General features: G+C 72.9%; 46 protein-coding genes and 1 pseudogene (1 of these 47 only partly in view). 23 read left to right on the forward strand and 24 right to left on the reverse strand.

Annotated elements, in window-relative coordinates:
- Window positions 1-148: 148 nt before the first annotated feature.
- Together ABZ117_RS09380 and ABZ117_RS09385 are read right to left on the reverse strand one after the other, a co-directional pair.
- Window positions 149-1,651, reverse strand: coding sequence for an FAD-dependent monooxygenase (locus tag ABZ117_RS09380; protein ID WP_356818922.1), 1,503 nt, complete (start codon window positions 1,649-1,651; stop codon window positions 149-151).
- On the reverse strand, window positions 1,648-2,283 hold the full coding sequence (locus ABZ117_RS09385; RefSeq protein WP_356818924.1) for a PadR family transcriptional regulator: 636 nt from the start codon (window positions 2,281-2,283) through the stop codon (window positions 1,648-1,650). The genes ABZ117_RS09380 and ABZ117_RS09385 overlap by 4 nt, the downstream gene beginning before the upstream one ends.
- Before the next feature lie 469 nt (window positions 2,284-2,752).
- On the opposite strand from ABZ117_RS09385, the gene ABZ117_RS09390 reads away from it, so the two are divergent.
- Window positions 2,753-3,553 carry a hypothetical protein gene (locus ABZ117_RS09390; protein WP_356818925.1) on the forward strand — a complete coding sequence of 267 codons (801 nt, stop codon included), beginning with the start codon at window positions 2,753-2,755 and terminating at the stop codon, window positions 3,551-3,553.
- A gap of 3 nt (window positions 3,554-3,556) precedes the next feature.
- Here ABZ117_RS09390 and ABZ117_RS09395 read toward each other — a convergent pair whose 3' ends face one another.
- On the reverse strand, window positions 3,557-4,900 hold the full coding sequence (locus tag ABZ117_RS09395; RefSeq protein WP_356819372.1) for a helix-turn-helix transcriptional regulator: 1,344 nt from the start codon (window positions 4,898-4,900) through the stop codon (window positions 3,557-3,559).
- A 113-nt stretch (window positions 4,901-5,013) separates the two neighbouring features.
- Between ABZ117_RS09395 and ABZ117_RS09400 the strand changes: the two genes are divergently transcribed.
- Both ABZ117_RS09400 and ABZ117_RS09405 read left to right on the forward strand, forming a co-directional pair.
- Window positions 5,014-5,259 carry a hypothetical protein gene (locus ABZ117_RS09400; RefSeq protein WP_356818927.1) on the forward strand — a complete coding sequence of 82 codons (246 nt, stop codon included), beginning with the start codon at window positions 5,014-5,016 and terminating at the stop codon, window positions 5,257-5,259.
- Between the two features lie 187 nt (window positions 5,260-5,446).
- Window positions 5,447-7,420: an Ig-like domain repeat protein gene (locus ABZ117_RS09405; RefSeq protein WP_356818928.1), complete on the forward strand. Its 1,974-nt coding sequence runs from the start codon at window positions 5,447-5,449 to the stop codon at window positions 7,418-7,420.
- 2 nt (window positions 7,421-7,422) lie between these two features.
- On the opposite strand, the gene ABZ117_RS09410 is transcribed toward ABZ117_RS09405, so the two are convergent.
- Together ABZ117_RS09410 and ABZ117_RS09415 are read right to left on the reverse strand one after the other, a co-directional pair.
- On the reverse strand, window positions 7,423-8,616 hold the full coding sequence (locus ABZ117_RS09410) for a hypothetical protein (protein WP_356818930.1): 1,194 nt from the start codon (window positions 8,614-8,616) through the stop codon (window positions 7,423-7,425).
- A 73-nt stretch (window positions 8,617-8,689) separates the two neighbouring features.
- Entirely contained in the window at window positions 8,690-9,853 is a 1,164-nt protein-coding gene (locus ABZ117_RS09415) for a PP2C family protein-serine/threonine phosphatase (RefSeq protein WP_356818931.1), read from the reverse strand.
- Window positions 9,854-10,007: 154 nt separating this feature from the next.
- On the opposite strand from ABZ117_RS09415, the gene ABZ117_RS09420 reads away from it, so the two are divergent.
- Both ABZ117_RS09420 and ABZ117_RS09425 read left to right on the forward strand, forming a co-directional pair.
- On the forward strand, window positions 10,008-10,490 hold the full coding sequence (locus ABZ117_RS09420; RefSeq protein WP_356818933.1) for a hypothetical protein: 483 nt from the start codon (window positions 10,008-10,010) through the stop codon (window positions 10,488-10,490).
- Window positions 10,491-11,503: 1,013 nt separating this feature from the next.
- Window positions 11,504-12,427, forward strand: coding sequence for a hypothetical protein (locus ABZ117_RS09425; RefSeq protein ID WP_356818935.1), 924 nt, complete (start codon window positions 11,504-11,506; stop codon window positions 12,425-12,427).
- Here ABZ117_RS09425 and ABZ117_RS09430 read toward each other — a convergent pair.
- A complete protein-coding gene (locus ABZ117_RS09430) occupies window positions 12,327-13,673 on the reverse strand; it encodes a PLP-dependent aminotransferase family protein (RefSeq protein ID WP_356818936.1) in 1,347 nt (448 codons plus the stop codon). The two genes, ABZ117_RS09425 and ABZ117_RS09430, sit on opposite strands and share 101 nt — an antisense overlap.
- A gap of 87 nt (window positions 13,674-13,760) precedes the next feature.
- On the opposite strand from ABZ117_RS09430, the gene ABZ117_RS09435 reads away from it, so the two are divergent.
- From ABZ117_RS09435 to metG, 5 genes are all read left to right on the forward strand, one after another.
- Window positions 13,761-14,543 carry an alpha/beta fold hydrolase gene (locus ABZ117_RS09435; protein WP_356818938.1) on the forward strand — a complete coding sequence of 261 codons (783 nt, stop codon included), beginning with the start codon at window positions 13,761-13,763 and terminating at the stop codon, window positions 14,541-14,543.
- Between the two features lie 16 nt (window positions 14,544-14,559).
- Window positions 14,560-15,516, forward strand: coding sequence for an endonuclease/exonuclease/phosphatase family protein (locus ABZ117_RS09440; RefSeq protein WP_356818940.1), 957 nt, complete (start codon window positions 14,560-14,562; stop codon window positions 15,514-15,516).
- 33 nt (window positions 15,517-15,549) lie between these two features.
- Window positions 15,550-17,493, forward strand: coding sequence for an FUSC family protein (locus ABZ117_RS09445; protein ID WP_356818942.1), 1,944 nt, complete (start codon window positions 15,550-15,552; stop codon window positions 17,491-17,493).
- A gap of 87 nt (window positions 17,494-17,580) precedes the next feature.
- On the forward strand, window positions 17,581-19,479 hold the full coding sequence (locus ABZ117_RS09450; RefSeq protein WP_356818944.1) for a VWA domain-containing protein: 1,899 nt from the start codon (window positions 17,581-17,583) through the stop codon (window positions 19,477-19,479).
- A gap of 161 nt (window positions 19,480-19,640) precedes the next feature.
- Window positions 19,641-21,362, forward strand: coding sequence for a methionine--tRNA ligase (gene metG, locus ABZ117_RS09455; RefSeq protein ID WP_356818946.1), 1,722 nt, complete (start codon window positions 19,641-19,643; stop codon window positions 21,360-21,362).
- Between the two features lie 68 nt (window positions 21,363-21,430).
- Here the strand turns inward: metG and ABZ117_RS09460 are convergent, their stop codons facing one another.
- Window positions 21,431-22,774: a polysaccharide lyase family 1 protein gene (locus tag ABZ117_RS09460; protein WP_356818948.1), complete on the reverse strand. Its 1,344-nt coding sequence runs from the start codon at window positions 22,772-22,774 to the stop codon at window positions 21,431-21,433.
- A gap of 171 nt (window positions 22,775-22,945) precedes the next feature.
- On the opposite strand from ABZ117_RS09460, the gene ABZ117_RS09465 reads away from it, so the two are divergent.
- Window positions 22,946-23,707 carry a hypothetical protein gene (locus ABZ117_RS09465; protein WP_356818950.1) on the forward strand — a complete coding sequence of 254 codons (762 nt, stop codon included), beginning with the start codon at window positions 22,946-22,948 and terminating at the stop codon, window positions 23,705-23,707.
- A 68-nt stretch (window positions 23,708-23,775) separates the two neighbouring features.
- Here ABZ117_RS09465 and aspS read toward each other — a convergent pair whose 3' ends face one another.
- Complete coding sequence (gene aspS / locus ABZ117_RS09470; protein ID WP_356818952.1) at window positions 23,776-25,539, reverse strand: aspartate--tRNA ligase; 1,764 nt, start codon at window positions 25,537-25,539, stop codon at window positions 23,776-23,778.
- Between the two features lie 174 nt (window positions 25,540-25,713).
- On the opposite strand from aspS, the gene ABZ117_RS09475 reads away from it, so the two are divergent.
- Window positions 25,714-27,867, forward strand: a complete 2,154-nt coding sequence (locus ABZ117_RS09475; protein WP_356818954.1) for a SpoIIE family protein phosphatase — start codon at window positions 25,714-25,716, stop codon at window positions 27,865-27,867.
- Here ABZ117_RS09475 and ABZ117_RS09480 read toward each other — a convergent pair.
- The 3 genes from ABZ117_RS09480 to ABZ117_RS09490 all read right to left on the reverse strand — a co-directional run bounded on the left by ABZ117_RS09480 (window position 27,819) and on the right by ABZ117_RS09490 (window position 30,599).
- The gene (locus tag ABZ117_RS09480; protein ID WP_356818956.1) at window positions 27,819-28,883 is read right to left on the reverse strand and encodes an AI-2E family transporter; all 1,065 of its coding nucleotides are present in this window, start codon (window positions 28,881-28,883) and stop codon (window positions 27,819-27,821) included. The genes ABZ117_RS09475 and ABZ117_RS09480 overlap by 49 nt on opposite strands.
- 136 nt (window positions 28,884-29,019) lie before the next feature.
- A complete protein-coding gene (locus ABZ117_RS09485; protein ID WP_356818957.1) occupies window positions 29,020-29,991 on the reverse strand; it encodes a pirin family protein in 972 nt (323 codons plus the stop codon).
- 122 nt (window positions 29,992-30,113) lie between these two features.
- Window positions 30,114-30,599: an SseB family protein gene (locus tag ABZ117_RS09490; RefSeq protein ID WP_356818959.1), complete on the reverse strand. Its 486-nt coding sequence runs from the start codon at window positions 30,597-30,599 to the stop codon at window positions 30,114-30,116.
- Between the two features lie 287 nt (window positions 30,600-30,886).
- Between ABZ117_RS09490 and ABZ117_RS09495 the strand changes: the two genes are divergently transcribed.
- The 3 genes from ABZ117_RS09495 to ABZ117_RS09505 all read left to right on the forward strand — a co-directional run bounded on the left by ABZ117_RS09495 (window position 30,887) and on the right by ABZ117_RS09505 (window position 34,499).
- Window positions 30,887-32,713 carry an acyl-CoA dehydrogenase gene (locus ABZ117_RS09495; protein WP_356818961.1) on the forward strand — a complete coding sequence of 609 codons (1,827 nt, stop codon included), beginning with the start codon at window positions 30,887-30,889 and terminating at the stop codon, window positions 32,711-32,713.
- A gap of 120 nt (window positions 32,714-32,833) precedes the next feature.
- Complete coding sequence (locus tag ABZ117_RS09500; protein ID WP_356818963.1) at window positions 32,834-34,132, forward strand: M18 family aminopeptidase; 1,299 nt, start codon at window positions 32,834-32,836, stop codon at window positions 34,130-34,132.
- Between the two features lie 118 nt (window positions 34,133-34,250).
- Window positions 34,251-34,499 (forward strand): hypothetical protein, encoded by a 249-nt coding sequence (locus ABZ117_RS09505; protein ID WP_356818964.1) that lies wholly within the window; start codon window positions 34,251-34,253, stop codon window positions 34,497-34,499.
- Here ABZ117_RS09505 and ABZ117_RS09510 read toward each other — a convergent pair.
- From ABZ117_RS09510 to ABZ117_RS09525, 4 genes are all read right to left on the reverse strand, one after another.
- Window positions 34,487-36,352, reverse strand: a complete 1,866-nt coding sequence (locus ABZ117_RS09510; RefSeq protein ID WP_356818966.1) for an NHL domain-containing thioredoxin family protein — start codon at window positions 36,350-36,352, stop codon at window positions 34,487-34,489. The genes ABZ117_RS09505 and ABZ117_RS09510 overlap by 13 nt on opposite strands.
- A gap of 69 nt (window positions 36,353-36,421) precedes the next feature.
- On the reverse strand, window positions 36,422-37,042 hold the full coding sequence (locus ABZ117_RS09515) for a calcium-binding protein (protein WP_356818968.1): 621 nt from the start codon (window positions 37,040-37,042) through the stop codon (window positions 36,422-36,424).
- Window positions 37,043-37,258 carry a hypothetical protein gene (locus ABZ117_RS09520; RefSeq protein WP_356818970.1) on the reverse strand — a complete coding sequence of 72 codons (216 nt, stop codon included), beginning with the start codon at window positions 37,256-37,258 and terminating at the stop codon, window positions 37,043-37,045. It lies immediately after the preceding gene.
- Between the two features lie 96 nt (window positions 37,259-37,354).
- Window positions 37,355-37,741: a cupin domain-containing protein gene (locus ABZ117_RS09525; RefSeq protein ID WP_356818971.1), complete on the reverse strand. Its 387-nt coding sequence runs from the start codon at window positions 37,739-37,741 to the stop codon at window positions 37,355-37,357.
- 51 nt (window positions 37,742-37,792) lie between these two features.
- Here ABZ117_RS09525 and ABZ117_RS09530 point away from each other — a divergent pair.
- Together ABZ117_RS09530 and ABZ117_RS09535 are read left to right on the forward strand one after the other, a co-directional pair.
- Window positions 37,793-38,773, forward strand: a pseudogene (locus tag ABZ117_RS09530) (helix-turn-helix domain-containing protein); the annotation flags it as partial.
- 217 nt (window positions 38,774-38,990) lie between these two features.
- Window positions 38,991-39,485: an LURP-one-related family protein gene (locus ABZ117_RS09535; RefSeq protein WP_356818973.1), complete on the forward strand. Its 495-nt coding sequence runs from the start codon at window positions 38,991-38,993 to the stop codon at window positions 39,483-39,485.
- A 14-nt stretch (window positions 39,486-39,499) separates the two neighbouring features.
- On the opposite strand, the gene ABZ117_RS09540 is transcribed toward ABZ117_RS09535, so the two are convergent.
- The gene (locus ABZ117_RS09540) at window positions 39,500-40,324 is read right to left on the reverse strand and encodes a carbon-nitrogen family hydrolase (protein WP_356818974.1); all 825 of its coding nucleotides are present in this window, start codon (window positions 40,322-40,324) and stop codon (window positions 39,500-39,502) included.
- Between the two features lie 183 nt (window positions 40,325-40,507).
- Here ABZ117_RS09540 and ABZ117_RS09545 point away from each other — a divergent pair, with 183 nt between their 5' ends.
- Window positions 40,508-41,332: a maleylpyruvate isomerase family mycothiol-dependent enzyme gene (locus ABZ117_RS09545; protein ID WP_356818976.1), complete on the forward strand. Its 825-nt coding sequence runs from the start codon at window positions 40,508-40,510 to the stop codon at window positions 41,330-41,332.
- Window positions 41,333-42,064: 732 nt separating this feature from the next.
- Here the strand turns inward: ABZ117_RS09545 and ABZ117_RS09550 are convergent.
- Together ABZ117_RS09550 and ABZ117_RS09555 are read right to left on the reverse strand one after the other, a co-directional pair.
- A complete protein-coding gene (locus ABZ117_RS09550; protein ID WP_356818977.1) occupies window positions 42,065-43,375 on the reverse strand; it encodes an MFS transporter in 1,311 nt (436 codons plus the stop codon).
- A complete protein-coding gene (locus ABZ117_RS09555; protein WP_356818979.1) occupies window positions 43,372-44,046 on the reverse strand; it encodes a GntR family transcriptional regulator in 675 nt (224 codons plus the stop codon). The genes ABZ117_RS09550 and ABZ117_RS09555 overlap by 4 nt, the downstream gene beginning before the upstream one ends.
- Window positions 44,047-44,233: 187 nt before the next feature.
- Here ABZ117_RS09555 and ABZ117_RS09560 point away from each other — a divergent pair, with 187 nt between their 5' ends.
- Both ABZ117_RS09560 and ABZ117_RS09565 read left to right on the forward strand, forming a co-directional pair.
- Window positions 44,234-45,139, forward strand: a complete 906-nt coding sequence (locus tag ABZ117_RS09560) for a D-alanyl-D-alanine carboxypeptidase (protein ID WP_356818980.1) — start codon at window positions 44,234-44,236, stop codon at window positions 45,137-45,139.
- Window positions 45,140-45,300: 161 nt separating this feature from the next.
- Window positions 45,301-46,326: a BRO family protein gene (locus ABZ117_RS09565; protein WP_356818982.1), complete on the forward strand. Its 1,026-nt coding sequence runs from the start codon at window positions 45,301-45,303 to the stop codon at window positions 46,324-46,326.
- Between the two features lie 75 nt (window positions 46,327-46,401).
- Here ABZ117_RS09565 and ABZ117_RS09570 read toward each other — a convergent pair whose 3' ends face one another.
- Genes ABZ117_RS09570 through pdhA form a run of 3 tightly spaced genes read right to left on the reverse strand, consistent with a single transcriptional unit; the run spans window position 46,402 to window position 50,021 of the window.
- On the reverse strand, window positions 46,402-47,823 hold the full coding sequence (locus ABZ117_RS09570) for a dihydrolipoamide acetyltransferase family protein (protein WP_356818983.1): 1,422 nt from the start codon (window positions 47,821-47,823) through the stop codon (window positions 46,402-46,404).
- Between the two features lie 10 nt (window positions 47,824-47,833).
- Window positions 47,834-48,811 carry an alpha-ketoacid dehydrogenase subunit beta gene (locus ABZ117_RS09575; protein ID WP_356818985.1) on the reverse strand — a complete coding sequence of 326 codons (978 nt, stop codon included), beginning with the start codon at window positions 48,809-48,811 and terminating at the stop codon, window positions 47,834-47,836.
- Between the two features lies 1 nt (window position 48,812).
- Window positions 48,813-50,021 carry a pyruvate dehydrogenase (acetyl-transferring) E1 component subunit alpha gene (gene pdhA / locus ABZ117_RS09580; RefSeq protein ID WP_356818987.1) on the reverse strand — a complete coding sequence of 403 codons (1,209 nt, stop codon included), beginning with the start codon at window positions 50,019-50,021 and terminating at the stop codon, window positions 48,813-48,815.
- A 552-nt stretch (window positions 50,022-50,573) separates the two neighbouring features.
- Here pdhA and ABZ117_RS09585 point away from each other — a divergent pair.
- Window positions 50,574-51,590 carry a phosphotransferase gene (locus ABZ117_RS09585; RefSeq protein ID WP_356818988.1) on the forward strand — a complete coding sequence of 339 codons (1,017 nt, stop codon included), beginning with the start codon at window positions 50,574-50,576 and terminating at the stop codon, window positions 51,588-51,590.
- Between the two features lie 67 nt (window positions 51,591-51,657).
- On the opposite strand, the gene ABZ117_RS09590 is transcribed toward ABZ117_RS09585, so the two are convergent.
- Window positions 51,658-53,298 carry a protein kinase gene (locus ABZ117_RS09590; RefSeq protein WP_356818990.1) on the reverse strand — a complete coding sequence of 547 codons (1,641 nt, stop codon included), beginning with the start codon at window positions 53,296-53,298 and terminating at the stop codon, window positions 51,658-51,660.
- A gap of 337 nt (window positions 53,299-53,635) precedes the next feature.
- Here ABZ117_RS09590 and ABZ117_RS09595 point away from each other — a divergent pair, with 337 nt between their 5' ends.
- Window positions 53,636-55,285 (forward strand): protein kinase, encoded by a 1,650-nt coding sequence (locus tag ABZ117_RS09595; protein WP_356818991.1) that lies wholly within the window; start codon window positions 53,636-53,638, stop codon window positions 55,283-55,285.
- Between the two features lie 108 nt (window positions 55,286-55,393).
- Here ABZ117_RS09595 and ABZ117_RS09600 read toward each other — a convergent pair whose 3' ends face one another.
- Window positions 55,394-55,939: a bacterial proteasome activator family protein gene (locus ABZ117_RS09600; RefSeq protein ID WP_356818993.1), complete on the reverse strand. Its 546-nt coding sequence runs from the start codon at window positions 55,937-55,939 to the stop codon at window positions 55,394-55,396.
- A 174-nt stretch (window positions 55,940-56,113) separates the two neighbouring features.
- Between ABZ117_RS09600 and ABZ117_RS09605 the strand changes: the two genes are divergently transcribed.
- Window positions 56,114-56,890, forward strand: coding sequence for a hypothetical protein (locus tag ABZ117_RS09605; RefSeq protein ID WP_356818995.1), 777 nt, complete (start codon window positions 56,114-56,116; stop codon window positions 56,888-56,890).
- A gap of 69 nt (window positions 56,891-56,959) precedes the next feature.
- Here the strand turns inward: ABZ117_RS09605 and ABZ117_RS09610 are convergent, their stop codons facing one another.
- Window positions 56,960-57,671: the 3' portion of an NAD(P)H-quinone oxidoreductase gene (locus ABZ117_RS09610; RefSeq protein WP_356818996.1), read on the reverse strand. The gene runs 269 nt beyond the window's last position; the window shows 712 of its 981 coding nt (coding positions 270-981); the start codon falls outside the window, past its right edge; the stop codon is at window positions 56,960-56,962.

The following is a 57,671-nucleotide window of genomic DNA, read 5'->3' on the forward strand; positions in this document are numbered from 1 at the left end:
ACGACGGGACGGACGCCGGCGAGACGGACGACGGCGAGGACGAGTAGCGACAGGCCCCACCGGCAGGCTCGCCGGTGGGCGGGATGCGCCAGTCGTGCCGGCCGGGCTCGGACGGGACGTCCTCGCACGCGGCGGTGCAGCACCTGGCTCACGAGTGGCATGCTTCCGCGGACGCGGCGTCGGATGGTGCTGCCGGGCCGTACCAGTGCTGTAGCGCCTGGTGGAGCCCGTCGGCGTGACCGTGACCCGCAGTACGCAGCCAGGCAGTGTGCCCGTCCGGCCGCAGGAGGATGGCATGGAGTTCCGGGTGGTCGGGGCATGCCGCAGTGACGAGGTCCACTCGGTCCGCCCATCCTGCGGCCGACTCGAGGACGGCGCTTCCTCCGGTCAGGTCGAGCAGCAGGCCACGTCCCGATGCGAGCAGCTCGGCCAGGCGCGTACAGCCGTCGTCCGTGGTCAGGGCGAGGTCGGGCGCCAGGCGGCCCAGCCAGGGGTGGTCGGCGTCGGGACGCATCCGGTAACGCGTGTCCAGTCCAGTGATGGTCTCGGCGAAGGCGCGGTTTCCCGCCGGGTGGCCGGCGACGCGGGTCAGCAGGTCGGTGAGCGGCCCGAGCCGATCACCGGCCTCGCCGAGCAGCACCTGGGCCTGGGTGTTGGCCAGCACGTGCGCACCGGCGGTGTGGCGTTCGGCGTGGTAACTGCCGAGCAGATGTGCCGGTGCGGTGCCGCGGACGGTGGCGGCTAGTTTCCAGCCGAGGTTGAACGCGTCGTCCAGGGCCACATTGACGCCGATCGCCCCGGCCGGCGGGTGGATGTGCGCGGCGTCCCCGGCCAGGATGACCCTGCCCCGGACGTACTCGGCCGCCTGCCGGGCGGCGTTGCCGAACCGGGTCAGCCAGCGTGCGGCGCGCAGCTCGATGTGGCGGCCGAGCGCGTCGGCCACGGCGGTTTCGAGCTGGTTCAGGGTGACCGGGGTGTCCTTGTCCGCGGGAGGTTGCCGGTCGGTCGTGATGACCCTCACGTAGCCGGGGCGGGGGATGACGAACACGCTCCCGCCGGGGCCGGTGGTCGCGCCGAACGGCAATGCCTCGGGTTCGGCGAACTCGACGTCGCCGAGCAGGGAGAAGCGGGTCGCCTCGGTACCGGGGAAGTCGATGCCGGCCTGTTTGCGGACGGTGCTGCGGCCGCCGTCGCAGCCGACCAAGTACGCTGCCCGGACCCGATACTCACCGTCGCCGGTGGCGACAGTGGCGGTGACAGACTCGGCATCCTGTTCCAGGGCGCGTAGTTCGTGGCCGCGCCGGATGTCGGCTCCCAGGCCGAGAGCCTGCGCCTCAAGGATTTCCTCGACCCGGGTCTGCGGGATGCCCAGCGAGTACGGGTGGTCGGTATGCGTGCCCGCGAGGCTGAGCGTCACCGGCAGGCCGGAGAACGCGGCGTGTCGGACTTGCCAGCCCTCGCTGATGAGCCTTTCAGCGAGGCCGCGCCGCGCCAGCAGGTCCAGGGCGCGAGCGTTGAGGTTGAAGCCCCGGCAGAAGCCCGGCCGCTGCGCGTGGCGTTCGACGACGACGGTGTCGACGCCGGCGAACCGGAGCTCGCCGGCGAGTAACAGCCCGGCCGGACCGGCCCCCACGATCAACACGTCGGTCATCGGGTGCTTCCCTTCCGGTCCGAGGGGGCGGACCAGGTCCGTCCCTGTTCGGTGCGCTCGGCCTCGGGCCAGAACAGGCTGCCGTCGCGGATCTCGGCGATGGTCCGCCGCGTCCAGGCCAACTCGGCCTCCCAGGCGTGCAACGCGCACTCGACTTCGATCATGAACAACCGGGGGACCGCACCGGAGCCGACCGTGTCGGCCAGCACCCTGTTCGTCTCATCGATCCGCTGCGCCAGATGCCCCGCCCGTTCGGCAAGTGCCTCTGCTGCCCTGTCCGGACCGAGTGCGCCGAGGTAGGACACCGCGGCCATGAACTTCGGGTATTCCGCGACGGGCATGCGGAGGAGTTCGTCGATCCAGCGAACGAACTCGGTCTGGCCCAACTCGGTTGTCGCGTACACGGTTCGCTCCGGCCGCCTGCCATCGCGCGCCGTCTCCACCGGCTCGATCCAGCCATGCCGAACCAACGCCTCGACTGTGTCGTACAGAGACCCGGAGTTGACCTTGAAGCTGCTGTCCTTGTGCCGCTCCCGCAGGGTGGACGCCATCTCGTACGGGTGCATCGGCTGTTCTTGCAACAGGCCCAGCACGGCCAGCGCCAGTGTGTTGGAGATCTTCCGCTTCGCCATCTGTATCACCGACCCCTAATAGTCGGAACCGACTATACGGAATCGGCTGCAAGGGACGCAGCCCGTCGGTAGCGAGCGTCTACCGGGCGCTCGCCGAACACCGCCGAACGCGAGACGTGCCCCGAAGCTGTCGAGCAGGCGCACGCCGGCTTCGCCGCCCTCCACACCGGTGCCCCCCGGCGCACGTGGCGCGACCGGTCCCGGACGGTCCCGCGCGCCGCGACCAGGGTGACCACGCCGGGCGGTCCCGCGCGCCGAGCGGCGACCCGGCGCACCTCGCGCGACCGGTCCCGCGCGCCGCCACCCGCACGGCATCCCGGCGCAGCCGGTGCGCGGTGTCCCGGCGCCCCCCTGCGGCCTCCCGCCTGCTCCTCACCCGTACGGCCCCGGAGCGCTGGTGGGCGGGGCGGGGCGGTGGTGCCGTGGGAGGAGGCGTTCCGCCGGTCCGTACGCAGCCCAGGAGGCACCGATGACCCCCGCGATAGCCACCCGCATCGCCCGGCTCCCCCGTGCCGTCCTGCTGTCCCTGCTCGGCACCGGTCTCCTCACCGCCGGCGGTTGCGCCGCCCTCGGCCTGCACCAGCCCGCGTCCGCCCCGCACCCCTTGCCCACCATCGACCGGCCGTCCGCGACGCCCAGGGCGTCCGCGCGGCCGGACGGGTCCACGCTCAGCGACGAGCAGGCGCAGGCGGCGCTTCTCACGCAGAGCGACCTCGGCGCCCCCTGGACCCCTACGCGCGGCGCCGCCACCTGGCGGGACGGGCTGCTGAAGGCGACCACCTCGGCCGGGGAGTGCCAGCGGCTGCTGGACGCCCTCTACAGCGACGAACTCCTCGGCGCCCCGGCCCGCGCCGCCACCGGCCTGGACGACGCCGACACCGACGCCCAGCTCCGCTACCAGATCGGCACCCGGCGCCCGGCGGACGTGGACGGCGTACTGGCCTGGCTGCGGACGACGCCGGCGCTGTGCGCGCGGTTCACGGCCACCACCGAGCTGGGGACCGTGGAGGACGTCCAGGTGACCGACGCGCCGCTGCCCGAGGTCGGGGACGCGCGCCAGGGCCTGAGGATCAGGGTGGCGAGTACGGCACCGGACGGCGAGGAGAGCCTGCTCACGCTGGACCTGGCCGCGGTCCGGGTGGGCGAGGACTCCTTCGCGCTCACCAACGGTGGTCTGGGCGACGTACCGAACGACGCGACGCAGGCCGCCGTCCAGGTCGGTGCCCTGCGCCTGGCCGACATCCGCAGGCAGGGCCGCGCCCAGGTGTGAGGTTCACAGGGGCGGGTGGGCCGGGGCGGGGCCCAGGGTGGTGGTGCCCGGGGCGGTGCGGTGGCCCAGGCCGGTGCGATAGGTGTCCAGGGCCGCCTCGAAGCGGCCGGTACGGCGCAGCAGGTCGCCTAGGAGGCGGCACAGGTCGGCCAGGTCACCGGCGGCGCCCGCGCGTTCCAGGAGGCTGAGGGCGCGGACGTAGTGCTCCTCGGCGGACTCGGTGTCCCCCGCGTCCTCGGCGATGATGCCGAGCAGGCGGTGCGCGGCGGCGGCGTGGACGGCGCCGCGCTCGGAGGAGAAGTCCCCGGCGACGTCCCGGAGCAGCCCGGCGGCCTCCGCCGACTTGCCGCGGCGGTGCAGCACGTCGGCGAGTTCGACCGCGGCCTGGCTGCGGTACAGGGCGGCCCGGCTCTCCGCGAGCATGGTGTGGGCCTGGCGCAGCTCGGCCTCGGCCCGCTCGAGTTCGCCGTTCTGCGCGCAGACGTAGCCGCGCATCCAGTGGCAGTTGGCCAGTTCGGTGCGCAGACTCAGCTGCCGGTACAGCCCGGCTGCCTTGGCCAGGGAGGCGTCGGCCTCGGCGGCCCGGCCCTCGGCGAGCAGGGTACGGGCGACCGAGCGGTGCATGCGGGCGATGAGCGCGGGGTCGCCGGCCCGCGGGGCGAGCGCGAGGGCGAACTCGGCGGCCTGGGCGGCACGGGCGTGGGCGCCCATGTCCATGTACGGGCCGATGACGGCGGCGTAGAGCAGCAGGAGGGCGTCGGGGTCGTGCAGTCCGCCGCGGTTCAGCTCGTCGAGGGCGCTCTCCAGGAGGTAGACGGCGTAGCGGAGTTCGCCGGCGAGGTAGTGGGCGACCGCCCGGCCGCGGACGGCGGGCACGCGCGTCGGCAGGGATGCGCCGGCCAGTTGCTTCTCGGCCTCTTCGAAGCATTCCCGGGCCCTGGTCAGCTCGCCGGTCTCCAGGGCGCACTCGCCGAGCCCGAGCAGGGCGGCGGCCTGTTCGCAGCCGAGTCCGTGGGCCTCCGCCTCCGCCCGCAGCACCCCGTACTGCGCGCCCGCCTCCTCGGCCCGGCCGTCGGCGAGGACGCGCTGGGCCTCCGTGAGCCGCAGCCGGAGACCGGTGGCGAGGTGGGCGGGCCGGCCGGTGGTCAGCTCCTCGAAGGCCACGCCGAGGCGCCCCGCGATATGCCTCAGCGCCTCCTCGGAGGCCCGCGCCCGCCCGGCCTCCAGCGTGGAGATGTAGGCGGGGGTGTACGCCGGTTCGGCCAGCTGCCGCTGGGTCAGGCCCCGTTGGGCGCGCAGCCGCTGCACGCGCCGTCCGATGACCTCGGGGTCGTCCCTCTCCCGCACGCGCCTCATCCCCCAACTCCCCCGGTGCCTCTTGCCGTTCGGCTCCGGCAGCCCCTAGGTTAAATGGCGGGTCAAGCATGCTTGATACGCCGCTTTCGTGTTGCGAGGTAGCCGTGTCCGGACGTACATCCGCACCCTACGCACGCCCCCACGCCCCGCTGCGGTCGACCGGGGCGTCCTCGCCCGCCCGCGGGGTGATCGCGGCCGTCGTCGCCGCCACGACCCTCCTCCTCGCGGCCAACGCCGGCCCGGCCCGCGCGGTGACCCCCGCACCGGCTTCCGCACCGGCACCGGCGGCGCGGACGGCGGCCCCGGCACCGGCACCGGCACCGGCGGCGCCCCAGCAGGCGCATCCCTGACCCCCTCCCCCGGGGCCCACACCCCCCTGAAGTCCCCGTATCCCTGTCGAAGTTGTCAGAGGCATGACCTACTCTTTGCACACTCGCCACGCGAGGCACACACGGCTCATGCACAGGGGGCTCACGCGACGCCGTGCCCGCGCGGCACCCATGCCTTTCCCATTCGTTCCGGGGGGTTCGAATCAGCGTGCGCAAGCGCTCTCTCACGACTGCCACCACTCTGGCGGTCCTCTTCAGCTCGGCGGCCCTCACCGCCACCGCGGCCCACGCGGACTCCAGCGCGAGCCTGCCGGTCAGGGCGACCGGTGACATCGTCGTGGACGCCGTCCACCAGCAGGTCTTCGTCAGCGACCCGCTGAACGGCAAGATCGTCGTCACCGACTACACCGGCAGGACACTCAAGCAGCTCGCCACCAACCTCTCCGGCGTCAGCGGCCTGGAACTGTCCGCCGACTCCCGCACGCTCTACGCGGCCGTGCAGGACCTCGACACCATCGCCGCCTTCGACACCGCCACCGACACCGAGACGACCCGGTACGCGGTGGGCGACAAGCCGCTCAGCGTCGCTCTCGCGGGCGGCCGGCTGTGGTTCGGCTACGGCGGCGCAGCCGCGGGCAACATCGGCTCCGTCGACCTGACCGGCGAGCAGCACGAGGTGACGCTCGACCAGGACAGCAGCTGGTACCAGGCCCCGGTGCTGGACGCCGCGCCCGGCTCCGGCACGCTGGTCGCGGGCGCGGTCGGGCAGAGCCCGGTCGAGCTGGCCTCCTACGACGTCTCCTCGGGCACCGCCACGAAGCTGGCGAGCACCCGGGAGGCCGGCGACAACCTCGGCGACCTCCAGGTCACCCCCGACGGCAAGGACGTCGTGGTGGCCAGCGGCGCGCCCTACTACCAGCAGGTGTTCCGGACCTCCGACCTCAACGAGGACGGCAAGTACGTCACGAACGCCTACCCCAACTCCGTGGCCGTCGCCCCCGACGGCACGGTCGCCGCCGGCATCGACGGCTCCTACACCCCGGACGTCTACATCTTCCGCCCGGGCAGCAGCGAGGCGCTGCGCAGCTACGACTTCCCCAACACCGGCCAGAGCAGCGGCTCCGACCTCCTGGCGCCCGCCGGGCTGGCCTGGGCCCCGGACGGCTCCCGGCTGTTCGCGGTGACCAGCAACAGCCTGGGCGCCTACTCGCTGCGCGTCCTCACCGCGCCCACCAAGGCCGCCACCACCGTCACCGTGGACGCGCCGGCCACCGCCACCCGCGCCAAGCAGCTCACCGTCAAGGGCAAGGTCACCTCCACGGCGGCCCTCCCCGCCGGCAGCAGGCTGGCGGTGACCCGCACCGACCTGGAGTCACCGAAGGGCAAGGTCCTGGCCGCGGCGGCCACCGGGGCCGACGGCACGTTCTCGTTCACCGACACCCCGCCGGCCGGCGGCAGGGTGACGTACACGGTGGCGTACGCGGGCGACGACGGCCACGCGGCCGGCTCCGGCTCGGACACCGTCGACGTCTCCCGCGCCAGGCCGGCGCTGAGCGTCGACAACGACGGCAAGGTGTACGCGTACGGCAAGGACGTCAGGTTCACCGCGCACCTGGGCAAGACCTACAAGAACCGCACGGTGCAGATCTGGGCCGACCCGTTCGGCCCCGACAAGCCCGGCAGGCTGGTGAAGTCCGGCACGGTCGACTCGGCCGGCAACCTCTCGGTCACCCTGGACCTGAAGCGGGACACCAAGGTCACCGCGAGGTTCTCGGGCGACTCCCGCTACACGTCCGCCGCCGCGTCCAGCACCGTCGGCGCCAAGGTCAGCGTGTCGACGTCGCTCGCCGGCCAGTACAGGTCGAAGTCGGCGTGGGGCCACACGTACGCCTTCTTCCACAAGACCAAGGACCCGCTGGCCACGACGAAGATGCCGTACTACCCGGGCCGGGCGCAGAAGTTCGAGTTCGAGGTGTACTACCAGGGCCGCTGGTACCCGGGCGACCCCGCCTACTTCAAGCTGGGCTCCGACGGCGTCTCCAAGGTCCGCATCGACGGCGACCACGGCCAGGACGTCGGCTGGCGGTTCCGGATCCGCTCGTCGTACATCAACAGCGCCTCCGGTGACACCGTGAACTCCACGACGCACGGCGCCTGGAAGTACTTCACCTTCACCAAGTAGCGCTACCGGGCGGCCTGGAGCCGGCACAGCTGGTGCTGGACGTTCTCCAGCGCGCCGCGCCGGCGTCCCGGCACCCGGAGCCGCAGCTCCGCGAGCGCGGGCCCGAGTTCCCGGGCCCGCGCCGTGTCGTCGATCCGGCCCCACTGGTGGTGCGCGCGGTCCACGGCCGCCTCCACGGCGGGCGCGTCCACCGCCTGTCCCGCCGCCAGCCGGGCCGCCGCGACCGCCAGCCAGGCCCGGCAGCTGCCCGCCGGGTCCCCCGCGAACATCGCGAGGTCGGCCCGGACCTCGGTCCAGTGCAGCGCCTGCTCGGAAGCGGCCCCGTGCGCCCGCGCCGCGGCCTCCTCGTGCCGCGCGGCCAGCCCGTCGGCCTCCTCGTGCCGCCCGGCCCGTACGGCGTCGCTGATGGCCGCGTGCGGATCGTCCGGGCGCGCGCCGGCCCCGGGACCACCACCCGGGCGGGGTACGGCGACGAACCCGCCGGCGCCGGCACCCGGCACGGGGCCGGCCGCTACGACAGCCGCCGCGGCGGGCGCCACCCCGCCCAGGGCGCCACCGGCGAAGCCGCCGCCCACGCCCGCCAGCAGCGCGTTCCCCCGGATCTCCTCGGGGATGCGCTCCAGCGCCTGCCGGTGCAGGACCTCCAGCGGTGGCCGGTGGCCGCTGCGCAACAGCGTGGCGACCGCCTTCATGTACGCCGGCCCGGCCGGGCCCCGCCGCCCGGGCGCCGGGGCGACGCGGCCGTACACGGCGGTGCTGGGACCGGAGTCGAGGCCGCGCTCGGTGACGTACCGCCAGGCCTCCGCGTCGGCGTGCAGGTCGACGACGAGCGCGGTGTCCGCGGCGGAGCGCAGCCGCAGCTCCTCGCGGATCCAGTGCCAGGGCACCGCCGTGTAGCGGACCGTCGCCGGGGTGGTGCGGGCCAGGGCCAGATGCGGCTGGTGCTGGCGGCGGTCCAGGTGCAGCTGGCCGGTGAGGTACACGGTGAGCGGGCCGGGCGTGGCGGCGGCGGCGCGCAGCCGGGTGAGGACGGCCTGCGGTTCCAGCGGGTCGGCGAGTTCGACCACGTTCGCGGTGTCGGCGCCGGACAGCACGGCGGGGGCGACGGCGGCCAGCACCGGCAGCACACCGGCCGCGTCCACCAGGCGCCCCCGGCCCAGCGGCGACGCCGCGAGCAGCAGCACGGTTCCGGGCATCGTGCCTCCCCCTGTCACCTGTGGATCCGCTTACCAGCCAGCACCGTAGCCGCTGGCGCTGCTCACCGGCGCTTCAGGCACGCAAACGTCCCCGTTCGGGGGGTTCGCCCACCGCGTGTTGCGCCCGCCGGACCGCGAAGACCGTGGTGTCGTCCTCCAGCCGGCCCCGGCTGTGCCGCAGGACGCCGTCGCGGACCCGGCGGACCAGCAGCCGGGGCTCCGTGCGGCCCGGGTCGTCGGCGACCGCGCCGGCGATGTCGCGGGCCAGCGGATAGAACGCGCCGGGCCTGTCACGGGCCTCGGTGACCCCGTCGGTGACCAGCAGGAGCGTCTCGTCGGCGGCCAGCGGTACCCGGCGCACGGGCGGCAGCGTGCCCGCGAGGTCACCGAACCCGAGCGGGGCACCGTCGCCGCTGGGCAGCTCGCGCAGGCCGCGCGGACCGACGGCGAGCGGGGGTTCGTGGCCGAAGTTGACCATCTCGATCGTCTCCGGGCTGTCCTCGGGGAAGGCGATGAGCACGGCGGTGGCGAAGCGGTCGCCGTCGTGGTGGCCGAGGGCGGTGGTGTGGGAGCGGTGCCGCAGCATCCGGGTCTCCAGGCGGGCGGCGACGGTCGCGAGGTCCCGTTCGTGGTAACCGGCCTCGCGGAAGGTGCCGAGCAGCGCGGCGGCGGTCTCCACGGCCCCGAGTCCCTTGCCCTGCACGTCGCCGACGAGGAGCCGGGTGCCGTGCGGGCCGGGCTGGATGTCGTAGAAGTCGCCGCCGACCCTGGCGTCGACGTCGGCGGCCAGGTACACCCCCGCGTGCTCCAGGCCACCGAAGGGGACCGGCAGCGGGCGCAGCACGGTCCGCCGTGTGGTCTCCGCGATGTCCCGGATGTGCAGGACCTTGCGTTCCTGGCGGACGCGCACGGCGGCGGCCAGGGTGGCGAGGAGGCCGCCGAGGGCGACGAGGAGGAAGTTGGCGAACCCGGCCCGGTACTGGTCGGGCCAGACGCTGTCGACCGCGACGTACGTCACCAGCGACAGCACGCTGTAGACGGCCGTCGTCCACACCCCGCAGATCGCTGCGGCGATGCCCGGGACCAGGACGATCCAGGTGATGATCCGGAAGTTCTCACCGGTGTCGAGGTCCAGCAGGATGACCCCGGTGAGCAGCAGCAGCGGCGGCAGCCAGGCGATGCTCCGTCCGCGCGCCCGCAGGAGCGGGCGCTGCCGCCCGTACTCGATCTCCGTCACGGCGGGCAGCCCTCCATGGCTTCAGCGAACCACGGCGGTCACGGGCACGCATCCGGGCACTCCTCACCCTCCTGGCCGAGTTGCCGGGCCATGCGCACCGGTGTGCCCTGGAAGGCGGGGGCGAACGGGGGAGAGGACAGGAAGGAGTGCTCTCATGGCTCAAGCGGCACCCGCACCCGGCGGAACCTCCCGGCCCGGCCGCACGCCCGAGGCGGAGCGGCGCGACACCGACGTGCGTCAGCGGCCGCCGGACGTCCTCGACGCGCGCGCCCACCGGATCGCCCGGCTGGCCGTCCCGGTCGTACTGGGACTGGTCTACGGCTACTGGGTCGCGGCCGACAACCGCTTCGGCGGCCCCATCACCGGCTGGAACGTGCTGCTCGGCCTCGTGAGCGCGCTCGTGTTCGCGGTGGCGTGCGCGGCCCTGCTGGTGCTGGCCCCGCGGATGCGGCGGGAGGTGCACGCGCTGCTCTGGTCGGCGTTCGCCGGGTGCGCGTTCGGCTTCCTCTACAGCCAGAGCGGCGTGACGGCGATGGGCGCGGCGTTGTTGTCCGTGGTGGTGGCCGCGGCCGTCTTCGCCGTGCTCTTCTACCGCTACTACACGCATGAGGACGCGTTCGGACACCGGATCCGCTGAGCGCGCGTGCGGGGGCCCCGGCCGGGTGACCGGGGCCCCCGCACTCCCCTGTGTCCCCCTCCTCCTCACCGGACGGGACCCCCGGTCCCTGTCCGGCTCCACGACCCTGAGGAACCGGACAGGGGGTCCCGCCGGTGGTCCGGTGCCGACCGGCGTCACCGCGACGGGCGCGGCCGGTGCGGCGGTGCCGCCCGTGGTCCGGTGCCGCCGGTGCCGGCCGGTGGTCCGGTGCCGCCCGTGGTCCGGTGCCTGAGGAACCGGACAGGGGGTCCCGCCGGTGGTCCGGTGCCGGCCGGCGTCACCGCGACGGGCGCGGCCGGTGCGCCGGTGCCGCCCGTGGGCCGGTGCGCCGGTGCCGCCCGTGGTCCGGTGCGGCCGGTGCCAGCCGGTGGTCCGGTTCCGGCCGGTGGTCCGGTTCCGGCCGGTGGTCCGGTTCCGGCCGGTGCCGCCGGTGCGCGGGGCGACGGCGCCGGGACTCCCGGTCCCTGTCCGGCTCCACGACCCTGAGAAACCGGACAGGGGGTCCCGCCGGTGGTCCGGTGCCGGCCGGTGCCGCCGGTGCGCGGGGCGACGGCGCCGGGGGGCTCCGCCGCGGCCGGTGCGGGGCACCGGTCCCTGTCCGGCTCCACGATCCTGAGGAACCGGACAGGGGGCCCCGCCGGTGGTCCGGTGCCGACCGGCGTCACCGCGACGGGCGCGGCCGGTGCGCCGGTGCCGGCCGGTGCCGCCGGTGCGCGGGGCGACGGCGCCGGGAGGCTCCGCCGCGGACGGTGCGGGGCGTCTCCGTCCCGGGTACGGCCGGCGTGGGGCGGTGGGCCGAGTGCCGGGCGCCGCGCGGGCGTTCGCCCCGTGACGGGCCTGCACCCGCCTCCTTCTCCCCAGCACCAGGAAACACCCGTTCGGGCGAACCCTCCACCGGAGAGCGGGAACTCGGCTGCGCCGAACGGGTCGTCGGCCACCCGAACGCAGTCGTCCCGCTCGCGCGCCGCCGCCTCGGGCCGTTGCCTGGAAGCGTGCCCCCACGCCTCAGGACCGCCCTGTCGGCCGTACTGATCGCCCTGTCGGGCCTCCTGGTGCCGTTCGGCGCACTGGCGGCCTGGGCGGCGTACGGGCTCGCCGACACGGGCCGGTACGTCACCGCGATGGCGCCGCTCGCCGCCGACCCGGCGGTGCGCGAGGCCGTCGCGGACACGGTCGGCGACGGCATCCTGCGCGCGGTGGGCCGGCACCTGGACGTCCCGCCGGTACCCGGCCCGGTACGCCCGTTCGTGCGCGACGCGGTGCGCTCCTTCACCCAGACCCGGGCCTTCCGGCTGGCCTGGGACACCGGCAACCAGGTCACCCACGACGCCGTCCTGCGCGCCCTGCGCGGGGTGGACGACCGCGACGTCACCGTCGACCTGGCCCCCGTCACCGCCCAGGTCAAACGCCAGCTCACCCACGACCATGTGCCGCTCGCCGCGCGCATCCCGGTGCAGCACACCGCGGTCGCCGTGCTCCCGGCGGGCGAACTGACCGCGCTCCGGAAGGGGTTCTACGTGCTCGAAGTCGCCGGGTTCTGGCTGCCGGTGGCGGCCGTCGCCTTCGCCGTCGGCGGGATCGCCCTCGCCGTCCGCCGCCGCCGGGCCGTCACCGCGACCGCGCTGGGCACGGCCCTGGGCGGCGCCCTGCTGGCCGGCTGCCTCGCCGCCGGCCGCAGCCTGACCCTCGCCGGCCTGCCCGCCGGGGTGCCCCATCCGGCCGCGGGCGCCGTCTACGACGCCCTCACCGGCAGCCTGCGCACCGTGGCCTGGCTGCTGCTCGGCCTCGGTCTCGCGGTGGCCCTCACCGCCTGGCTCACCCGGTACCTGCGCCTGACGCGTCCCGGGCGACGCCGGCCAGGGTCGCCAGCGCCCGCGCCAGCTCCTGCTCCGGCACCGACGCGAGCCCGAGCCTGACCGCGTCCGGGGTCCGGCCGGGGCCGACCGAGAACGCCGTACCCGGGGTGACGGCGATGCCGCGCGCCCGCGCGGCGGCCGTGAAGGTGTCGGCGCGCCACGGTGCGGGCAGCTCCCACCAGGCGAAGTAGGCGGCCGGATCGGAGCGCACGGCGAAGCCGGCCAGTTTCTCGGCGACCAGCCGCTGCCGCCGCCGCGCGTCGCGCTGTTTGGCGGCCACCAGCCGGTCCACGGTCCCGTCGCCGAGCCACCGTACGGCCGCCTCCAGCGCGAAGCCGCCCGCGCTCCAGCCACCGGACCGGACGGCCCGCGCGACCGCGTCGACGCGGTCGTCCGGTACGACGGTGAAGCCGACGGTGAGGCCGGGTGCGACCCGCTTGGACAGGCCGTCGACGAGGTGGACGCGCTCCGGTGCCAGCGCGGCGAGCGGAGGGGTGCCGCCCGGGTGCAGGAAGGACCAGATCCGGTCCTCGACCACCGGTATCCCCAGGCTGTGGACAGTGTCGGCCAGCTGCCGCAGCCGCCCGGCACCCGTCGTGCGCGAGGTCGGATTGTGCAGGGTCGGCTGGAGGTACAGGGCGGACAGCGGCGCGCCCCGGTGCGCGGCGACGACCGAACCGGGCAGCAGCCCCTCCTCGTCCGTGGCGAGCGGGACGAGCGTGAGGGCGAGACGGGCCGCGATCTCCTTCACCAGCGGATACGTCAGCGGTTCCACGCCCACCCGGCCGCCGGGCCGGACCAGCGAGGCGAGGGTGGCGGCGATCGCCTGGCGGGCGTTGCCGGTGAACAGGATCCGCTCCGGACGGGCCGGCAGCCCGGCCCGGGCCAGCAGGGCGGCGACCGCGTCCCGGGCGTCCGGGGTGCCCGCGGCGGCGGCCGGCCGCAGCGCCTGGCCGAGCGCGTCCGGCCGCAGCAGGGGCGCCAGGGCCGGCGCCAGCAGCTCCGACTGGCCCGGCGCGGAAGGGTAGTTGAGCTCCAGGTTGACGGGCGCGGACCCCGCGGCCTCGGCCAGGGCGTGCCCGGGCTGCGGGTCCGGGGCGGCGGCCCGCACGAAGGTGCCGCGTCCGACCTCGCCCACCACCAGTCCCCGGCGCACGAGTTCGGCGTACACCCGGCCCGCCGTCGACGGCGCGATGCCCCGGCGGCGCGCGAACGCCCGTTGCGGCGGCAGCCGTTGCCCCGGCCGCAGCCGGCCACCCGTGATGTCCCGCGCGATCAGGTCGGCGATGCGCCGGTAGTCGTCCACAAGTTCCCCCGTCCGTCGGCCTCTTGGCATTGCACCGAGCGCAAAGATCTTATTGCACCGAGTGACGGCCCGGCCTAGGGTCGGCTCATGCCCTCCCGCCTCGCCCACGAGGACAAAGGCCCCGTAACGTCTTCCCGGGTTCCCCTCGTCCTGATCCACGGCCACCCCTTCGACCGCACCATGTGGCAGCCGCAGCTGGCCGAGTTCGCCGCCGGCCGCCGGGTGATCGCCCCCGACCTGCGTGGCTACGGCGCCTCCCCCGTCACCCCCGGCCCGGTCCCGCTCTCCCGGCACGCCCAGGACATCACCGCCCTCCTGGACCACCTCGGGGTGAACACCTTCGCCCTCGCCGGCCTGTCCATGGGCGGCCAGATCGCCATGGAGTGCGCCGGCCGCCTCGGCGACCGCGTCCGGGGCCTCGTCCTCGCCGACACCTTCGCCGCCGCCGAGACCCCCGACGGACGGCGCGCCCGCTACGCCATGGCCGGCCGGCTGCTCGCCGAGGGCATGCGCGGCTACGCCGACGAGGTGCTGGAGAAGATGGTCGCCCCCTATGCCCGCCCCGAGGTCAAGGCGCACGTCCACCGCATGATGACGGCCACCTCCCCGCAGGGCGCCGCGGCGGCCCTGCGCGGCCGGGCCGAACGCCCCGACTACCGCTCCCTGCTGACCAGGTTGAGCGTGCCCGCCCTCGTCCTGGTCGGCGCCGACGACACCTACACCCCCGTCCCCGACGCCGAGGCCCTGCACGCGGCCCTGCCCGACTCCGTCCTGCACGTCATCGACGGCGCCGCCCACCTGCCCAACCTGGAGCGGCCCGAGGAGTTCAACCGGGCCCTGGCCGCCTTCCTGGCGCGGCTCGACGGGTGATCGTAGGCTCGTCCCCGTGACCCAGCACCGCGGACGCAGGCCCGGCGCCTGGTGTGCCGGTCTGCTGCTCGCCGCGGTGAGCGCGGTCATCGGCTGCCGGATCGCCGGCACCGACGGCATCACCCCCGTGCCCCAGCTGCTCGCCTTCCTGCCCTGGCTGCTCGCACCCGCCGCGTTCGCCCTGCTGTGCGCGCTGCTCACCCGCTGGTGGACGGGCCTGGTCTGGGCGCTCGCCGTCCTCGCACTGCTCGCCTGGTACGTGGAGCCGTACGGCAGGACCGCTGAGCCAGGCGGCCCGCCCCTCGCCGCCCTCCGCGTCCTCACCGCCAACGTCGGGTTCGGCCACGCCACCCCCGCCCTCGTCCGTGCCGTGCGCGACCGGCACCCCGACGTCGTCTTCGTCCAGGAATGCGACACCGGCTGCCGGGCCGCCCTGGAAGACGGCGCCGGCATCCGCTACCCGCACCGCCGGGCCGTCGAGGCGGACGGCTCCCGCGGCTCCCTCGTCCTCAGCCGCTACCCGCTGACCCCGGCTTCCGGCGTCCACGGCGCCCTGGGCATGCCCGGCGCGGTCGCCGACGTCCACGGCCACCCCGTACGCCTCCAGCTCGCCCACCCCATGCCGCCGCTGCCGGGCCAGGTCGGCGTGTGGCGCCGCGAACTCGGCCGGCTCCGCGCCTTCGCCGCCGCCGGCCCCCGCACCCCCACCGTCCTCGCCGGCGACTTCAACGCCTCCCAGGACCACGCGGCCTTCCGGCACATCCTCGACACGGGCCTGACCGACGCGGCCCGTCTCACCGGGCACGACCGCGTCCCCAGCTGGCCGTCGCGCACCGCTTCCGTCATCGGCGTCCAGACCGACCACGTCCTGGTCTCCCGGGACTTCACCGCGGCCGGCACCCGCTTCCTGTCCCTGGCCGGCACCGACCACCGCGCCCTCGTCGTGGACCTCACCCTGCGCCGGCGCACCTGAACCGGCGGCGATCCAACCGGCGATAATGGGCGCATGTCCCGAGAGTTCCCCATCGGCCTCACCCCTCCCGACTGGCTGATCCGGAACCTCAGACCCCAGCAGGCCCCGCTCAACCGGCCCGCCCTCGCCCGCGCCGCCCTCGGCATGTCCCTCCCCCTGGCCCTCGGCCTCGCCGCCGGCTACCCCGCCTACGGCGCCCTGGCCTCCATGGGAGCCCTCTCCGGCGTCATCGGCGACACCGCCGACGCCTACCGCATGCGCATCCTCAACATCGCCGTACCGCAGCTCTTCGGCGCGGCCGGCGTGGCCCTGGGCGCACTGGCGCAGGGCCACGGCTGGTACGCGGTGGCCACCGTCACCGGCGTCGCCCTGCTCTCCGGCATGATCTCCACGATCGGCGCGGTCGCCTCCGTCTCCGGCCTGCTGCTGCTCCTGAACTGCGTGATCGGCGCGGGCCTCCCGCTGCCCTCCCCCTGGTGGCTGGCCCCGGCCCTGATGACCGGCGGCGGCCTGCTGATCCTCCTGCTCGCCCTGCTGGCCTGGCCACTGCGCGCGGGCGTCCCCGAACGCGCCGCGGTCGCCGCCGCCTACCGCGCCGTCGCCGCCCTCCTCACCGCCGCCGGCACGGACCGCGCCGAGGAGTACGAGGAGGCCCGCCGCACCGTCACCCAGTCCCTGAACCAGTCGTACGACCTGATCCTGGCCCGGCGCGCCCGCCACCATGGCCGCAGTCCCGAACTGACGCGGATGCTCGCCCAGTTGAACGCGATCACCCCGCTGATCGAGGCCGCCCCCGCGGCCCACCTGGCCGCCCGCCCCCTCCCCGAGGCGATCCCCGCCGCACTGAACCGCCTGGCGGACGCCGTCGAAACCGGACGGACACCCCCCACCCCCCTCACCCTCCCCCTCGCCACCACGGAGACGGGCCGCGCGGTCGACCACGCGCTGCGCCACGCCGCCGAGGTCGTCGCCCGCCCCGACGTCGACCCCCGGGGCACCGACGACCGCCTCGGCCGCCCCGCCGCCCTGCGCGTCCGCACCGCCCGCGCGGCACGCGACGTCGTCCTGTCCGCCAACTCCTGGCGCTACGGCGTACGCCTCGCCCTGTGCATCGGCATCGCCCAGGCCCTGGTCTCCCTCATCCCCGTCCCCCGCTCCTACTGGGTCGCCCTGACCATCACCTTCGTCCTCAAACCCGACTTCGGCTCGGTCTTCTCCCGCGCCCTGCTGCGCGCCGTGGGCACGGTGGCCGGCCTGGTCGTCGCCGCGGTCGTCCTCGCCGGGGTCCCGCTGGGCTGGTGGGACGTCCCGGCGCTCTTCCTCCTCGCCCCCCTGATCCCGGCCCTCACCCCCCGGGGCTACGGCTACCAGACCGCGGCCATCACCCCCGTGATCCTGCTCCTCTCCGACATCCTGAACAACAAGGGAACGGCCCTGCTGCTCCCCCGGCTGACCGACTCCCTCCTGGGCTGCGCCATCGCCCTGATCGCCGGCTACCTCCTGTGGCCCGAGAGCTGGCACACCCGCGTCGGCGCCCGCCTGGCCGACGCGGTCGCCGACACGGCGGCCTACGTCGAAGCCGCCTTCGGACCCGCCCCCGACCCCGCCGCCCGCGCCCGCATGCGCCGCCGCCTCTACCGCGACCTGTCCGTCATCCGCACCGAGTTCCAGCGGGCCCTGACCGAACCCCCGCCGACCGGCCGGCGCGCCGCCGCGTGGTGGCCGCTCGTCGTCGCCGTCGAACGCGTCGTGGACGCCACGACAGCGGCCCGCGTCCGCGTCCGCCACGGCGCCGCGGCCCCCTCCGGCGTCGAGATCGCGCAGGTCACCCTGCAACTGCGCGAGCTGTCCGAGGCCCTGCGCGGCGCGGAGACCCTGACCGCCGTCCGCACCGACCTCACCGGCCCGGCGGGCAGCGTCCTAGAACCCCTGCGCCAGGAGCTGGCCGCGGCCCGCTCCATCACGTCCCCGCACTGACGCGGACCGGCCATCCGGGGCCGCTAACCTTACGTGTCCGTCCTGGCCAGTGATTTAAGGGCTACAACTCACGCGAAGGGTTGCTACATGGGCATTCTCACTCTCCTGCGGAACGCGTTCGGCCGCTCACGCAAGGCACGAGCCACCGAGGCGGAGGGTGCGGACCGGTCCCCCGAGCGCACCCCCGACCCCACCACCCCGGCCCCCACCGACGAACACGAACTGGTGGCAGCGGCCTTCGACAAGGTGAAAACCCCGGCCCCGACGGGGACGACGACGGCGACGGAGAACTCCACGGCCGGGTTCACGGCCGAGACCGAGGGGGCTGCCGAGCCGGTCACCGCTGAGCCTGCCGAGCCGGCTGTCGCGACTGAGGCTGCCGAGCCGACGGTCACCGCTGAGCCTGTCGCGCCGAGGGTCACCGCTGAGGCTGCCGAGCCGACGGTCACCGCTGAGGCTGCCGAGCCGACGGTCACCGCTGAGACCGGTGGAGCTACCGGGGCAGAGGTCGCTGCCGAGGCAAAGGGAATCTCCGAGGCGCAGGTCTCCGCCGAGACTGACGAGGCTTCCGAGCCTGAGTACGCTGCCGAGACCAAGGAGAAGACCGAGCCTGAGGTCGCGGCTGACGCGGAGGTGGCGGCCGAGAAGGACACCGAGCCTGAGGGCGTCGCGGCCGAAGAGAAGGCCGAGCCTGAGGAGACGGCTCAGGAGACGGCCCTGACGGGGGATGCCGCCGAGGAGCCGCCCATGGTCGAGGTCGGTCCGGAGCCCACCGAGCAGCCGCTCACGGCCGAGGCGCAGACCGAGGCGGAGCCGACCGGCACGAAGGCCGCCGGGACGACGGCCGAGGACACGCGGACGCCCGCAGCGGCGGCCGAGGAGGCCGAGCGCACCGTCCCGGCCACCGAGGCGGAGCCCGAGCCCGAGCAGGGCACGCCGGTGGCCGAGACGACCGAGTCGGCGCCGGAACCGGTGTCGAGCGCGAGCGAGGACACCCCGGAGCCGACGGCGGCCGGGGCCGGCACCGGGGAAGCACCGGAGACGACGGCCTCGCAGGCCGCCGACGGCGAGGACGCCCCGCAGGAGGCACCCGCACCCGACGACGCGACCCGCACGGGTGGTGCGGGAGGGAACACCGACGCCGAAGGCGAAGCCGAGGCGGACCCGCAGCCGGAGCAGCCGCAGGCCGCCGACGGCGAGGGCGCCCCGCAGGAAGCACCCGCACCCGACGACGCGACCCGCACGGGTGGTGCGGGAGGGAACACCGACGCCGAAGGCGAAAGCGAGACCGAGGCCGAGGCCGAGGCCGGCAAGGCAACCTCCGCCCTCCCCCTCGCGGAGCTGAAGCGCGCGGCCCCCGCCCTGGCCAGCGCGTACAAGGCCGCGGCAGCCACCCTCGAGAAGACCGACCTCACCGGCACCCGGGCGAAGCTCTACCTCGTGCTGGACCGCTCCGCGAGCATGCGCCCGTACTACAAGGACGGTTCCGCCCAGGCCCTCGCCGACCAGACCCTCGCCCTCGCGGCCCACCTGGACCCGGAGGCCACGGTCCACGTCGTCTTCTACTCCACGGAGGTGGACGGCACGACCGACCTCACCCTCACCAAGGACCACGAGACGAAGATCGACGACGTGCACGCGGGCCTCGGCCGTATGGGCCGGACCAGCTATCACGCCGCCGTGGACGCCGTACTCGCGCACTACGACGAGAACGCCGCCCCCGGCACCCCGGCCCTGGTCGTCTTCCAGACCGACGGCGCCCCGGACGCGAAGACCCCGGCGACCCAGTCCCTGACGAAGGCCGCGGCCGGCCACCCTGCCGTCTTCTTCTCCTTCGTCGCCTTCGGTGAGCACGACAACAAGGCCTTCGACTATCTGCGCAAGCTGAAGACCGGCAACACGTCCTTCTTCCACGCCGGCCCGACACCCCGCGAGCTGACGGACACCGAGCTGTACCAGGGCGTACTGGCCACCTGGCGCCCGTGACCAGCCGGTCACCCACCCCGCCACCGCCCGCGCCATTACCGCGCCACCACCGCGCGACCCGGCCGCCCCTTCCCACCCTGCAAAACGGGAAGCGGGCGGCCCACCCGTCTCGGCTACGATTTCAAGGTTCGTACAACCCCCCGACCTGGGAGCAGCCCGCGATGGCTCGACACCTCATCACCAGCGCCCTTCCGTACATCAACGGGATCAAGCACCTGGGCAACATGGTGGGGTCCATGCTCCCGGCGGACGTGTACTCCCGGTATCTCCGCCAGCGCGGCCACGACGTCCTGTACATCTGCGCGACCGACGAGCACGGCACCCCCGCCGAGCTGGCCGCGAAGGAGCGGGGCGTGCCGGTGGACGAGTTCTGCGCGCAGGCGCACGACGCGCAGAAGGCGATCTACGACGGCTTCGCGCTGGCGTTCGACTACTTCGGCCGCAGCTCCAGCCCGCAGAACGTGGAGATCACCCAGCACTTCGCGCGGAAGCTGAACGAGAACGGCTTCATCGAGGAGCGGGCGATCCGCCAGGTGTACTCCCCGGCCGACGGCCGCTTCCTCCCGGACCGCTATGTCGAGGGCACCTGCCCGCACTGCGGTTACGACAAGGCCCGCGGCGACCAGTGCGAGAACTGCACCCGCGTCCTGGACCCCACCGACCTGATCGACCCGCGCTCGGCGATCTCCGGATCCACGGACCTGGAGGTCCGCGAGACCAGGCATCTCTTCCTGCTCCAGTCCAAGCTCCAGCACGAGGTCGAGGCGTGGGTCGCCCGGCACGAGGACGACTGGCCGCAGCTCGCCTCCTCCATCGCCCGCAAGTGGCTGACCGAGGGGCTGCACGACCGCGCGATCACCCGTGACCTGGACTGGGGCGTTCCCGTGCCGGCGGACACCTGGCCGGAGCTGGCAGCCGAGGGCAAGGTGTTCTACGTCTGGTTCGACGCCCCGATCGAGTACATCGGTGCGACGAAGGAGTGGGCGGACGCCGCCCCCGACGGGGAGATCCGGGACTGGAAGTCCTGGTGGTACGAGGCGGACGACACCGTCCGCTACACCGAGTTCATGGCGAAGGACAACGTCCCCTTCCACACCGTGATGTTCCCGGCCACCGAGCTGGGCGTGCGCGAGCCGTGGAAGAAGGTCGACTACGTCAAGGCGTTCAACTGGCTGACGTACTACGGCGGCAAGTTCTCCACCTCGCAGAAGCGGGGCGTCTTCACCGACCAGGCGCTGGACATCCTGCCCGCCGACTACTGGCGTTACTTCCTGGTCGCCAACGCCCCCGAGTCGGACGACTCGTCCTTCACCTGGGAGCACTTCACCGCCACGGTGAACAAGGACCTCGCCGACACCCTCGGCAACTTCGTCAACCGCGTGCTGTCCTTCTCCCGCAAGCGCTTCGGCGATGACGTACCGGCCGGCGGCACGCCCGGCGAGGCGGAGACGAGGCTCGGCGAGGAGATCGCCCGGCTGCTCGCCGAGTACGAGGAGCAGATGGACGCCCTCCAGTTCCGCAAGGCCGCCGCGGCGCTGCGCGCCCTGTGGTCGGCCGGCAACTCCTACCTGGAGGAGAAGGCACCCTGGCTGGAGATCAAGACCGACAAGGACGGCGCTGCGCTCACCCTGCGTACGGCGATGAACCTGATCCACCTGTACGCGGTGGTCTCCGAGCCGCTGATCCCGGCCAGCTCGGCGGTGATGCGCGCGGCCTTCGCCCTGCCGGACGACACCGCCGCCTGGGTCACCGCCGACGAGGCGAAGGCCCTGGCCTCCGTCCCGGCCGGTACCCCGTTCACGGTGCCGCCGGTGCTGTTCGCCAAGCTGACGGACGAGGACCTGGCGACGTACAAGGAGCGTTTCGGCGGCGGCGAGGGCTGACCGCGCCGCGCTGAGGGCGCCGAGCCGGGTGCTCGGCGCCCTTTCGCATGCCTTCCGGGGCTACCGGGTCACTTCAGCACACCGGCACCCGCGGTCGTCGCCAGTTCCGTCGGGAGGTTCTTCGCCGACGTCTGGAGGCCCGCGGTGAGCGTCGGGGTCCAGTTCACCGTCGTCCTAATCTTCTTCGAGGAGGCGGCGTTGTACGCGGCGACCAGGTCGGTGGCCGTGCCGTTGACGAGGTTGCCGCTGCCCGCGACCGAGCCGGTGCCGTCGCCGCTGAGCAGCTTGGCGACCTTGCCGCCGGACGGCACGGTCCAGTAGTTGTCCTCGGCGACGACCTGGGCCTTCGCGCGAGAGTTGATGCTGTACAGGGGCGCGTAGCCGTCGGCGGTCGTCGTGTCGTACACGTTGTTGTAGACGTGGATCTGGCCGATGCGGGCGAGCGGGGCGCGCTGGACGATGCCCTTCCACACGTTGTGGTGGATGGAGACCCGCAGCTTGCCGGTGCTGTCCTTGTCGCTGGAGCCGATCAGCATCGTCTTGTCGTGGTCGGTGAACCGGTTGCGTTCGACGGTCACCAGGTCGGAGCCGTTGGTGATGTCGAGGGCGCCGTCGTGGATCTGGTACTCGCGGCCGAAGTACTTGGGGTTGGCCCGGTCGAGGTGGGGCGCGTCGGTGAACGAGTTGTGGTCCGCCCACACGTGCGTGGCGCCGCGCAGGGTGACGGCGTCGTAGGCGGAGTTCCAGTTGCCGTCGTCGCCGTCCGTCGGGTCCCACTGCGGGAAGCAGTCCTCGGTGGCGGAGAAGGCCAGGTTGCGGATGATGACGTTGTCGACGTTCTTCACCTGGAGGCTGCCGCCGGTGATCCCGGCGCCGGTGCCGGGCACGCCCACGATCGTGGTGTTGGCGGGCACCTTGAAGACGATGTTCTTCGCCTGCTTGTCCTGGGCGGCGGCGCGGGCCTTCTCCTGGGTGCCGGCGGGCAGCTTGGAGCGGCCGTAGGTCGCGGGGTCGTACGCCTTGAGGTAGGCCGCCAGGGAGTACCCGGTGCCGGCCGCGTAGTCCGCGCAGGTCAGCTTCTTGCCGCTGTCGTCGGTGTTGGCGTCGATGGTGCCCTTGACCTCGATGACGCGGGGCGCGGTGTCGGAGGCCGAGCCGAGCGCCTTCACGAGCTGGGCGCGGCTGGTGACGGTGAAGGTGTGCGCGGAGTCGGCCTTCGCGCCCCCGGTGGTCCCGGTGCCGGCGGCGGCCCAGCCGTCCTTGGCGGGGAGCGTCTGGTGGTACAGGTCGACGGCGTCGGCGTTCGCGGTCATCACGAACACCCCGGCGCCGACACCGGCGGCCACCACGGCGGCGGACACGGCGAGGGTGCGCCGCCCGCGGAGGGACCGGCGGTGGGAGGGAGCTGCCACGGAGGAGTCCTTACGGGTCTGCTGAACGAGTCTTACGCTCCCTCAGTGGGCGCCGCCCGCCGGAAGGTTGCCGCCGGACGGCGCACTTCTTCCGGGTGATCCGTGGCGCCCGGCGGCCCCGCGGCGCCGAGCGTCGCGTGTGCGTGGCGGGAAGCCGGAAATGATCTCCCCGTGGACATCCCCGAACCTCATCACCGCCTCCTCGCGGACGTCGTCCCGGCGGGCGGAGCGTACGGCCTGTTGCTCGCCGGCGGGTACGCCCTCCAGGCCCACGGGCTGCTGCGGCGCCCGCACGCCGATCTCGACCTCGCCACGGAGAGTTCCGGGGCCATGGAGGACATCGCCGCCGCCGTCGGCGCGGCGCTGGAGGCGCGGGGGCGGCAGGTGCGCACCGGAGCCGGCACCGCGCTCACCGCGCAGCTGGTGGTCACGGACCCGGTGAGCGGCGAGGAGTGCGCGCTCACGCTGCACAGGGAGGTGTTCTGGCAGCCGCCGGAACTCACCGGGTACGGCCTGGCGCTCTCCCTGGAGGACGCGGTCGGTACGAAGATCCGCGCGCTGTACGACCGGGGCGCGGCCGTCGATCTCGTGGACGCGCGGGCGGCGGCGGACCGGTTCTCCCTGCCGCGGCTGGAGGAGCTGGGGCGCCGGCACGCCCACGACCCCTTCGACCTGCCCACCCTCCAGTCCCGGCTGACCGGAACGGACTTCTACGCCGACGCGGACTTCCTCCGCCTCGGCCTGGACGGTGAGCGGATCGCCGCCCTGCGCGCCTGGGCCCAGCACTGGTCCGACGACATCGCCGAACGGCTGCTGGAGGACGGAGCCTCTCCCGACGCCGAGGACGAGGACGAGGACGGGGACGAGGACGGGGGCGAGGACGAGGACGGGGGCGCCGGCGACGACTCGGCCGGCCCGGGCGCCGGCGTCTAGCGGCGGTGCGCGCCGATCGTCGGGAGCGGGTCAGGACGGATCGGCGCGCACCGGCAGTGCCGTGCCGCCTACTTCGGCTGCGGCTTCCTGATGTCCAGGTGCAGCTCGCGCAGGCGGGACTCCTCCAGCTCGGTCGGGGCGCCCATCATCAGGTCCTGGGCGTTGCCGTTGAGCGGGAAGGCGATCGTCTCGCGGATGTTGGGCTCGTCCGCGAGGAGCATGACGATACGGTCCACGCCCGGGGCGATGCCGCCGTGCGGCGGGGCGCCGAAGCGGAGCGCGCGGAGCATGCCCGCGAACTCGCGCTCGGTGGTCTCGTGGTCGTAGCCCGCGATCTCGAAGGCCTTCAGCATGATGTCCGGCTCGTGGTTGCGGATCGCGCCGGAGGACAGCTCGACACCGTTGCACACGATGTCGTACTGCCAGGCCAAGACGGACAGCGGGTCCTGGTTCTCCAGCGCGTCCATGCCGCCCTGCGGCATGGAGAACGGGTTGTGCGAGAAGTCGATCCGGCCGGTCTCCTCGTCCTTCTCGAACATCGGGAAGTCGACGATCCAGCAGAAGCGGAAGACGTTGTCCTCGAAGTGGCCGGCCCGCTTGGCGGCCTCGACGCGGACCGCGCCCATGATCTTGGAGACCTCGTCGAACTCGCCCGCGCCGAAGAAGACCGCGTGGCCGGGGGCCAGGGAGAGCCGCTTGGTCAGCTCCGCGACGTTCTCCTCGGTGAGGAACTTCGCGATCGGGCCGGACAGCGCGCCGTCCTCGCCGACGCGGACCCAGGCCAGGCCCTTGGCGCCCAGCGTCACGGCGAAGTCGCCGAGCTGGTCGAAGAACTTGCGCGGCTGGTCCTGGACCGCGGGCACCGGCAGGGCGCGTACGTGCTTGCCGGCGAACGCCTTGAACTCCGAGCCCTCGAAGACGTCGGTGATGTCCACCAGCTCCAGCTTGGCGCGCAGGTCCGGCTTGTCGGAGCCGTACTTGAGCATCGCCTCGCGGAAGGGGATGCGCGGGAACGGCGAGGTGACGTGGCGTCCGCCCCCGAACTCCTCGAACAGCTCGGTCATCAGCTGCTCGATCGGCCGGAAGACGTCCTCCTGCTCCACGAAGCTCATCTCGACGTCGAGCTGGTAGAACTCGCCCGGCGAGCGGTCGGCGCGGGCGTCCTCGTCGCGGAAGCAGGGCGCGATCTGGAAGTAGCGGTCGAAGCCGGAGATCATCAGCAGCTGCTTGAACTGCTGCGGGGCCTGCGGCAGGGCGTAGAACCGGCCCGGGTGCAGCCGGGAGGGGACCACGAAGTCGCGGGCGCCCTCGGGGGAGGTGGCCGTCAGGATGGGGGTCGCCATCTCGTTGAAGCCGAGCGCCGTCATCTTCTGGCGGATCGCGCCGATGACCGCCGTACGCAGCATGATGTTGCGGTGCATGCGCTCGCGGCGCAGGTCCAGGAAGCGGTACTCCAGGCGCCGCTCCTCGTTGACCCCGTCCTCGGTGTTGATGGTGAAGGGCAGCGGCTGGGCCGCGCCCAGCAGCTCGACCTCGGCGACCTCGACCTCGACCTCGCCGGTCGGCAGGTCGGGGTTCACGTTCTCGCTGCCGCGGGAGACGACACGGCCGTCGACGCGGACCGTGGACTCCTTGGAGATGCTGTCCAGGGCCTCGTACGCGGGGGTGCCGGGGCGGGCGACCAGCTGGGTGATGCCGTAGTGGTCGCGCAGATCGATGAAGAGGATGCCGCCCAGGTCGCGCCGATTGTGCAGCCATCCGCTCAGCCGGACGTCGGTGCCGACGTCAGAGGCGCGGAGCTGGCCGCAGGTGTGGGACCTGTACCGATGCATCGTCGTTCATCGTCCTTCGTGGTGGGGTTTCTCCCGCCGGCTCTCCGACCGGCGGGAACGGGCACGGGGCCCGGACCCGTCAAGGGTACCGGGCGGCCCATGATCGGCTCCCCACCATTACCGTCCGCCCGCCTACAGTGGCAGTCATCGGTCATATCTTCCTAAAGTGGGGCAATGCGCACAGGCGAGCCCCTCCCGTCCGTCGAGGACGTCCTCGCCGCCCTCGCGACCGGGATGTGGCACTGGGACACGGCAACCGGGCTGGTCACCGTGGACGCGGAGGCGGCCCGGCTGCTCGGGCTGCCCGCGAAGCCGGTCACCCTCACCGAGGCCCAGACCCGGGCCCGGCTGCACCCGGTCGACTGGAACGAGATAACCGGCGTGGTGCCGCTGGCGGTCGCCGAGGGCACCCTCGCCGAGGTCCGGATCCGGATCATGGACGAGCAGGGCGACGTCCTGCGGGTCGTCCGCAGCCGCTCCAAGCCGTCCTACGACCCCGAGCGGCGGGCGTACGAGCTGATCGGCACTCTTCAGGAAGTGACCGAGCCGATCCCGGGCACGGCAGCGGCCCGCAGCGCGGTCACCGGCGACTGGCGGCGTTCCCGGGAGGCGTTCCTGCTGGACGCGGGCCGGGCGCTGGCCGAGGCCCGGTCGACGGAGGAGGTGCTGCGCGTGGCGGCCGGCCTGTCGATGCCGGGGTTCTCCCCGGACGGACTCATCCTGTTCGGCGTCGAGGGCGACCGGCTGACCATCACCGGCCAGCACGGGCACCAGCCCGGCGACATGGGCCCCTTCGCGTACATGCCGCTGACCACCGACTATCCGGCGACCGAGGTGGTCCGCACCGGCCGCGCGGTCTATCTGTCCTCCCCCGAGGAGTACAAGGCCCGCTACCCGGCCACCTGGCCGCTCGCCCGGCACTTCGCCCGCCGGTCCTGGGCCTTCCTGCCGCTGACCGTGGCCGGGCGCACCATCGGCACCTGGATGGCGGGCTTCACCTATCCGGTGGCGTTCACGCCCGACGAGCGGGCCGTGCTGGCGACCGTCGCCCGGATGCTCGCCCAGGCCCTGTCCCGGGCCGGCACCGCCGAGACCGAACGGGAGCTGACCGACGGCCTCCAGCGCTCCATGCTGCCCTCGCTGGGCCCGGAGATCCCGGGCATGCGGGTGGCCGCCCGCTACATCCCGACCGGCGGCGGACTCCAGGTCGGCGGCGACTGGTACGACATGATCCCGCTGCCCTCCGGCCGGTTCGCGCTGGTCATCGGCGACGTCCAGGGCCACGACGTCCGCGCGGCCGGGCTCATGGGCCAGCTGCGCATCGCGCTGCGCGCCTACGCCGCCGAGGGACACCGCCCCGACGCCGTCCTCTCCCGCGCCTCCCGCTTCCTGCACGGGATCACGCACGACGAGGAGATGACCGACCTGCGCTTCGCGACCTGCCTGTACGGCGAGGTCGACCCGGCGACCGGGATGCTGGAGATCGCCCGCGCCGGGCACCCGCACCCGGTGATCCGGATGGCCGACGGCACGGTGATGCTGCGGCCGACGGCGGGCGGACTGCCGCTGGGCATCGACCCGGACGCCGATTACCCGACGACCCGGTTCGCGCTCGAACCCGGCGAGACGCTGATGCTGTGCACCGACGGTCTGATCGAGACCGGCGGACACGACATGGCCACCGGCTGGCACCGGCTGCGGGCGATCCTGGAGGACCACCGGGACGACCTGGAGACGCTGGCCGACGCGCTGGTGCAGGGCGTGCACGGACCGTCCTCGCACCACACCACCGGCCCGCTGGCCGACCGCCGCGAGGACGACATCGCGCTGCTGCTGCTCTGCCGGCCCGGCGAGGACGGCGGCTACGGGAGCGCCGCCGTGCGGAGCACGGCCGTACGGCCCAGGGTGCGGCGCACCCTGCTGTCGGTGGGGCAGGACGAACCCGAGCGGATCGCCGAGGCCCGTCAGTACCTGCGCGACCTGCTGCACGACTGGGCGTCGGCCGAGCAGGTGGACTCGGCGGTGCTGCTGGTCTCCGAGATGGTCACCAACGTGCTGGTGCACACCGACGCCGACGCGCTGCTGCTCGCCGAGGTCACGGGCGAGGGCGGCGGGCGGCGGCTGCGGGTGGAGGTCTTCGACACCGGCGACGACCTGCCGCACAAGCGCCGCCCCGGCGAACTGGCCTCCTCCGGCCGCGGCCTGATGCTGATCGGACTCCTCGCGGACGCGTGGGGGGTGGACCCGCGGGGCGAGGGCAAGAGCATCTGGTTCGTCCTCTACGAGCCGCCGGACGCGCCGGCGGACGGCCCGGGCCCGGCCGTGTGACGTTCCCTCAGCTCCCGTACGACGCCGAAGGCCGCCGCGGTCAGCGGGACCGCGAGGAGCATGCCGAGGACGCCCGCGACGGAGGCGCCCGCGGTGATCGCCAGCAGTACCACGGCCGGGTGCATCTGCACGGTCCGGCTCTGGATCACCGGCTGGAGCACATGCCCCTCCAGCAGCTGCACGGCGAGCACCACCGCGAACACCCACAGCGCGATGACGAACCCCCGGTCGGCGAGGGCGACCAGCACGGCCACCGCACCGGAGACGAACGCCCCCAGATACGGGACGTAGGCACCGACGAAGACCAGCGCGCCCAGCCCGACCGCGCCGGGCACCCTGAGGACGAGCAGCCCGACGGTGATGCACAGGGCGTCGATGAGGGCGATGAGGGTGGTCCCGCGCATGAACCCCTCGACCGCGGCGAAGGCCCGCCGTCCGATGGCCTCCACGGTGTCGGCGGTGCCGCCGGGCGCGAGGGACCTCGCGGCGGCCACGGCCCGGTGGGAGTCGCGCAGGAAGAAGAAGACGAGGAGCAGCGCGAGCACGGCCATGGCGACGGTCTCGGCGACGACACCGGCCCCGCTGATGACGTTGGACACGGCGGTGCCGCCGAACTTGCCCAGCAGCGTGCGCGCGTTGCCGGAGAGGTCACCGAGCCCGGCCCCGGAGACCCCGAAGTGCCGCGTGACGCTGTGGGCGGCGTCCCGGAGCGAGGCGACGATCTGTCCGCCGGTGTCGATCAGCGCGGCGACGATGATGTACAGGGCCCCGCCGACGACGGCCACCACGGCGACGCAGGTCAGCCCGGCCGCGACCGACGGCTGCACCCCGGCCCGCACCATCCGCCGGTACAGCGGCCCGAGCAGCGCGGTTCCCAGCAGCGCGAGCAGCACCGGCGTGACGGCCGTACGCAACTCCCCGCACAACCGCACCCCGACCCAGCCCACCCCGGCGACGAGCAGCAGCACGACACACCAGGCAGCGAGCCGCCGAACGGCCGCGGGCAACAGAAGCACACCCCCACCCGACCACAGACCCCGGTGCCTGTCCTGCGAAGAGGGGCCGGGCGGGTGAGACGGCGGGCCGGCGCGGCCGAGCCCGTCCGTGGTCGGACGGGGCTCGTCGGGGGAACTTTTCGGGCGGGACGGGCGCCTACAGCCCGCCCTCCGACATCCCGTGGACCGCGGGGACCGTGCCCAGGCGGCCCTTCTGGAAGTCCTCGAAGGCCTGCTGGAGTTCCTCGCGGGTGTTCATGACGAACGGGCCGTAGTGCGCCATGGGTTCACGGATCGGCCGGCCGCCGAGGAGGACGACCTCCAGGTCCGGCGTGTGGGAGTCCTGTGCCTCGTCGGCGCGGACCGTCAGGGATCCGCCGTTGCCGAAGACCGCGGTCTGGCCGAGGCGGATCGGGCGGCGCTCTGCGCCCACCGCGCCCCGCCCCGCGAGGACGTACGCGAGGCCGTTGAAGTCCTCGCGCCACGGCAGCGTGACCTCCGCACCCGGCGCGAGGGTCGCGTGGACCATCGTGATCGGCGTGTGCGTGATGCCGGGACCGGCGTGGCCGTCCAGTTCACCGGCGATGACGCGCAGGAGCGCGCCGCCGTCGGGCGTCGTCAGCAGCTGGACGTTGCCGCCACGGATGTCCTGGTAGCGGGGCGCCATCATCTTGTCCTTGGCCGGCAGGTTCACCCACAGCTGGAGGCCGTGGAAGAGGCCGCCGGACACGACGAGGGACTCCGGCGGCGCCTCGATGTGCAGCAGGCCCGCACCGGCCGTCATCCACTGGGTGTCGCCGTTGGTGATGGTGCCGCCACCGCCCTGGCTGTCCTGGTGGTCGAAGATCCCGTCGATGATGTAAGTGACCGTCTCGAAGCCGCGGTGCGGGTGCCAGGGGGTGCCCTTGGGCTCGCCCGGCGCGTACTCCACCTCACCCATCTGGTCCATCATGATGAACGGGTCGAGGTGGCGGTAGTTGATCCCCGCGAACGCCCGGCGCACCGGGAAGCCCTCGCCCTCGAAACCGCTCGGCGCGGTTGTCACGGTGAGCACGGGACGTGCCACGGCGTCGGCGGGAGCGGTCACACGGGGCAGCGTCAACGGGTTCTCGACAGTCACTGCAGGCATGGGTACCTCCTTGGTACGGCCTACTTTAGTTGACGATTGAACTTCTTGCTCCTGAGAACAAGAAAGGCCCGGAGGGCATTCCCTCCGGGCCACTCGTCCGGCCTGGGTCACGACGGGGTCGGTCAGCCGCCGTACATCCGGCGCATCGCGAAGTCCACCATCTGCTCGACGGCCTTCGCGTCGAAGACCATCCGGTGCTCGCCCTCCATGTCCAGGACGAAGCCGTAGCCGGTCGGCAGCAGGTCGATCACCTCGGCGCCGGTGATGACGAAGTACTTGGACTCCTTGCCCGCGTACCGGCGCAGCTCCTTGAGGGAGGTGAACATCGGGATCACCGGCTGCTGGGTGTTGTGCAGGGCCAGGAAGCCGGGGGTGTCGCCGCGCGGGCAGTACACCTTCGAGGTGGCGAAGATCTGCTGGAAGTCCTCGGCGGCCAGCTGGCCGGTGGTGAAGGCGCGCACCGCGTCCGCGAGCGAGGGCGGGGACGGCTCCGGGTAGAGCGGCGGCTGCTGGCCGTACCCGCCCGCACCGCCCGGCATCTGCTGCTGCGGCGGGGCGTACTGCTGCTGGGCAGTGCCCCCGTCCATCGGCTGGCCGTATCCGTACATGCGCGCAAGCGTACCGAGGCGGCGGCCCGGGAAGGGCCCCGTCCGGAACAGGGCGCCGTCCCGGAGCGCGCGGGGTGCCCGTACCGGGCGGTCGCCCGTCTTCGGCCGGGCAGTCCGACCGCCGGACGACCCTGTTCACAGGCGCGGCCGGGTAGACCCTTCTCACACTTCGGCCGGCAGGGGTTGCGTCTTATTACCGACGGGTAGCATCATCGGAGCTACTTGTTGGTACGTGAACTAGGTGCGAGGAGTCAGTGCCTCGCCGATCTCTCAACGGAGCCGTCGCCATGGGGCACTACAAGTCGAATCTCCGCGACATCGAGTTCAACCTCTTCGAGGTACTCGGGCGCGACAAGGTCTACGGCACCGGCCCGTTCGAGGAGATGGACGTCGAGACCGCCAAGAGCGTCCTGGAGGAGCTGACCCGCCTCTCCGAGAACGAACTGGCCGAGTCCTTCACCGACGCGGACCGCAACCCGCCCGTCTTCGACCCGGAGACCAACACCGCGCCGGTCCCCGCGTCGTTCAAGAAGAGCTACCAGGCCTTCATGGACTCCGAGTACTGGCGGCTCGGCCTGCCCGAGGAGATCGGCGGCACCACCTCGCCCCGCTCCCTCATCTGGGCCTACGCCGAGCTGATCCTGGGCGCCAACCCGGCCGTGTGGATGTACTCCTCGGGCCCCGCGTTCGCCGGCATCCTCTTCGAGGAGGGCAACGAGGTCCAGAAGCACATCGCCAAGGTCGCCGTGGAGAAGCAGTGGGGCTCCACCATGGTGCTCACCGAGCCCGACGCGGGCTCCGACGTGGGCGCCGGCCGCACCAAGGCGATCCAGCAGGAGGACGGCTCGTGGCACATCGAGGGCGTGAAGCGCTTCATCACCTCGGGTGAGCACGACATGTCGGAGAACATCCTCCACTACGTCCTCGCGCGCCCCGAGGGCGCCGGCCCCGGCACCAAGGGCCTGTCCCTCTTCCTCGTCCCGAAGTACCTCTTCGACTTCGAGACCGGCGAACTGGGCGAGCGCAACGGCGTCTACGCCACCAACGTCGAGCACAAGATGGGCCTCAAGGCCTCCAACACGTGCGAGATGACCTTCGGCGACAAGCACCCCGCCAAGGGCTGGCTGATCGGCGACAAGCACGACGGCATCCGCCAGATGTTCCGCATCATCGAGTTCGCCCGCATGATGGTCGGCACGAAGGCGATCTCCACGCTCTCCACCGGCTACCTCAACGCGCTGGAGTACGCCAAGGAGCGCGTCCAGGGCCCGGACCTGGCCAACTTCCTGGACAAGACCGCGCCCAAGGTCACCATCACCCACCACCCCGACGTGCGCCGCGCGCTGATCACGCAGAAGGCGTACGCCGAGGGCATGCGCGCCCTCGTGCTCCACACCGCCTCGGTCCAGGACGCCATCCAGATCAAGGAGGCGAACGGCGAGGACGCCTCCGCCGAGCACGCGCTGAACGACCTGCTGCTGCCCATCGTCAAGGGCTACGGCTCCGAGAAGGGCTACGAGCAGCTCGCCCAGTCGCTCCAGACCTTCGGCGGCTCCGGCTTCCTCCAGGAGTACCCGATCGAGCAGTACATCCGGGACTCCAAGATCGACACCCTGTACGAGGGCACCACGGCGATCCAGGGCCAGGACTTCTTCTTCCGCAAGATCGTCCGCAACCAGGGCACCGCGCTGAACTCGCTCGCCGAGGACATCAAGAAGTTCCTCGCGCTCGGCACCGGCGGCGAGGAACTGGCCGGCGCCCGCGAGCACCTGGCCAAGGCCGCCGTGGAGCTGGAGGCGATCGTCGGCCTGATGCTGACCGACCTCGCCGCCACCGAGCAGGACACCAAGAACATCTACAAGGTGGGCCTGAACACCACCCGCCTGCTGATGGCCTCCGGTGACGTCGTCGTCGGTTACCTGCTGCTCAGGGGCGCCGCCATCGCCGCCGAGAAGCTGGCCACGGCCTCGGCGAGGGACAAGGCGTTCTACACCGGCAAGATCGCCGCGGCGAAGTTCTTCGCGGCGAACGTCCTGCCGGGCGTCACGCTCGCCCGCAAGGTCGCCGCCGGCGTCGAGCTCGACCTGATGGAGCTGGACGAGGCCGCCTTCTAGGCACCGGCCCGGCCCCGGCCCGGAGCACAAACCGGAATCCGGCGTCCGTATCCGTTGATTGCCCGCACGGGCCCGCTCTCCCACCGGGAGCGGGCCCGTGCACGTCGTTAAGGTGAACCCATGAGCGCAGCAGCCCGCTTCGACCGCGGCCACACCGACGACCTGATGACCTTCCTGGCGGTGAGCCCCACGCCGTACCACGCCGTCGCGAACACCGCCGAGCGGCTGGAGAAGGCAGGCTTCAGGCAGGTCGCCGAGACGGATGCCTGGGACGGCACGCACGGCGGCCGGTACGTGCTGCGCGGCGGCGCGATCGTGGCCTGGTACGTCCCCGAGGGCGCCGAGCCGCACACCCCCTTCCACATCATCGGCGCGCACACCGACTCCCCCAGCCTGCGCGTCAAGCCCCGCCCCGACAGCGGGGCGCACGGCTGGCGCCAGGTCGCCGTGGAGATCTACGGCGGCCCGCTGCTGAACTCCTGGCTGGACCGCGACCTGGGCCTGGCCGGCCGGCTCACCCTGCGCGACGGCTCCTCGGCCCTCGTCGACGTCGACCGGCCGCTGCTGCGGGTGCCGCAGCTCGCCATCCACCTGGACCGCTCGGTCTCCGCCGAGGGACTCAAGCTGGACAAGCAGCGCCACCTCCAGCCGGTGTGGGGTCTCGGCGGCGAGGTGCGCGACGGCGACCTGATCGCCTTCCTGGAGGAGGAGGCCGGGCTCGCGGCGGGCTCGGTGGCCGGCTGGGACCTGATGGCGCACCCGGTGGAGGCCCCCGCCTACCTCGGCCGGGACCGGGAGCTGGTCGCCGGCCCGCGCATGGACAACCTGCTGTCCGTGCACGCCGGTGCGGCCGCGCTGACCGCCGTCGCCGCCTCGGACACCCCGCCCGCCCGCATCCCCGTGCTGGCCGCCTTCGACCACGAGGAGAACGGCTCCCAGTCGGACACCGGCGCCGACGGCCCGCTGCTCGGATCGGTGCTGGAACGCTCGGTGTTCGCGCGCGGCGGCACGTACGAGGACCGCGCCCGGGCCTTCGCCGGCACGGTCTGCCTGTCCTCCGACACGGGCCACGCCGTGCACCCCAACTACGCCGAGCGGCACGACCCGACGCACCACCCGCGGGTCAACGGCGGCCCCATCCTCAAGGTCAACGTCAACAACCGCTATGCCACGGACGGTTCGGGCCGCGCGGTGTTCGCCGCGGCCTGCGAGAAGGCGGACGTCCCCTTCCAGAGCTTCGTCTCCAACAACTCCATGCCGTGCGGCACCACCATCGGTCCCATCACCGCGGCCCGGCACGGCATCCGCACGGTCGACATCGGCGTCGCGATCCTCTCCATGCACAGCGTGCGCGAACTGTGCGGCGCGGACGACCCGTTCCTCCTCGCGAACGCCCTCACGGCCTTCCTGGAGGGCTGACGCCGGCCGCCATCCCCGGGGAAAGCGGCGGGAGTTCGGCGACACGGCCTAGTCGGGCCCGCGCCGGGTACCCGGACGGCACCGGAGATTCCGGAACCGGAAGGGGAGGCGAGGTCTCATGGGTCTCGGCGGATGCATCATCCTCATCGGCATAGGGGCCATCCTGACGTTCGCGACCGACTGGCACATGACGGGCGTCAACGTCACCGTGGTCGGGCTCATCCTGATGGCCGTGGGCCTGATCGGGGTGGCGACGTTCAGCGGCATCGCGCGCCGCCGCCGCGTCGTGGTGCCGACGACACCGGTGGTGGAAGAGGAGCCCCGCCACCACCACGTCGACGGCTACTCCGACGGCTACGGCGTCTGATCCACCGCCTCCTGCTCGTCCGGGCCCGCCAGGACGAGCGGCAGGCGGTCGGCGCCGCCCTCGGTGAGACGGACCGGGACATCCCGGTCCTGCTGATGGGCATGGCAGGCGGGATACGCGTCGGCGTCCCCGGCCGGGCCGCCGCCGGACGCGGTGTCGTCGCAGGACACCGCCCTGGCGCGGACGTGCAGGACGCCCTCCGGGACGGCCGGGTCCAGCGCCAGCTCCCGGAAGAGGTCCGGGCCGGCTCCCTCGCCCTTGAGCAGCAGCTCGGGCGGGGTGGAGGAGACCATCAGGCGGGTGGCGGGCCCGTAGCCCGTGTCGAGTCTCCGGCCCGCGGGGAGCTGGAGGACCACATCCAGGCGGAGGCGGCCGGGAGCGACCTCCGTGACGGCCCGCCGGGTGCGGTGGGCGACCGACTCCGCCCGCACCACTTCCTCCGGCAGCCGCAGCCGGGTCAACCGGTGCCGCGCCGACTCCACGACCACGATGTCCGCGCCGGCGACGACCGCGTCGGCGGGCTCGCGCAGATCGGTGGCGAGCGTGGTGACCTCACCGGTGGCCGGGTCGTAGCGGCGCAGGGCGTGGTTGTACGTGTCGGCGACGGCGACCGAGCCGTCCGGCAGGGCGGTGACCCCCAGCGGGTGCTGGAGCAGGGCCCGGTCCGCGGCGCCGTCCCGGTGGCCGAAGTCGAACAGGCCGGTCCCGACGGCCGTGTGAACCTGCCCGTCGTGGTCCACCCAGCGCAGGGCGCTCGTCTCGGAGTCGGCGAGCCACAGCCGGTCGGCGGTGGCCGCGAGCCCGGACGGCTGGGCGAACCAGGCCTCGGCGGCGGGGCCGTCCACCAGGCCCTCGTCGGCGGTGCCCGCCGCCACGGCGACCGTGCGGGCGGCCGGGTCGTACGTCCACAGCTGGTGGACGCCCGCCATGGCGATCCACACCCGGCCGCCGAAGACCGCCACGTCCCACGGTGAGGAAAGATCCACCTCCCGGGCCGCACCCGAGGTCGCCGATCCCCGCCACCACTGCTTCCCGGTGCCCGCCAGGGTGGTCACCTCACCCGTGGCCGGATCCAGTCGGCGCAGGGCGTGGTTGACGGTGTCGGCGACCACGACCGCACCGTCGTCGAGGAGGGCGAGACCCTGCGGCTCGTCGAAGGACGCCTCCCGCGGGCCGCCGTCGGTGAACCCGCGCACGCCGGAGCCGATCCGGCGTACGACGGTCTCGGCGTCCTCGGCCAGTTCCACCAGCTGGTGCCGGGTGGTGTCGCTGACCAGGAAGGTCCCCGACGGCAGCAGCAGCGCCTTGCCGGGGAAGCGCAGCGCCGTCGGCTCCGGCTCCGGCGGCACGTACGGGCCGTCACCGCGGCGCAGGGTGCCCTTCGCCCCGTGCTCGGCCGCCAGCTCCTCGACCAGCCGCCCGATGGCGTGCACGTGCCCCTCGCCCGCGTGCTGCGCGACGACGTACCCCTCGGGATCGATGACGGTGAGCGTCGGCCACGCCCGGACCGCGTACTGCTTCCAGGTGGCCAGCTCCGGGTCGTCCAGCACCGGGTGCGCCACGCCGTGACGCTCGACCGCGTCCACGACCGCCCGGTGATCGGCCTCGTGCACGAACTTCGGCGAGTGCACCCCGACCACCACGACCGTGTCCCGGTACTTCTCCTCCAGCTCACGCAGCTCGTCCAGGACGTGCAGGCAGTTGATGCAGCAGGAGGTCCAGAAGTCCAGCACCAGGATGCGGCCGCGGAGGTCGGCGAGCTTCAGGTTCTTCCCGCCGGTGTTGATCCAACCGCCCCTGCCGGTCAGCTCGGGGGCGCGGACGCGGACGCGCCGGGGTGCGGAGTCGGTCATGGTTCCCAGGGTGCCATCCGGCGCCGACGACCGGTCCGGCCCTGTGGACAACTCCGGTCCGTCCGGTCGTCAGCCCTGGTGGACCACGTCGCGGCCGGGCCCCCCGGAGAGCGTGTCCCGGCCGGGGCCGCCGTACAGCCGGTCGTTCCCGCTGTTGCCGTGGAGCCTGTCCCTCCCGGCGCCGCCGTGCAGGGCGTCGGCGCCCCTGCCGCCGTACAGGGTCTCGGCGCCGGCCCCGCCGCAGAGGGTGTCGTCACCGTCGTCGCCGGACAGGTCCTGGCCGTCGGCACCGCCGCGCAGCACGTCGTCGCCCTTGCCGCCCTTGGCGATGACCAGGTCGCCGTCGGCGTGGACCGTGTCGTCGGCGGCGCCGCCGAAGGCCGGATCCGCCTCGCCGACCGTGAGGGTGTCGTCGCCGGCGCCGCCCGAGACGTCGTTGCCGTCGAGGCGCCCGCTGTCGGTGAGCCGGTCGTTGCCGGCGCCCAGGGAGATCCGGGCGAAGCGGTACACCTGGTCGGTCCTGTTCGCGTAGGCGACGGTGTCGTCGCGGTCGCCGAGGTCCATGGCGAGGGCGGCGTACGGGTCCTGGCTCTCCTCGGCGGTGACCGTGCAGGAGACCTTGGTGTGATCAGCGGCGTCCGGATGGACGCAGCCGTTGCCCGCGCCGACCGGGACGACGTCGTCGATCACCTAGGTGATGCCGTCGGTGGTGCGGGACGCGGTCACGGTCACCTTGTCGGCCTGGCCGGGCGCGGCGGTGTGGGCGAGCTGCCAGCCGTACCGGTCGACCTCCGCGGTGGCCCCGGGGACCGCCGCGCCGGCGGAGACCGGGACGGCGGAGACCGGGACGGCGGCGGCACTGCCGGCCAGGACGCACGGCACGGCGAGGGCGGCAGTGAAGTTCACCCGGGCATCACCCGCCGTCCCGGCGGATTCCGGTGCCGGTCAGTTGAGGCCCGGTCCGGTGGGGCCGCCCGGTGGCCTCGGCCGGGTGAGAACCCGTCAGGTGAGCGCGTGGCCCGTGGTCGCGTCCACGTGGCCGGGCACGTCCTCGTGCCGGTCGCCGACGGTGAGGGTGCCGCTGGGCTCGAAGAGCAGGATCTCGGTCGGCACGCGCGCGTACGGCTTGTGTTCGGTGCCGCGCGGGACGGTGAACACCGAGCCCCGGGGCAGGACCACCGTGCGCTCGCCGGCGGGCTCGCGCAGGCCGATGCGCAGTTCGCCGGTGAGGACCAGGAAGAACTCGTCGGTGTGGTCGTGGACGTGCCAGACGTGCTCGCCCTCCACCTTCGCCACGCGCACGTCGTAGTCGTTGACGGTCGTGACGATGCGGGGGCTCCACCGCGCGGTGAAGGAGGCGAGGGCCGTTTCCAGGGAGATCGGTTCCATGCGCTCATCGTGCGGGTGACGGGACCGTCCCACGAGTGCTAGGAATCGCACATGCCGCAACGATCCTCTCAGGCACCGCACCGGGTCGTCGTGATCGTCGACGAGGGCACGAACCCGTTCGAGGTCGGCGTCGCCACCGAGCTGTTCGGGCTGCCCCGGCCCGAGCTGGGCCGGCGGCAGCCCCTCTACGAGGTGACACTGTGCGCGCCCACGCGCGCGGTGCGGATGAACCACGGCTTCTTCACCATGAGCGGCCTGCCCGGACTCCGGGCGGTGGACGGGGCGGACACCCTGGTGGTCCCCGGCCGCCCGGACAACGTCGTACCGCGCGGACCCGACGTCCTGGCCGCGATCCGCCGCGCGCACGCGCGTGGCGCCCGTATCGTCGGCTTCTGCACCGGCACCTTCGCGCTCGCCGAGGCGGGCCTGCTGGACGGACGCCGCGCCACCACGCACTGGATGTGGGCGGACGCCTTCCGGGAGCTGCATCCGGCGGTGCTGCTGGAGCCGGACGTGCTCTTCGTGGACGGCGGTGACGTCCTCACCGCCGCGGGCAGCGCCGCCGCGCTCGACCTCGGCCTGCACATCTGGCGGCGCGATCACGGTGCGGAGACGGCCAACGCCGTCTCCCGCCGCCTCGTCTTCGCCGCGCACCGGGACGGCGGACAACGGCAGTTCGTGGAGCGGCCGGTGCCGGAGGTGCCCGACGCGTCGCTCGGCCCGCTGCTGGCCTGGGCCCAGGAACGGCTGGGCGAGCCGCTGACCGTCGCGGCTCTCGCCGCCCGCGCGGCCGTCTCCCCCGCCACTCTGCACCGCCGCTTCCGCGGCCAGCTGGGGACGACCCCGCTGGCCTGGCTCACCGGGGAGCGCGTGGCGCTGGCCTGCCGGCTGATCGAGCGGGGCGAACAGCGGCTGGACGTCGTGGCGGCACGCAGCGGCCTGGGTACGGCGGCCAACCTGCGGGCACGGCTGCGGCGGGAGACGGGGCTGAGCCCGTCGGCGTACCGGAGACGGTTCGGCGGGGGGCCGGCCGGAGGGGCGGCGGCGGGGGCGGCCGTCGGGAACCCGGAGCGCGCGGCCGTGCTCCTCCGTGCGGGCGGCCCCACGGTCGCGAGCGCCGTAACCGCAGCCGCAGCCGCAGCCGTCGGCCTCGTGGATGAGCCCCGGTCGACCATGACATCCGGGCCGGGAGGAGGCCGGCGGGCACGGCCCTGTGACGATCAGCCGGTGCCGGGGAAGCATGACCTGTATGAGATTCCTCGTACGCGACCGGATCCTCGGCATCGGTGACGACTGGTGGATCGAGGACGAGCACGGCCGGAAGGTGTTCCTCGTCGACGGCAAGGCGATGCGGCTGCGGGACACCTTCGAGCTGAAGGACGCCCAGGGGCGGATCCTGATCGACATCCACCAGAAGATGTTCGCCCTGCGCGACACGATGGTGATCGAACGGGACGGCGAGGCCCTGGCCAGGATCAGGCGCAAACGGCTGTCCCTGCTGCGCAACCACTACCGGGTCTCCCTGGTGGACGGCACCGAACTCGACGTCAGCGGAAAGATCCTGGACCGCGAGTTCGCCGTCGAGTACGACGGTGAACTGCTCGCGGTGATCTCGCGCCGCTGGCTGACCGTGCGCGACACCTACGGCGTCGACGTCGTACGGGAGGACGCCGACCCGGCGCTGCTGATCGCGGTGGCGGTGTGCGTCATCCACCTCTCGGAGAAGGAGGGGGAGGAGGACTGACCCCGGCGGCCGGGCTAATCCCGGTGCGTGGGCGCCTGAAGACCGAGGACGCGGTCCTTCAGCGCAGGGAACTGCTCGCGGGTGGCGGACACCTTCGCCGGGTCGAGGTCGACGGTGAGGACCTCCTCGCCCGAGCCGGCCTCGGCGAGCACCTCGCCCCACGGATCGACCACGATCGAGTGACCCGCCTGCGGAACTCCGCTGTGGGTCCCGGCCGTTCCACAGGCGAGCACGAACGCCTGGTTCTCCACCGCCCGCGCCTGAGCCAGCAGCGTCCAGTGCGCGCGTCGCCGCTCGGGCCAGCCCGCCGGGATCACCAGCATCTCGGCGCCGGCGTCGACGAGTCCACGGAAGAGTTCGGGGAAACGGAGGTCGTAGCAGGTGGCCACGCCGAGCGTGGTCCCGGGCAGCCGGACCGTCACCAGCTCCCGGCCCGCGCCCATCAGTACGGCCTCGCCCTTGTCGAAGCCGAATCGGTGGATCTTGCGGTAGGCCGCGGCCAGTTCACCGGAGGGGGAGAAGACGAGAGACGTGTTGTAGAGGGGACCGTCCTGCGTGGCGGAGCCGCCGCCGGACGCCGTCCGCTCGGGAATGGAGCCGGCGTGCAGCCACACGCCCGCGTCACGCGCCGCTCCGGCCATCGCCTGACAGGTCGGCCCTTCGAGCGGCTCGGCCTCGCGGCCGAAGTCCTCGTAGGCGAAGGCGCCGGTGGTCCACAGCTCGGGCAGTACGACGAGGTCCGCACCGGCCTGCTCCCGCACCAGCGCGGCCACCCGCCGCCGCCGCGAGCCGACCGATTCGTCCTCGTCCACGGCGATCTGGATCAGCGAGGCGCGCACACTACCACCGTCCTGGCAATTCGAGTCGTCCACACGGGCCTACGATCGTCACACGAAAGCACTGCCGGGGTGCCTCTCCGCAGCGTAACTTAGCGTCAAGACACCCGCCGAAGTGCAGCCACCGCCCGCTGGCAACGCCGCCACAACCTGCCCGTGTACCGACCGCCGAGGGGTCCCGTTTCCGTGAGTCTGCATCCCACCCTCCAGCCCTACGCCGACGCCTGGACGCACTCCATCGAAGCGATATCCGAGATGGCGCAGTCGCTCGTCGAGGGCGAGTGGAACCGGCGGACCCCCTGCCCCGGCTGGTCGGTCCGGGACATCGTGTCGCACGTCATCGGGCTCGACTGCGAGATGCTCGGTGACCCGCGCCCCATCCACGCCCTGCCGCGCGACCTCTTCCACGTCGCCACCGAGCACCAGCGGTACATGGAGATGCAGGTCGACGTCCGCCGTCACCACACGGCGCCTGAGATGACGGCCGAGCTGGAGTACACCGTCATCCGCCGCAACCGCCAGCTGCGCAACGAGTCCCGCGATCCCGCGACCATGGTGCGCGGCCCGCTGGGCAGCGAGATCACCCTGGAACAGGCCTATCGCGTCCGCGCGTTCGACGTGTGGGTGCACGAACAGGACCTGCGTACGGCCCTCGGCCGCCCCGGCAACCTGGACTCGCCGGGCGCGTACGTCACCCGGGACGTCCTGCTGGCCGCGCTGCCCAAGGTCGTCGCGAAGGACGCGGACGCCCCGCGCAGCTCGGCGATCGTGTTCGACGTGCACGGCCCGGTCGAGTTCCTGCGCACCGTCCGCGTCGACATCCAGGGCCGCGGCACCGTGGAAACCGCCCCGGCCCTCGGCCCCGCGGCCACGCTCACCCTCGACTGGGAGACCTACGTCCGCCTGGCCTGCGGCCGGGTGACCCCCCAGGCGGTGGCGGACCGGGTGAAGACCGAGGGCGACCAGGACCTGGCGGCAGCCATCCTCCACAACTTCACGGTGACGCCGTAGCGGCCCGGACATCGGGCGCGCCCCGACCCCGGCCGCCCCGCGCCCGGGGCGCCCCGGGGGGAGATATCTCGGGGGCAGGGTCCCGGGGGCAGGGTCCCGGGGGGAGTCATACCGGGGGACTCGTACCGGGGGGCAGGTGTCCCGGGGAGAGTCACACGGGGGGGCAGCAGGTGTGCCGGGGGCAGGTGTCCCGATCCCGGATGCCCCGAGCCCGGGCGCCCCGGGGGCAGGGGTCCCGGGCAGCAGGTGTGCCGGGGGCAGGGGTCCCGGGGCGAGATATCCCGGGGCCGGGGTCCCGGGGGGCAGGTGTCCCGGGGGGAGTCACACCGGGGGACAGGTGTCGCGCGGAAGATATTTCGGGGGGAGGCTCCCCGGGGGCCCGGGGCGGTCCCTGGGGGCTCCCGGTGGGAAGTCATGCCGGGAGCAGCCCCCGGCGACATATCCCGGGGGCTGCTGTCCGGGGCCGGGCGCCTCGGGGCCGGGAGCCTCGGGACCGGACGCCTCGGGACCGGGCGCCTCGGCGGCAGGCGTCCCCGTGCGGACCCCGATCACCGGGGGAAAGCCGCCGGCGGACGCCCGCCCCCACAGGCTGTCCAGCCTCTCGGCCTACCCGAAACGGGGGGTGCGCGGGTGGGAGAACCCCCAACTAGGCCCCCCGGCGCGCAGACGCCGACGGACACCCGCCCCCCACACACACCGGAAACGGGGCGCGAAGGTGGGCGAGCCACCGCCTCACGCCGCAGGCACGTGCACCGTCTCCACCCGGCTCGCCACCAACCGTTCCCGCTCCCGCCGAACCGCCCGCCCCCGCAACCGCAGGATCTGACTGACCCCGAGCGCCTGGAGCACGAACACCGCGGAGAAGGCCACGGTGTAGTCGTCCCCGGTGGCGTCCAGCAGCACGCCGATCGCGAAGAGCGTCGTCATGGAGGCGATGAACCCTCCCATGTTGGTGATGCCGGACGCGGTGCCCTGCCGCTCGGGCGGGTTGGCCGGCCGGGCGAAGTCGAAGCCGAGCATGGACGCCGGCCCGCACGCCCCGAGCACCGCGCACAGCACCACGAGCAGCCACATCGGCGCGTGCTCCCCGGGGTAGGCGAGCGTCCCCGCCCACAGCAGCGCCGTCGCGCTCACCGTGCCGAGCGCCAGCGGCAGCCGTGCCGCGTGGTGCCGGGCGACGACCTGGCCGTAGACCAGACCGATCACCATGTTGGACAGGACGACGAGGGTGAGCAGCTCGCCGGCCGTGGCCCGGCTGAGCCCCTGGGCCTGCACCAGGAACGGCAGTCCCCACAGCAGCAGGAACACCATCGCCGGGAACTGGGTGGTGAAGTGCACCCACAGTCCGAGCCGCGTCCCCGGCTCCCGCCAGGCCGCGGCGATCTGCCGGCGGACGTAGACCGAACCCCGGTGCGTCGACGGCTCCGGTTCGTGTCCCTCGGGGTGGTCCTTCAGGAAGAGCAGGGTCAGGACGAGGACGACCACGCCCGCGAGCGCGCTGCCCGCGAACGCCCGGGTCCAGCCGATGCCGTGCAGCAGCCGGGCGAGGACGAGGGTGGAGACCAGGTTGCCCGCCATACCGACCAGGCCCGCGAGCTGTGCGACCAGTGGGCCGCGCCGGGCGGGGAACCAGCGGGTGCCGAGCCGCAGCACGCTGATGAAGGTCATGGCGTCGCCGCAGCCCAGCAGAGCCCGGGAGGCGAGCGCGGTGCCGTACGAGGGGGAGAAGGCGAAGCCCAGCTGCCCGGCGGTGAACAGCACCGCCCCGATGCTCAGCACCTTCCTGGTGCCGAGCCGGTCGACCAGGAGGCCGACGGGTATCTGCATGCCGGCGTAGACCAGCAGCTGGAGGATGGAGAACGTCGACAGGGCGGAGGCGCTCACGTGGAAGCGGGCGGCCGCGTCGAGCCCGGCCACGCCCAGCGACGTACGGAAGATGACGGCGACGAAGTAGACGGCCACGCCTACGGACCACACGGCGACGGCGCCCCGGCCGCCGGGCGGATCACCCGGAAGGGTGGCGTTGCACGCGGGACCGCTCACCGGACCTCACCTCGCGCGAGGTGCGAGAACCAGCTCACGTGCCGGTGCACGACCCCGACGGCCGCCTCGGCGTCCCCGGCGCGCAGCGCTTCGAGGATCTCCTCGTGCTCGGCGAGCGTCTTGGCGATCCGGTCGGGGTGCGAGTGCATGACGGCGACGCCCATCCGCAGCTGACGGTCGCGCAGCTGGTCGTAGAGCCGGGAGAGGATCTCGTTGCCGCCGCTGCGCACGATCTCGGCGTGGAAGCAGCGGTCGGTGACGGCGGCGGCGGCCAGATCACCGGCGGCGGCCTGCGCCTTCTGCCGCGTCAGCAGCTCCGTCAGCCGTGCCAGCAGGCTCGGAGGGGCGGGTACGGCCTTTCGGGCCGCGTGCTCCTCGACCAGCAGCCGGGTCTCCACCACATCGGCGATCTCCTGCGCGGAGACGGGCAGGACGAGGGCGCCCTTCTTGGGGTAGAGGCGGATCAGGCCCTCGGCCTCCAGCCGCAGCAGCCCCTCCCGGACGGGGGTGCGCGAGACCCCGACGGCCTCGGCGAGCTCCCCTTCGGTGAGCAGGGTGCCGCCCTCGTAGTGGCGGTCGAGCACACCCCGCTTGACATGGGCGTACACGCGGTCGGCAGCGGGTGGCGGCTTCAAGGACTGGGGCGCGGACTGCTCGACGGCCGTTTTCATGCCGACAGCATAGATACAACACGTACGCAAGCAGGAGTGCCGTCCATCATGCGGACGTGACGAAAGCGCCTCGCAGCGACCGCACAACCTTCTGTGCTACTTACGTGTCACACACGTGCGGCCCGCTCCGTTGCCATCTCAACTAGGCCGCACACAACGGGCATTCAAGACATTCGAGGTATTCACTTTGATTACCGGCATTCAGGGCACCCGCCTCCGCAGAGCCGCCGTCGTCGCCGTCAGCTCCGGCGCGCTGCTCGCCACCGGTGCCCTCACCGCAGCGCCCGCACAGGCCGTCGCGACGCCCTCCATCGTGGCGAAGGGCGGTTACGTGATGAACAACGTCACCGGCTCGACGCTGTACAACAAGGCGGCCGACACCCAGCGGTCCACCGGCTCCACCACCAAGATCATGACCGCCAAGGTCGTGCTCGCGCAGTCGAACCTCAACCTCGACTCCAAGGTCACGGTCCAGAAGGCGTACAGCGACTACATCGTCGACAACAACTACGCCTCGAACGCGGGGCTGATCGTCGGCGACAAGGTCACCGTCCGCCAGCTGTTGTACGGTCTCATGCTGCCGTCCGGCTGTGATGCCGCGTACGCGCTTGCCGACAAGTTCGGCTCGGGCTCGACGCGGGCAGCTCGCGTGAAGTCGTTCATCGGCAAGATGAACACCACCGCCAAGAACCTCGGGCTGAAGAACACGCACTTCGACTCCTTCGACGGCATCGGGCATGGCGCCAACTACTCCACTCCGCGAGATCTGACGATGCTCGCCAGCCGTGCAATGGAGAGCTCCACCTTCCGCACGATCGTCAAGACGAAGTCCTACACGGCGAAGACGATCACGAAGACCGGCAGCACCCGCACCATGAAGACGTGGAAGAACACCAACGGGCTGCTCAGCAGCTACAGCGGCACCATCGGTGTGAAGACCGGCTCCGGCCCGGAGGCCAAGTACTGCCTGGTCTTCGCCGCCACCCGGAACGGCAGGACGGTCATCGGCACCGTCCTCGCCTCCACGTCCATCGCCCAGCGCGAGACGGACGCGAAGAAGCTCCTCACCTACAGCTTCGCCAAGCTCGGCTGACGCCGGCGGAACAGAGAAGGGCCCGTCGCATCCCTGCGACGGGCCCTTCGCCCTGTCCGGCCAGCGATATCGCCGCTTTTCACTCGACATCGTGAACATCCCGCTTTCCGCTGGCATATTCCATTTCATCCGCTCTACGTTCCGCAGCGGAGGTGGTTCACATGAACGAACCCAAGAAGCAGTCCGAGTCCGGCTCGACGGCACGGCGCGAGGCGATCGACGTCAGCGACTTCGTGTACGCCGCGACCGGCGCCCGCGTCCGCAGGCTGACCATGCCGGACGGAAGTCACTGGTTCCCGGCGGTCGACGTCTGCAAGGAGCTCGGGCACACCAACTCTCGGCAGGCGCTCTCCGACCATGTCCCCGAGAGCCATCGAGAGATTCTCGAGACCGTAACTGGAGCTTACGGTCTCAGCATTCCCGCAGGCAGGGAGTGGCGCCGAGACCTGAACCTCATCTCTCTGCAAGGGCTCGTCCTCCTTGTCAGCGCCTGCACCAAGCCCGCCTGCGCCCCCTTCAAGCAGTGGGTCGCCGAGGTCATCGAGACCGTGCAGCGGGATGGTGCCTACACTCTCGAAGAGGCCGAGGTGCAGCCGGCCGGACCGGGGGCGCCCGTCGCGTACGCCATGCCCGAGCAGGTCGCGGAGGCCATCGTCCGGCTCGAGGCGCACAACCTCCAGCTGGACGAGGAACTCGCGGACGGGCAGCGGGAATCGAACGCGCTACAGAAGGAGATGCTGGACGTCCAGCGGGAGACGCTGGCCGTCCAACGGGAGACGCTGGCCGTCCAACGGGAGACGCTGGCGACGCAGAAGGCCACACTGGCCGTGCATCAGGCCATGGTCCGGGCGATGGAACGCATCGCGGACCGGCTCGACGCCCTCGTCCTCGCGCGTCCGGCCCCCGGGGGCCGCCTCACGGCGCCGACCACCACGCAGTCCGTACTCGCCGACTGGCGTCAGCGGCTGTCCGTGACGGAGGACGTGTGGACGGTCGCCGTGGTGATCGCCCCGATCCTGGCCGAGACGGGTGAGCTGCGAGAGCCGCTGGAATCCATCGCGGCCCGCACGGGGCTGACGGTGCGCCAGGTCAACGCGTGTCTGCGTCTCCTGCGCACGCACGCCTGCATCCGCTCGCAGGGCGGTGCCGAGGACGGCGCACCGGTGTACGTGCTCAACCAGGGCTGAAAAAAAGCGGGGGGCGGTCGCAAACCGAAGTTGCGGCCGCCCCCCGCAGGCGTGAAGGTTACCCGGTGAAGGCCCTCACGCCCAAGTGATCAGCCGCTTCGGCTGCTCCAGCACGGCCGCGATGTCCGCCAGCACCTTGGAGCCCAGCTCCCCGTCCACCAGGCGGTGGTCGAAGCTCAGGGCCAGCGTGGTGACCTGGCGGGGCTTGACCTTGCCCTTGTGGACCCACGGCTGGAGCTTGATCGCGCCGACCGCGAGGATCGCCGACTCACCCGGGTTGAGGATCGGCGTGCCGGTGTCGACGCCGAACACGCCGACGTTGGTGATGGTCACCGTGCCGCCCTGCATGGCGGCGGGCGAGGTCTTGCCCTCGCGGGCCGTCGTCACCAGTTCGCCCAGCGCCTGCGCCAGCTGCGGGAGCGTCTTGTCGTGGGCGTCCTTGATGTTCGGGACGATCAGCCCACGAGGGGTGGCCGCCGCGATGCCCAGGTTGACGTAGTGCTTGCGCACGATCTCCTGGCCGGCCTCGTCCCAGGACGCGTTGACGTCGGGATTGCGCTTGATCGCGACCAGCAGGGCCTTGGCGATCAGCAGCAGCGGATTCACCCGCAGGCCCTGCATCTCCTTGTCGTGCTTCAGCTCCTCCACCAGCTTCATCGTGCGCGTCACGTCCACCGTCACGAACTCGGTGACGTGCGGCGCCGTGAACGCCGAGCCGACCATCGCCTGCGCGGTCGCCTTGCGGACGCCCTTGACCGGGACGCGGGTCTCGCGCGCGGTGTCGTACGACGCCACGGGCGCCGGGGGCGCCGCGGGAGCCGTCGCGGCCGATGCCGCCGGTGCCGCCGGTGCCGCCGGTGCCGCCGGTTCGGCGGTGCGCGGGGTGACCGCCGCGTGGACGTCCTCGCGCGTGATGACGCCGTCCGGGCCGGAGGGGGTGATGGTGGCGAGGTCGACGCCCAGGTCCTTGGCGAGCTTGCGGACCGGGGGCTTGGCCAGCGGACGGGTCCGGTCAGCGACCGCGCCGTGGCCGTTCAGCTCCGCCTGCGCCACCTGCGCCGCCGGGGCCGCCGCCGGAACGGTGACCTCGGGGCCCTTGCGCGGGCGGCGCTTGGTGGAGGAGGTGGCCACGCCGTAGCCGACCAGGACCGGCTGGCGGCCCTCCGGCTTCGGCTCGTCCTTCGGCTGCTCGGGCACCGCCCGGGCCGGTGCGGCCGGGGCCTCGGGCGCGGCCGCGCCCGCCACGGCCACCGCGATGATGGACGTGCCCACGTCCACCGTGGTGCCCTCGGGGAAGTGCAGTGCCCGGACCACGCCGTCGTAGGGGATGGGGAGTTCCACCGCCGCCTTGGCGGTCTCGACCTCGCAGACCACCTGGCCGTCGGTGACCGTGTCACCCGGCTGGACGTACCACTTGAGGATCTCGGCCTCGGTGAGTCCCTCGCCCACGTCGGGCATCTTGAACTCGCGTACGGACGCTTCCGTCATCGTCGTCACGACCCTCTCCTCAGTACGCCAGCGAGCGGTCGACGGCGTCGAGCACGCGGTCCAGGTCGGGCAGGTACTCCTCCTCCAGGCGGGCCGGCGGGTACGGGGCGTGGTAGCCGCCGACCCGCAGGACGGGTGCCTCCAGGTGGTAGAAGCAGCGCTCGGTGATCCTCGCGGCGATCTCCGCGCCGGAGCCGAAGAACACCGGTGCCTCGTGGACGACCACGAGACGGCGGGTCTTCTCCACCGAGGCCTGGACGGCGTCGAAGTCGAGGGGGCTGATCGAGCGCAGGTCCAGGACCTCCAGGGACTTGCCCTCCTCGGCCGCCGCGTCCGCAGCCTCCTGGCACAGCTTCACCATCGGGCCGTAGGCGGCCAGGGTGAGATCCGTGCCCTCGCGGACCACGCGGGCCTTGTGCAGGGGGGCCGGGATCGCCTCGGGGTCGACCTCGCCCTTGTCCCAGTAGCGCCGCTTGGGCTCGAAGTAGATCACCGGGTCGTCGCTCTGGATGGCCTGCTGCATCATCCAGTACGCGTCGGAGGAGTTGGACGGGCTGACCACCTTCAGGCCCGCCACGTGCGCGAACAGGGCCTCCGGGGACTCGGAGTGGTGCTCGACCGCGCCGATGCCGCCGCCGTAGGGGATGCGGATGACGACCGGCAGCTTGACCTTGCCCAGCGAGCGGGCGTGCATCTTGGCGAGCTGGGTGACGATCTGGTCGTAGGCCGGGAAGACGAAGCCGTCGAACTGGATCTCCACCACCGGGCGGTAGCCGCGCAGGGCGAGGCCGATCGCGGTGCCGACGATGCCGGACTCGGCGAGCGGGGTGTCGATGACCCGGCTCTCGCCGAAGTCCTTCTGGAGGCCGTCCGTCACACGGAAGACACCGCCGAGCTTGCCGACGTCCTCACCCATGACGAGGACCTTGGGGTCGGCGTCCAGGGCGCGGCGCAGCGACTCGTTGATGGCCTTGGCCATCGCCATCTTCTCGGCCATGTCAGTGACCCCCTTCTTCCGCGAACGACGCCTGGTAGGCGGCGAACTGGGCGCGCTCCTCGTCGACGAGCGCGTGCCCGTCCGCGTACGCGTTCTCGAAGATGGCGAAGTGGTCCGGGTCGGGCATGGCGCGGACCGCTTCGCGCACTCGTCTGCCCAACGTCTCGGACTCGGCCTCGAGTTCCGCGAAGAATCCCTCGTCCGTGTGGTTCGAGGCCTCCAGGTAGCGGCGCAGGCGCAGAATCGGGTCCTTGGCCTCCCAGGCCAGCCGCTCCTCGTCGCCCCGGTACCGGGTGGGGTCGTCGGAGGTGGTGTGGGCGCCCATGCGGTACGTGTACGCCTCGACCAGGGTCGGGCCCTCGCCGTTGCGGGCGCGCTCCAGCGCCCACTTGGTGACCGCGAGGCAGGCCAGCACGTCGTTGCCGTCGACGCGGACGCCGGGGAAGCCGTAGCCCTGGGCGCGCTGGTAGAGCGGGACACGGGTCTGGCGCTCGGTCGGCTCGGAGATCGCCCACTGGTTGTTCTGGCAGAAGAACACCACGGGGGCGTTGTAGACCGCGGAGAAGGTGAACGATTCGGCCACGTCGCCCTGGCTGGAGGCGCCGTCGCCGAAGTAGGCGATGACCGCCGAGTCCGCGCCGTCCTTGGCGATGCCCATCGCGTAGCCGGTGGCGTGCAGCGTCTGGGAGCCGATGACGATCGTGTACAGGTGGAAGTTGTTGCTGTTCGGGTCCCAGCCGCCGTTGTTCACGCCGCGGAACATGCCGAGCAGGTTGGCCGGGTCGACACCGCGGCACCAGGCGACGCCGTGCTCGCGGTAGGTCGGGAAGACGTAGTCGTCCTCCCGGGTGGCCCGGCCGGAGCCGATCTGGGCGGCCTCCTGGCCCAGCAGGGAGGCCCACAGGCCCAGCTCGCCCTGGCGCTGCAAGGCGGTGGCCTCGGCGTCGAAGCGACGGGTGAGCACCATGTCGCGGTACAGGCCGCGCAGCTCGTCGGGGGTGATGCCGGCGACGTAGGCGTCGTACTCGGCGTTCTTGACCCGCTTGCCCTCGGGGGTCAGGAGCTGCACCAGTTCGGGGCCGGTGCCCTTCCCGGCGGTGCTGCGGGTGGTGCGCTTGGTGCCGGTGGCTCCGGTCGTGTCGCCGGACGTGCCGGCCTTGCCTGCGGCGGTGCGTCGCGGCTTGCGCGCGGCACTGCTCTCCACGGTCACGTGTGCTCCTCCGTCGTTCCGGCCCCCGGGGTTGCCGGTAGGCCAGTGCGGCTCACCTGTTCCGACCACCGGGCACGGGGTGGGTGCCACTCGACCGGGAACAGGCGTGACAGGTGCCCCGGCGAGCGCCCTGCGACCAACACGTTACCCAGTGCTTCACATTTCTGTGAAACCCCCTTTGACCTGCGATTTTGCTTGGATTTCCAAGTAAATCGAGGGAACGGGAAAGCGTGCTGGTCACAGCCTTGCGGCAGTCCGGAGCACCCGCACGTTATCCCGCGCACCCAGGTCACGGGAAGAGTCGTATGTGAGACTGACCTCGCACACGAAGAGGGACAAGTCGGGATATCTCCCGTGACGGTCCGGCCCTCGTCCGTCGCCACGCGCGGCCGGCGGCCACCGGGCGGGGCGCCGGGCGCCCGCTGGCCGACGGAAAATCACCTCGTGTGACCGAAAGCGACCATCGATGACTGACTGTGACAACGCGCAGCTCACAGGGCCTGTGCGTGCCCTACCATCTGCCGCGTGCCGCGCTCATGTGTACCACCCCTCATGTCCCACGCGCCCCCTCTGGGCCCCCTGCTGCGCCTGTACGGCGCGGGCACCGCCCTCGCCTGTGAGCCGGTCGACCAGGGGCTGCTCAACCGCGGCTACCGGCTGTGCACCACGCGCGGCCGTTATTTCCTCAAGCATCATTTCGACCCGGACACCGCCGACCCGGCCGCCATCGAACGCCGGCACCGGGCCACGCAGCGCCTGGCCGACCTCGGCGTCCCGGTCGCCCCGCCGCTCGCCCACCGCGAGGGCCGTACGGTCGCCGTCGTCGGCGGCCACGCCTACGCCCTGCACCCCTGGATCGACGGCAGGCACCGCCACGGCGGCCAGCTCACGCGCGGGCAGAGCGCACGCCTGGGGGCCCTCCTGGGGGCCGTGCACGCCTGTCTGGAGCGCGTCATGCCGCCCAAGGGGCGCACGCGCCCGGCGACCGGCCCCCATCCCGTACGGAGCGCCGACCCGGCCGACACCTTCGCCCTCATCGACACCCTGCTCGGCCACGTACGCCGGCACCGCCCCGCCGACGCCTTCGACGAGCTGGCCCGGCACCGGCTGCTGGAACGCCGCGCCCTCCTGGAGCAGCACGCCGGCCGGCGCCCGCCGCGCGGCGGCTCGGTGGGCTGGGTGCACGGCGACTTCCACCCGTTCAACCTGCTCTACAAGGACGACGCCCCGGCGGCCATCGTGGACTGGGACCGGCTCGGCGTGCAGCCGCGCGCGGAGGAGGCCGTACGCGCCGCGGTGATCTTCTTCGTCGGCCCCGGCGGGACGCTGGACCTGCCGAAAGTGCGTGCCTACGCGCGCGCGTACCGGCGCGCGGCCGGTGCCCCGTCCGCGGAGCTCGCCGCGGCCGCGCACCGGGTGTGGTGGGAACGGCTGAACGACTTCTGGATGCTGCGCTGGCACTACGAACGCGGCGACACGCGCGCGGACTGCCAGTTCCCGGCCGCGTCGGCGCTCGCGGTGTGGTGGACCCGCGAGTACGACGCCGTGTGCGACGCGTTCGTGCGGTGAGCCGGGCGGCGGGCCGGGAACGGGGTCAGACCCCGGGGACCGCCGTCCCGGTCGCCGGGGGTGTCCTTCAACCGGTGGTGTCGGCCGTGCTGCCGTCCGTCGTGGTGCCCGCGGTGGTACCGCCGTCACCGGTGCCCGCGTCCGCGCCCCCGACGGTGGTGCCGGTGTCCGTGCCCCCGACGGTGGTGCCGGCGTCCGTGCCGCCGTTCGTCGGGTCGGCGGGCGGGGACTGCGAGGTCTGCGGATCCGACGGCTCGTCGCTCGGCGTGGACCCGGTCGGCTGCGACGGGGTGTACGACGGCGTGGACGCCGGCGGCCAGCCGTTGCCGGTACCCGTCCCGGTGTCCGACCCGGAGTGCGTGGACGGGTCCGAGGGCCGGCCGGTGTCCTCGTCGGACGGGCTCGCGGAGGGCTTCTCGTGCTTGGTGCTCTTGGAGTGCGTGCTCGACGGCTTGGTGTCGGTGCCCGTACCGCCGCCCCCGCCGCCACCGCCGCCCTTCAGCGCCAGCGCCACGCCCGCCGCGATCGCGACGACCGCGAGGACGGCGAGGATCCACATCTTGCCGCGTCCGCTGCCCTTGTTGCCGTGCCCCTCGAAACCCCCGTCGTCGCCGCTGCCGTAGCCCGTCGGCAGGATCGGCTGCGGGATCTGCGCGGTGCCCGAGGCGTCCATCGGGTGCGGCATCACGGTCGTGCCGGCGAAGCCGCCGCCCGGGGTGTGCCGGCCGTCGTGCGCCGCCACCGCGCCGGTGTTCCACGTGCCGGTGTGGCCGCCCTGCTCGTACAGCATCTGGAGGCCGTACTGCACCAGGCCGCGCATCTCCTCGGCCGTCTGGAACCGGTCGTCGGGATCCTTGGCGAGGGAGCGCATGACCAGGCCGTCCAGCTCCGGCGGGCACGTCCCGTCCGCGACCTGCGACGGCGGCACCGGAATGTCCTGGACGTGCTGGTAGACCACCGACAGGGGGGTCTCACCGGTGAACGGGGGTCTGAGCGAGAGCAGTTCGTACAGCAGGCAGCCGGTGGCGTACAGGTCGGAGCGGTGGTCGACGGCCTTGCCGAGCGCCTGCTCCGGGGAGAGGTACTGCGGGGTGCCCATGACCATGCCGGTCTGCGTCATCGTCGTGGACGCGCCGTGCAGGGCGCGGGCGATGCCGAAGTCCATCACCTTGACGGCACCGCTGTGGGTGATGATGACATTCGCCGGCTTGATGTCACGGTGCACGATGCCGTGCTGGTGCGAGTAGGCGAGCGCCTCCAGCACCCCGGAGACGATGATCAGTGCCTGCTCGGGGCCCGGCGCCTCGGCGTTCAGCAGCAGGTCGCGGATGGTGCGGCCCTCGACCAGCTCCATGACGATGTACGGCACGGACTGGCCGCCCACGCTGTCCTCGCCGGAGTCGTACACGGCGACGATCGCGTGGTGGTTGAGGCCGGCGACCGACTGGGCCTCACGGGTGAAGCGGGCCTTGGAGACCGGGTCCTCGGCCAGATCCGCGCGGAGCAGTTTGACCGCGACGGTACGGCCCAGGCGGACGTCCTCCGCCGCGAACACCTCGGCCATGCCGCCCCGGCCCAGCCGGTGCGTGAGCCGGTACCGGCCGTCGCCGACGAGCCCTCCGTTGCCCCACATCTCCGGCGAGTCCGACATGCCGCCGCCAGTCGCCTCGGGGTCGGACGGGCCCTGAGAGCGCTGCTGCTGTGCCATCAGTCCTCGCCGTCGTTTCTGCCCGCGGTGCGCGCGGTGTTGTCACGGTCTCCGTCGGCCACGCTACAGCCTCCGCGGGGGCCACCGGTCCGGAACCGCAACCGGGACGGGTCCGCGACGGACCGGTCATGAAACCTTTAGCACGCGCTGTCGTGCAAATTCCGTGTGCCTGCCGTACGACACCGGTAACGCTTGCGCGACGCTTCTTGCGCGTACGGTCACGGAACGGGCACCGAGCTTGACGTGCCCGTGCCCTGGGGCAGACTTGGCCGGGAATGAGCCATTCGATCAAGGCCTCGCCGGTGACGGCGCCGGGGCCGGTGGGGGACGCGGAGAGATGAGCCAGGACGGCGCACACGGCCACGGCCGGTACGCGGGGCAGGCGCTGGCCGGGGGCCGCTACCAGCTGCGCGACCTGCTGGGTGAGGGCGGCATGGCCTCGGTGCACCTCGCGTACGACGCCGTGCTGGACCGCCAGGTGGCCATCAAGACGCTGCACACCGAACTCGGCCGGGAGCAGGCCTTCCGCGAGCGGTTCCGCCGCGAGGCCCAGGCCGTGGCCAAGCTCACCCACACCAACATCGTCTCCGTGTTCGACACGGGCGAGGACGAGCTGAGCGGCATGGCGACGCCGTACATCGTCATGGAGTACGTCGAGGGCCGTCCGCTGGGCTCGGTCCTGGCCGAGGACATCCGGCAGTACGGCGCGATGCCCGCCGACAAGGCCCTGAAGCTCACCGCCGACGTGCTCGCCGCACTGGAGATCAGCCACGAGAAGGGGCTCGTCCACCGCGACATCAAGCCGGGCAACGTGATGATGACCAAGCGCGGCGTGGTCAAGGTCATGGACTTCGGCATCGCCCGCGCCATGCAGTCCGGCGTCACCTCGATGACCCAGACCGGCATGGTCGTCGGCACCCCGCAGTACCTCTCGCCCGAGCAGGCCCTCGGCCGCGGTGTGGATGCCCGCTCCGACCTGTACTCGGTCGGCATCATGCTGTTCCAGCTGGTGACCGGGCGGCTGCCGTTCGACGCGGACTCGCCGCTGGCCATCGCGTACGCGCATGTGCAGGAGGAGCCGGTGGCGCCCTCCTCGGTCAACCGCGCGCTGCCGCCGGCCGTGGACGCGCTGGTCGCCCGCGCGCTGAGGAAGAACCCGAACGAGCGTTTCCCGACCGCCGAGTCCATGCGGGACGAGTGCCTGCGCGTCGCCGCCTCCCTCCAGGCGGCCCCGCCGAGCATCGTGCCGGGCGCCGGGCCGGCCCGGAGCGGCGCGGGCGTCGCCTCCGCGGTGTTCCCGCCGGTCGACCGGTCGGCCCCGGCGCCGCACGGGCCGGTGCAGACGCCGTACCCGCACACCCCGGACCCGGCCCACAACCCGTACGGCCGGCCGGCGCCCGCCCCGGCCTACGGCTACCCCCAGCAGGGCGGCTACCAGACGCCCCCGGTGGGCTACGGCCCGCAGAGCGCCCCGACCCCGCCGCCGTACACGGTCGGGCCGCAGACCGCCCCGCACCCTGCCGGTGCCGGGCGGGGCAAGCGCCGCAGGCCGCTGGTGATCGGCTCGGTCACGGTGGCGGCCGTCGCGGTCGCCGGACTGATCGTCGCCCTCACGCTGAAGAACGCCGGCGACGACATCAAGGATGTGACCGGCGGTTCGAGCGCCTCGGCGTCCGCCTCGCACCGGACCGGTTACCGCGGGCCGGACACCACGCGGCAGATCGACAAGTCGGAGTGCACCGAGCCGCAGGAGTCGTACACCGACCCCAAGAAGGTCGAGATGCCCGACTTCCGGTACAAGGACATCGGCTCCGTGAAGCAGTGCCTCCAGGCCGCGGGCTGGAAGTGGAGCATCGACCACGAGGACGACGACACCTGGGGCGAGGGGACCGTGCTCAAGCAGTTCCCCGACCATGGCACCGATGTCGACCCCCACGACGTGGGCACCATCGACCTGAGCGTGTCGACGGGCAATCCGCCGCAGTGACGCCCTACCGGGCGCGGTGAGGCCGAACCGGACGCGGTGAGGGCCCGGCGGGTGTCCGCCGGGCCCTTCGGATGTCATGACCCGTGACCTCGTGGCCGGGTCGGGTGCCTACAGGTACGGTCCGCCCGTGTGGGCGCCGCCGCGCGGGTCGTCACCCAGCCCGTCGGGGCCGGACACGCCCGGCGGAAGGGCGCGGCGCATCTGCTCCAGCTGGGCCCGCGCGGCCATCTGCTGGGCGAACAGCGTCGTCTGGATCCCGTGGAAGAGGCCCTCCAGCCAGCCCACCAGCTGCGCCTGCGCGATCCGCAGTTCCGCGTCGCTCGGGGTCCCCTCGTCGGTGAACGGCAGGGAGAGCCGTTCCAGTTCGTCGACCAGCTCCGGCGCCAGCCCGTCCTCCAGCTCCTTCACCGAGCTGGCGTGGATCTCCTTCAGGCGCACCCGGCTGGCCTCGTCGAGAGGAGCCGCGCGCACTTCCTCCAGGAGCTGCTTGATCATGCTGCCGATCCGCATCACCTTGGCCGGCTGTTCCACCATCTCCGTCACCGGGGTCTCGCGGGAGTCCTCGTCCCCGCCGCCACCGAGCGCCATCCCGTCCTGCCCCACGACGAGGATCTGGGGATTCTCCGGCGACCGTTCGTTCCTCGGCATCTCCATGCCGCCATTCTCTCGCACACCACCACCTCACCACCGTGGTGCCCCCCCGTGTGGCTGATCCGCCGTTTAGACCTGACGGCGCAATCCGGAATGCCCCGCCGGCCGACGAATGTGAGGCTGGTCCCCGTCGGGTTTCCATCGGTCACGACACCTGGGCTCCGGGAGGTCACCGACGTGACTCCATGCCTGCGACTCGCGCTCCGCTGCGTCCGGCTGCTGCTCTTCCTCACGGCGGCGGCTCTGCCGGCGGCGTACGGCGCCACCGTCGCGTACGGCGCTACGCCCGCCCACGCCGGCGAGCGGGCCCCCGTCCGCCCGTCGGCTCCGGGGCACCGGGACCAGCGGGGGCCGGTGCTGCCGGGCGCCACGGCACCGGGCCTCGGGCGACCGGGCCGGGACGGCCCCGACGGCGACGGCCCGGGCCACGGCCGGCCGGGTCACGGCCTCCCCGCTCCCGCCACCGCCGCCGCCCTCGGTCCCGCACCCGGCGTGCGCGACCCGGACCCGCCCGCCGTCGAACTGCCGGCCGCCGTCGTCCCCGTGCCGTCCGGCTCGGCGTCGGCGTCGGTCCGCCCCTCGGTCTCCGCCCGCCTCGCCGCCGAGCCCTCCCGGGCGGGCAGCCGGGCAGGTGAGGGACGGATACGGCCGGGCCGGCCGGACGGGCCCGCCGCCGAGGTGGAGGGCGACGAGCCCGACACCGAGGCCGCGCGGGCGGAGGAGCAGGAGACGGCGGACGTACCGGACGGGACGCCGACGGCCTCACCGCCGCCCGAGGAAGCCGGACTCGACCCCGCCAGACCCCCGCTGCGGCCCGCGGCCCGGCAGGCGGTCCAGCAGGGCGAGGGCCCCACGGAGCCGGTCCTGCGGATCCTCCCGCTGGGCACGGGCCTGGTCCTCATCGGCCTGGGCCTGGCCCTGGCCCTCCTCGGCCTGAGACTCCGCAGAGCCTGACTCCCGGGAGCCCCGGGCGTTCTCCGGCCCCGCTCGGGACCCGCACCAGCCGTCCGCCGGCCGCTTCCGTCACGGCGCCACCAGGAGCACCTTGCCGATGTGGCCGCTGGCCTCCACCAGGTGGTGGGCCTCGGGAGCCTGCGGCATCGGCACTTCGCGGTCGACGACCGGGCGGACGTGACCGTCGGCGAGCAGCGGCCACACGTGTTCGCGTACGGCGGCGACGATGGTCGCCTTCTCGTCCAGCGGACGGGCGCGCAGCGAGGTGGCGCTGACCGCGGCACGCTTCGCGAGGAGCGCGCCGATGTTCAGCTCGCCCTTGGTGCCGCCCTGCATACCGATGATGGCGAGGCGCCCGTTGACGGCGAGGGCCTGGACGTTGCGGTCCAGGTACTTGGCGCCCATGTTGTCGAGGATGACGTCGGCGCCCGCGCCGTCGGTGGCATCCCTGATCTCGGCGACGAAGTCCTGCTCGCGGTAGTTGATCAGCACGTCGGCGCCCAGCTCGCCGCAGAAGTCCAGCTTCTCCTTCGTGCCGGCGGTCACCGCGACCCTGGCACCGAGGGCCTTGGCGAGCTGGATCGCCATGGTGCCGATGCCGCTGGAGCCGCCGTGCACCAGCAGCGTCTCGTCGGGACGCAGATGGGCGACCATGAACACGTTGGACCAGACCGTGCAGGCCACCTCGGGCAGCGCCGCGGCCTGCCGGAGGTCGACGCCCCGGGGGACGGGCAGCAGCTGTCCGGCCGGTACGGCGACCTTCTCGGCGTAGCCGCCGCCG

The sequence above is a fragment of the Streptomyces sp. NPDC006309 genome, assembly GCF_040613095.1.
GTDB lineage: Bacteria > Actinomycetota > Actinomycetes > Streptomycetales > Streptomycetaceae > Streptomyces.

Excerpts from the sequence above, each read along its gene's own strand:
- ABZ117_RS09380 (WP_356818922.1), bottom strand. The coding sequence starts at position 1,651 with ATGACCGACGTGTTGATCGTGGGGGCCGGTCCGGCCGGGCTGTTACTC.
- ABZ117_RS09385 (WP_356818924.1), bottom strand. The coding sequence starts at position 2,283 with ATGGCGAAGCGGAAGATCTCCAACACACTGGCGCTGGCCGTGCTGGGC.
- ABZ117_RS09390 (WP_356818925.1), top strand. The coding sequence starts at position 2,753 with ATGACCCCCGCGATAGCCACCCGCATCGCCCGGCTCCCCCGTGCCGTC.
- ABZ117_RS09410 (WP_356818930.1), bottom strand. The coding sequence starts at position 8,616 with ATGCCCGGAACCGTGCTGCTGCTCGCGGCGTCGCCGCTGGGCCGGGGG.
- ABZ117_RS09420 (WP_356818933.1), top strand. The coding sequence starts at position 10,008 with ATGGCTCAAGCGGCACCCGCACCCGGCGGAACCTCCCGGCCCGGCCGC.
- ABZ117_RS09435 (WP_356818938.1), top strand. The coding sequence starts at position 13,761 with ATGCCCTCCCGCCTCGCCCACGAGGACAAAGGCCCCGTAACGTCTTCC.
- ABZ117_RS09445 (WP_356818942.1), top strand. The coding sequence starts at position 15,550 with ATGTCCCGAGAGTTCCCCATCGGCCTCACCCCTCCCGACTGGCTGATC.
- ABZ117_RS09450 (WP_356818944.1), top strand. The coding sequence starts at position 17,581 with ATGGGCATTCTCACTCTCCTGCGGAACGCGTTCGGCCGCTCACGCAAG.
- metG (WP_356818946.1), top strand. The coding sequence starts at position 19,641 with ATGGCTCGACACCTCATCACCAGCGCCCTTCCGTACATCAACGGGATC.
- aspS (WP_356818952.1), bottom strand. The coding sequence starts at position 25,539 with ATGCATCGGTACAGGTCCCACACCTGCGGCCAGCTCCGCGCCTCTGAC.
- ABZ117_RS09475 (WP_356818954.1), top strand. The coding sequence starts at position 25,714 with ATGCGCACAGGCGAGCCCCTCCCGTCCGTCGAGGACGTCCTCGCCGCC.
- ABZ117_RS09485 (WP_356818957.1), bottom strand. The coding sequence starts at position 29,991 with ATGCCTGCAGTGACTGTCGAGAACCCGTTGACGCTGCCCCGTGTGACC.
- ABZ117_RS09490 (WP_356818959.1), bottom strand. The coding sequence starts at position 30,599 with ATGTACGGATACGGCCAGCCGATGGACGGGGGCACTGCCCAGCAGCAG.
- ABZ117_RS09495 (WP_356818961.1), top strand. The coding sequence starts at position 30,887 with ATGGGGCACTACAAGTCGAATCTCCGCGACATCGAGTTCAACCTCTTC.
- ABZ117_RS09500 (WP_356818963.1), top strand. The coding sequence starts at position 32,834 with ATGAGCGCAGCAGCCCGCTTCGACCGCGGCCACACCGACGACCTGATG.
- ABZ117_RS09505 (WP_356818964.1), top strand. The coding sequence starts at position 34,251 with ATGGGTCTCGGCGGATGCATCATCCTCATCGGCATAGGGGCCATCCTG.
- ABZ117_RS09510 (WP_356818966.1), bottom strand. The coding sequence starts at position 36,352 with ATGACCGACTCCGCACCCCGGCGCGTCCGCGTCCGCGCCCCCGAGCTG.
- ABZ117_RS09525 (WP_356818971.1), bottom strand. The coding sequence starts at position 37,741 with ATGGAACCGATCTCCCTGGAAACGGCCCTCGCCTCCTTCACCGCGCGG.
- ABZ117_RS09535 (WP_356818973.1), top strand. The coding sequence starts at position 38,991 with ATGAGATTCCTCGTACGCGACCGGATCCTCGGCATCGGTGACGACTGG.
- ABZ117_RS09555 (WP_356818979.1), bottom strand. The coding sequence starts at position 44,046 with ATGAAAACGGCCGTCGAGCAGTCCGCGCCCCAGTCCTTGAAGCCGCCA.
- ABZ117_RS09565 (WP_356818982.1), top strand. The coding sequence starts at position 45,301 with ATGAACGAACCCAAGAAGCAGTCCGAGTCCGGCTCGACGGCACGGCGC.
- ABZ117_RS09575 (WP_356818985.1), bottom strand. The coding sequence starts at position 48,811 with ATGGCCGAGAAGATGGCGATGGCCAAGGCCATCAACGAGTCGCTGCGC.
- ABZ117_RS09585 (WP_356818988.1), top strand. The coding sequence starts at position 50,574 with ATGTCCCACGCGCCCCCTCTGGGCCCCCTGCTGCGCCTGTACGGCGCG.
- ABZ117_RS09590 (WP_356818990.1), bottom strand. The coding sequence starts at position 53,298 with ATGGCACAGCAGCAGCGCTCTCAGGGCCCGTCCGACCCCGAGGCGACT.
- ABZ117_RS09595 (WP_356818991.1), top strand. The coding sequence starts at position 53,636 with ATGAGCCAGGACGGCGCACACGGCCACGGCCGGTACGCGGGGCAGGCG.
- ABZ117_RS09600 (WP_356818993.1), bottom strand. The coding sequence starts at position 55,939 with ATGGAGATGCCGAGGAACGAACGGTCGCCGGAGAATCCCCAGATCCTC.